The 57,671-nt window shown below is 59.9% G+C and carries 45 protein-coding genes (2 of these 45 only partly in view); 28 read left to right on the forward strand and 17 right to left on the reverse strand.

The window, feature by feature from the left end:
- Positions 1-135: the 3' portion of a glycosyltransferase family protein gene (locus tag BM399_RS09165; protein WP_092867301.1), read on the forward strand. 768 nt of this gene lie to the left of the window's left edge; 135 of the gene's 903 nt are visible here — the last part of the coding sequence; the start codon falls outside the window, past its left edge; its stop codon occupies positions 133-135.
- A gap of 10 nt (positions 136-145) precedes the next feature.
- A complete protein-coding gene (locus BM399_RS09170) occupies positions 146-871 on the forward strand; it encodes a class I SAM-dependent methyltransferase (RefSeq protein ID WP_092867303.1) in 726 nt (241 codons plus the stop codon).
- A gap of 334 nt (positions 872-1,205) precedes the next feature.
- Here the strand turns inward: BM399_RS09170 and BM399_RS09175 are convergent, their stop codons facing one another.
- Both BM399_RS09175 and BM399_RS09180 read right to left on the reverse strand, forming a co-directional pair.
- On the reverse strand, positions 1,206-4,400 hold the full coding sequence (locus BM399_RS09175) for an efflux RND transporter permease subunit (RefSeq protein ID WP_092867305.1): 3,195 nt from the start codon (positions 4,398-4,400) through the stop codon (positions 1,206-1,208).
- Between the two features lie 28 nt (positions 4,401-4,428).
- The gene (locus tag BM399_RS09180; RefSeq protein WP_244531170.1) at positions 4,429-5,544 is read right to left on the reverse strand and encodes an efflux RND transporter periplasmic adaptor subunit; all 1,116 of its coding nucleotides are present in this window, start codon (positions 5,542-5,544) and stop codon (positions 4,429-4,431) included.
- Positions 5,545-6,627: 1,083 nt separating this feature from the next.
- Between BM399_RS09180 and BM399_RS09185 the strand changes: the two genes are divergently transcribed.
- From BM399_RS09185 to BM399_RS09205, 4 genes are all read left to right on the forward strand, one after another.
- The gene (locus BM399_RS09185) at positions 6,628-7,593 is read left to right on the forward strand and encodes a LysR family transcriptional regulator (RefSeq protein WP_092867309.1); all 966 of its coding nucleotides are present in this window, start codon (positions 6,628-6,630) and stop codon (positions 7,591-7,593) included.
- 86 nt (positions 7,594-7,679) lie between these two features.
- Entirely contained in the window at positions 7,680-8,573 is an 894-nt protein-coding gene (locus tag BM399_RS09190; RefSeq protein WP_177228103.1) for a hypothetical protein, read from the forward strand.
- The gene (locus BM399_RS09195) at positions 8,570-9,604 is read left to right on the forward strand and encodes an isopenicillin N synthase family dioxygenase (RefSeq protein ID WP_092867311.1); all 1,035 of its coding nucleotides are present in this window, start codon (positions 8,570-8,572) and stop codon (positions 9,602-9,604) included. Before BM399_RS09190 ends, BM399_RS09195 begins: the two co-directional genes overlap by 4 nt.
- Positions 9,605-9,858: 254 nt before the next feature.
- Positions 9,859-10,743, forward strand: a complete 885-nt coding sequence (locus BM399_RS09205; RefSeq protein ID WP_092867315.1) for an alpha/beta fold hydrolase — start codon at positions 9,859-9,861, stop codon at positions 10,741-10,743.
- 90 nt (positions 10,744-10,833) lie between these two features.
- Here BM399_RS09205 and BM399_RS09210 read toward each other — a convergent pair whose 3' ends face one another.
- The 6 genes from BM399_RS09210 to BM399_RS09240 form a co-directional block, all read right to left on the reverse strand.
- A complete protein-coding gene (locus BM399_RS09210) occupies positions 10,834-11,181 on the reverse strand; it encodes an XRE family transcriptional regulator (RefSeq protein ID WP_092867317.1) in 348 nt (115 codons plus the stop codon).
- Positions 11,182-11,763: 582 nt separating this feature from the next.
- Positions 11,764-12,177, reverse strand: a complete 414-nt coding sequence (locus BM399_RS21145; protein WP_177228104.1) for a hypothetical protein — start codon at positions 12,175-12,177, stop codon at positions 11,764-11,766.
- A 68-nt stretch (positions 12,178-12,245) separates the two neighbouring features.
- Complete coding sequence (locus BM399_RS09220) at positions 12,246-15,497, reverse strand: efflux RND transporter permease subunit (protein WP_092867321.1); 3,252 nt, start codon at positions 15,495-15,497, stop codon at positions 12,246-12,248.
- A gap of 13 nt (positions 15,498-15,510) precedes the next feature.
- A complete protein-coding gene (locus BM399_RS09225; RefSeq protein WP_244531171.1) occupies positions 15,511-16,881 on the reverse strand; it encodes an efflux RND transporter periplasmic adaptor subunit in 1,371 nt (456 codons plus the stop codon).
- Between the two features lie 732 nt (positions 16,882-17,613).
- The gene (locus BM399_RS09235; protein ID WP_092867325.1) at positions 17,614-18,228 is read right to left on the reverse strand and encodes a pyridoxamine 5'-phosphate oxidase family protein; all 615 of its coding nucleotides are present in this window, start codon (positions 18,226-18,228) and stop codon (positions 17,614-17,616) included.
- 29 nt (positions 18,229-18,257) lie between these two features.
- Positions 18,258-18,857, reverse strand: a complete 600-nt coding sequence (locus BM399_RS09240; RefSeq protein WP_092867327.1) for a glutathione S-transferase family protein — start codon at positions 18,855-18,857, stop codon at positions 18,258-18,260.
- A 118-nt stretch (positions 18,858-18,975) separates the two neighbouring features.
- On the opposite strand from BM399_RS09240, the gene BM399_RS09245 reads away from it, so the two are divergent.
- A complete protein-coding gene (locus BM399_RS09245) occupies positions 18,976-19,908 on the forward strand; it encodes a LysR family transcriptional regulator (protein ID WP_092867329.1) in 933 nt (310 codons plus the stop codon).
- Positions 19,909-19,951: 43 nt separating this feature from the next.
- Here the strand turns inward: BM399_RS09245 and BM399_RS09250 are convergent, their stop codons facing one another.
- Positions 19,952-21,724: an arylsulfatase gene (locus BM399_RS09250; protein WP_280140545.1), complete on the reverse strand. Its 1,773-nt coding sequence runs from the start codon at positions 21,722-21,724 to the stop codon at positions 19,952-19,954.
- A gap of 179 nt (positions 21,725-21,903) precedes the next feature.
- Between BM399_RS09250 and BM399_RS09255 the strand changes: the two genes are divergently transcribed.
- From BM399_RS09255 to BM399_RS09270, 4 genes are all read left to right on the forward strand, one after another.
- Positions 21,904-24,288: a tetratricopeptide repeat protein gene (locus BM399_RS09255; protein WP_244531172.1), complete on the forward strand. Its 2,385-nt coding sequence runs from the start codon at positions 21,904-21,906 to the stop codon at positions 24,286-24,288.
- 213 nt (positions 24,289-24,501) lie between these two features.
- The gene (locus BM399_RS09260) at positions 24,502-24,894 is read left to right on the forward strand and encodes a hypothetical protein (protein ID WP_092868139.1); all 393 of its coding nucleotides are present in this window, start codon (positions 24,502-24,504) and stop codon (positions 24,892-24,894) included.
- Between the two features lie 333 nt (positions 24,895-25,227).
- On the forward strand, positions 25,228-26,190 hold the full coding sequence (locus tag BM399_RS09265) for an alpha/beta hydrolase family protein (RefSeq protein WP_244531225.1): 963 nt from the start codon (positions 25,228-25,230) through the stop codon (positions 26,188-26,190).
- Positions 26,191-26,453: 263 nt separating this feature from the next.
- On the forward strand, positions 26,454-27,716 hold the full coding sequence (locus tag BM399_RS09270) for an ABC transporter substrate-binding protein (RefSeq protein ID WP_342028744.1): 1,263 nt from the start codon (positions 26,454-26,456) through the stop codon (positions 27,714-27,716).
- On the opposite strand, the gene BM399_RS09275 is transcribed toward BM399_RS09270, so the two are convergent.
- Together BM399_RS09275 and BM399_RS09280 are read right to left on the reverse strand one after the other, a co-directional pair.
- Positions 27,704-28,474 (reverse strand): FadR/GntR family transcriptional regulator, encoded by a 771-nt coding sequence (locus BM399_RS09275; protein ID WP_244531173.1) that lies wholly within the window; start codon positions 28,472-28,474, stop codon positions 27,704-27,706. The genes BM399_RS09270 and BM399_RS09275 overlap by 13 nt on opposite strands.
- A gap of 14 nt (positions 28,475-28,488) precedes the next feature.
- Positions 28,489-29,262, reverse strand: coding sequence for a hypothetical protein (locus BM399_RS09280; protein ID WP_143111390.1), 774 nt, complete (start codon positions 29,260-29,262; stop codon positions 28,489-28,491).
- A gap of 412 nt (positions 29,263-29,674) precedes the next feature.
- Here BM399_RS09280 and BM399_RS09285 point away from each other — a divergent pair, with 412 nt between their 5' ends.
- The 10 genes from BM399_RS09285 to BM399_RS09330 all read left to right on the forward strand — a co-directional run bounded on the left by BM399_RS09285 (position 29,675) and on the right by BM399_RS09330 (position 41,193).
- Entirely contained in the window at positions 29,675-31,468 is a 1,794-nt protein-coding gene (locus BM399_RS09285; protein ID WP_092867341.1) for a trimethylamine N-oxide permease, read from the forward strand.
- A 101-nt stretch (positions 31,469-31,569) separates the two neighbouring features.
- Positions 31,570-32,172 (forward strand): dimethylamine monooxygenase subunit DmmA family protein, encoded by a 603-nt coding sequence (locus BM399_RS09290; RefSeq protein WP_092867343.1) that lies wholly within the window; start codon positions 31,570-31,572, stop codon positions 32,170-32,172.
- Positions 32,169-33,131: a PDR/VanB family oxidoreductase gene (locus BM399_RS09295; protein ID WP_092867345.1), complete on the forward strand. Its 963-nt coding sequence runs from the start codon at positions 32,169-32,171 to the stop codon at positions 33,129-33,131. Before BM399_RS09290 ends, BM399_RS09295 begins: the two co-directional genes overlap by 4 nt.
- A gap of 37 nt (positions 33,132-33,168) precedes the next feature.
- Entirely contained in the window at positions 33,169-34,209 is a 1,041-nt protein-coding gene (locus tag BM399_RS09300; RefSeq protein ID WP_092867347.1) for a heme-dependent oxidative N-demethylase family protein, read from the forward strand.
- Between the two features lie 65 nt (positions 34,210-34,274).
- Complete coding sequence (locus BM399_RS09305; RefSeq protein ID WP_092867349.1) at positions 34,275-35,402, forward strand: aminomethyl transferase family protein; 1,128 nt, start codon at positions 34,275-34,277, stop codon at positions 35,400-35,402.
- Positions 35,403-35,460: 58 nt separating this feature from the next.
- Positions 35,461-36,822 (forward strand): NAD(P)-binding domain-containing protein, encoded by a 1,362-nt coding sequence (locus BM399_RS09310; RefSeq protein ID WP_092867351.1) that lies wholly within the window; start codon positions 35,461-35,463, stop codon positions 36,820-36,822.
- Positions 36,823-36,915: 93 nt separating this feature from the next.
- On the forward strand, positions 36,916-39,267 hold the full coding sequence (locus tag BM399_RS09315; protein WP_092867353.1) for a trimethylamine N-oxide demethylase: 2,352 nt from the start codon (positions 36,916-36,918) through the stop codon (positions 39,265-39,267).
- A gap of 112 nt (positions 39,268-39,379) precedes the next feature.
- The gene (acuI, locus tag BM399_RS09320) at positions 39,380-40,369 is read left to right on the forward strand and encodes an acrylyl-CoA reductase (NADPH) (protein WP_092867355.1); all 990 of its coding nucleotides are present in this window, start codon (positions 39,380-39,382) and stop codon (positions 40,367-40,369) included.
- A 40-nt stretch (positions 40,370-40,409) separates the two neighbouring features.
- The gene (locus tag BM399_RS09325; RefSeq protein ID WP_092867357.1) at positions 40,410-40,802 is read left to right on the forward strand and encodes a tautomerase family protein; all 393 of its coding nucleotides are present in this window, start codon (positions 40,410-40,412) and stop codon (positions 40,800-40,802) included.
- Between the two features lie 19 nt (positions 40,803-40,821).
- The gene (locus BM399_RS09330) at positions 40,822-41,193 is read left to right on the forward strand and encodes a tRNA-binding protein (protein WP_092867359.1); all 372 of its coding nucleotides are present in this window, start codon (positions 40,822-40,824) and stop codon (positions 41,191-41,193) included.
- A gap of 45 nt (positions 41,194-41,238) precedes the next feature.
- Here BM399_RS09330 and BM399_RS09335 read toward each other — a convergent pair whose 3' ends face one another.
- The gene (locus tag BM399_RS09335) at positions 41,239-43,002 is read right to left on the reverse strand and encodes a PQQ-dependent sugar dehydrogenase (protein WP_092867361.1); all 1,764 of its coding nucleotides are present in this window, start codon (positions 43,000-43,002) and stop codon (positions 41,239-41,241) included.
- 61 nt (positions 43,003-43,063) lie between these two features.
- The gene (locus BM399_RS09340) at positions 43,064-44,026 is read right to left on the reverse strand and encodes an NHL repeat-containing protein (RefSeq protein ID WP_092868140.1); all 963 of its coding nucleotides are present in this window, start codon (positions 44,024-44,026) and stop codon (positions 43,064-43,066) included.
- Between the two features lie 452 nt (positions 44,027-44,478).
- On the opposite strand from BM399_RS09340, the gene BM399_RS09345 reads away from it, so the two are divergent.
- Positions 44,479-45,480: a FecR family protein gene (locus BM399_RS09345; protein WP_092867363.1), complete on the forward strand. Its 1,002-nt coding sequence runs from the start codon at positions 44,479-44,481 to the stop codon at positions 45,478-45,480.
- 41 nt (positions 45,481-45,521) lie between these two features.
- On the opposite strand, the gene BM399_RS09350 is transcribed toward BM399_RS09345, so the two are convergent.
- Positions 45,522-47,696, reverse strand: a complete 2,175-nt coding sequence (locus tag BM399_RS09350) for a CHASE2 domain-containing protein (protein ID WP_092867365.1) — start codon at positions 47,694-47,696, stop codon at positions 45,522-45,524.
- A 326-nt stretch (positions 47,697-48,022) separates the two neighbouring features.
- On the opposite strand from BM399_RS09350, the gene BM399_RS09355 reads away from it, so the two are divergent.
- The 3 genes from BM399_RS09355 (at position 48,023) to BM399_RS09365 (ending at position 51,989) form a co-directional block, all read left to right on the forward strand.
- Entirely contained in the window at positions 48,023-49,267 is a 1,245-nt protein-coding gene (locus BM399_RS09355) for a PQQ-dependent sugar dehydrogenase (RefSeq protein ID WP_244531174.1), read from the forward strand.
- A gap of 295 nt (positions 49,268-49,562) precedes the next feature.
- Entirely contained in the window at positions 49,563-51,116 is a 1,554-nt protein-coding gene (locus BM399_RS09360; RefSeq protein WP_092867367.1) for an amino acid permease, read from the forward strand.
- Between the two features lie 105 nt (positions 51,117-51,221).
- Positions 51,222-51,989 (forward strand): SDR family NAD(P)-dependent oxidoreductase, encoded by a 768-nt coding sequence (locus tag BM399_RS09365; protein ID WP_092867369.1) that lies wholly within the window; start codon positions 51,222-51,224, stop codon positions 51,987-51,989.
- 524 nt (positions 51,990-52,513) lie between these two features.
- On the opposite strand, the gene eutC is transcribed toward BM399_RS09365, so the two are convergent.
- From eutC to BM399_RS09380, 3 genes are all read right to left on the reverse strand, one after another.
- Positions 52,514-53,293 (reverse strand): ethanolamine ammonia-lyase subunit EutC, encoded by a 780-nt coding sequence (gene eutC, locus BM399_RS09370; protein WP_092868142.1) that lies wholly within the window; start codon positions 53,291-53,293, stop codon positions 52,514-52,516.
- A gap of 2 nt (positions 53,294-53,295) precedes the next feature.
- Positions 53,296-54,681, reverse strand: coding sequence for an ethanolamine ammonia-lyase subunit EutB (locus BM399_RS09375; RefSeq protein ID WP_092867371.1), 1,386 nt, complete (start codon positions 54,679-54,681; stop codon positions 53,296-53,298).
- Between the two features lie 116 nt (positions 54,682-54,797).
- On the reverse strand, positions 54,798-55,490 hold the full coding sequence (locus tag BM399_RS09380) for a TetR/AcrR family transcriptional regulator (protein ID WP_092867373.1): 693 nt from the start codon (positions 55,488-55,490) through the stop codon (positions 54,798-54,800).
- A gap of 127 nt (positions 55,491-55,617) precedes the next feature.
- Here BM399_RS09380 and BM399_RS21150 point away from each other — a divergent pair, with 127 nt between their 5' ends.
- From BM399_RS21150 to BM399_RS09390, 3 genes are all read left to right on the forward strand, one after another.
- Positions 55,618-55,773 (forward strand): hypothetical protein, encoded by a 156-nt coding sequence (locus BM399_RS21150; protein ID WP_177228105.1) that lies wholly within the window; start codon positions 55,618-55,620, stop codon positions 55,771-55,773.
- 67 nt (positions 55,774-55,840) lie between these two features.
- Positions 55,841-57,226 carry an aspartate aminotransferase family protein gene (locus tag BM399_RS09385; RefSeq protein ID WP_092867375.1) on the forward strand — a complete coding sequence of 462 codons (1,386 nt, stop codon included), beginning with the start codon at positions 55,841-55,843 and terminating at the stop codon, positions 57,224-57,226.
- On the forward strand, positions 57,223-57,671 hold the 5' portion of the coding sequence (locus BM399_RS09390) for a gamma-glutamyl-gamma-aminobutyrate hydrolase family protein (protein WP_092867377.1). Its footprint extends 304 nt past the window's final position; 449 of the gene's 753 nt are visible here — the first part of the coding sequence; its start codon is at positions 57,223-57,225; its stop codon lies beyond the right edge, outside the window. The genes BM399_RS09385 and BM399_RS09390 overlap by 4 nt, the downstream gene beginning before the upstream one ends.

Genomic DNA, 57,671 nt, shown 5'->3' on the forward strand with positions numbered 1-57,671 from the left:
GCGGTGGGAGTTATTCATCTTACCTATGCGAGCAAGATGATTGGTAGCTATATCGAAAATGGGCTATTGTACGATCGCGGAAATTATCTCTCGTTAGAGGAAATAGAGCGTCTAAAGCGCATCGGGCATTACTAGGAATTTGCGGATGGTGGACTACACAAATGCACTAAATATTCTGACGGACACAATAAAAGAGGCGACTGATTCCACGGTCCAGGCTGGTCCATTTAAGGGGATGAAGCTTCCCGACGATAGTTCGTGGTACGGAGGTGATGTTCTTCCAAAGTTGCTCGGAGTGTACGAGTCGGAAATCCAACTTGCTGTTGAAGATTTCATTAGAAGGCCCGCGGATCTCGTAGTTAACTTGGGATGTGCGGAGGGGTATTATGCTGTCGGGCTGGCGCGTCGGCTTAATTGCCCCGTGTACGCCATAGATAAGAGTGAGAAGGCGATCGAGGTTTCTCTGAAAGCAGCTGAGTTGAATGGTGTCGCCGACAAGATTCGGCTGAAATGCTCAACAGCTCGATTCAGGCAAATCTCAGGCCTGTTAAGTAACGCTGACCGTCCTTGCCTTCTGGTGGATTGCGAAGGCGGAGAAAAGGACATTTTCTTTGTTGACGCCGATTTTAGGGTTTTCGAGCGTTCTCAAATCATCATCGAATGCCACGAGCACGTGGAGAAGAACATCGCTTCCAAACTGATCGACCGCCTCATCCCGTCTCACGAGTGCCGCCTAATTCGACAGGGTTCGCGCAACCCGCATGAATTGCCTCATCTCGCAAATGTTTCCGAAGCAATTAAGTGGCTCGCTATATCGGAAAATAGGCCCGAAACTATGCAATGGTTAGTCGCTCATCCTAGGCCCAGATGATTTTGTAGTTTAGGCGTAATCACTGTAGGTAGGTTATCGGAGCGGGCGCGGACATACCTGCCCGTCAATCTGCGAGAAGGCCCATGAGTTGTAAATCAATGGCCATTCCGACCTTCTAAGCCAAACATCTACCGCCTCGCATCTATGGCTTAATCGATATGTTTGAACGGAAGCAGTCCGCTGACTTTTAATCAGCGTGTCCACAGTTCGAGCCCGTATTCATCCACCAATGCCTTGCGTGCTTTCACGGAGGGGAAGGATCAGCTCCGACGCGATTCCGCTTTTTGATCTGTAATGCAGGCACCGCCCGCATATCGTTCGATGTCGTATAAGTTTAAGCTGACGGAGCTCCTGTTGGTTTTGGCGCATGAGCCCCCTTTTCTTGCGTATTGGCTCCGGGTGCGAGCGTTCGGACCAGCACGTAGAAGACGGGCGTGAAGATCAGGCCGAAGAACGTGACACCGAGCATCCCTGAGAAAACCGCCGTTCCGAGCGATTGCCGCATCTCGGCGCCGGCGCCTTCCGCGAAGACCAGCGGCACAACGCCAAGGATGAAGGCGAGCGACGTCATCAGAATGGGACGGAGCCGGGTCCGAGCGGCTTCGACGGCTGCGTCCACACGCGATAGCCCGTTATCCTCGCCCTGCTTTGCGAACTCGACGATCAGAATGGCATTTTTGGCGGCGAGACCAACGAGGACGATGAGGCCGATTTCGACGAGGACGTTGCGATCGAGTCCGCGAAGATTGACACCGATCATCGCTGCGAGAATGCACATCGGCACAATAAGAATGACCGCCAACGGCAGCAGCCAGCTTTCGTAGAGGGCTGACAGCAACAGGAATACGAACACGACCGACAAGCCAAACGCCAAGATCGCCGTATTGCCCGCAAGCTTCTCCTGAAGAGCGATTTCCGTCCACTCGAAGCCGAAACCCTGCGGCAAAACCTTGTCGGCTATTTGCTCCATCGTGGCGATCGCGGTGCCCGTCGAGTAACCCCGGGCAAGCTGAACTTGCACTTCGGCGGATGGGTAAAGATTGTAGCGCGGAACGCGATAGGCGCCGGTTGTGTCCTGGAAGGTCGCGACTGAGCCGATAGGGACCATGTCGCCGTCGTTGTTTCGCGTCTTCAGATTGGAAACGTCGCGCAGCGATAGCCGGAACGGATTGTCGGCCTGCGCCGTCACGCGATAGGTGCGGCCGAGGATGTTGAAGTCGTTGATGAAGGCCGACCCCATATAGACCGACAGCGTTTCGAACACGCGGCTGATGGGAACGCCGAGCTGCTCAGCCTTCGTCCGGTCGATGTCGGCATAGACTTCGGGCGTCCGCACATTGAAGAGCGTGAAGGCCTGTGTGAAGCCCGGCATTTGGCCGGTCGTGCCAGCCATGGCCCAGGCTGCGCCTTCCAGGGCCGGCAGCCCCCGGCCCGCTTTGTCCTGAACATATCCTTTGAGACCGCCGCCCGTGCCGATGCCCGGGACGGATGGCGGTTCAAGAACGAATATGAAGGCGTCCTTGATCGACGCCATCTGCTGGCGGAGGTCGGCGAGAATGGCGTCTTTCGTCAGGCCGCTCGCGATCCGCTCCTCGAAAGGCGCGAGCGCTACGAACACGACGCCGGTGTTTGGCGCGTTCGTGAACGTGGCGCCGTCGAATCCGACGAATTCAACGGCATTCGTTACACCCGGACGCTTCATGATCATCTCGGAAGCACGCCGCACCACAGCGTCGGTCCGGCTCAAGGTCGATCCTGGGGGAAGCTGGAAGACTGTAATGAAGTAGGCACGGTCGAGCTGCGGGATCAGGCCCGTCGGGGTCGAGGTCAGGCGCTCGTATGTGACATAGAGCAATCCGGCGTAAACAATGAGCAGGACTACGCCGATGCGGATCAGATGGCGCGCCAGCCAAGCATAACCGTTCGAAAGCGCCCCAAAAGCCCAGTTGAAGCCAGCAAAGAACCAGCGGACCGGAGCGCCGATCACGTTCCCGATCGAGCCCTTTTGGGGGGTGCGATGCGTATGCGGTTTCAACAACAAGGCCGCCATCGCTGGCGACAGCGTCAGCGAAACCAAAAGCGAAATGGCTGTTGATGCCGCAATGGTAATCGCGAATTGCTTGAAGAACGAGCCTTGTAGCCCGGTGATGAAAGCCGTCGGCAGAAAGACGCCAATCAGCACCAAGGAAATTGCGAGCAGCGCGCCGCCGACTTCGTCCATCGTCTTATGGGCGGCCTCCTTGGGAGACATGCCGGCTGCGATGTAGCGCTCGACGTTCTCGACGACGACGATAGCGTCGTCAACGACGATACCGATAGCCAGAACCAGCCCGAACAACGACAGCGTGTTGAACGTGATTCCGACCAAGCTCATGATGAAGAACGTGCCGATCAGCGACACCGGAATTGCCAGGATCGGAATGATCGCCGCGCGCCACGTCTGCAGGAACAAAATCACGACGAGGACGACCAGCACGAGAGCTTCCGCCAGCGTGTGGATCACGGCGTCGATCGAGAACTGGATGAACTCGGTCGGATTATAGACGACCGTATAGCCGACGCCCGGCGGGAAATCCTTTTTCAGATGCTCCATCGCACCTTTAACGGCCGCGGCAGTCGCAAGGGCGTTGGAGCCGGGCTTCTGGAAGATAACGAGAGCCGTCGCCGTCTTATTGTTGAGATAGGCGTTGACCGTGTAATCCTGCGAACCCAGTTCCACGCGCGCTATGTCTCTGACACGCACCACCGAACCGTCGGGCTCGGCATGAACCACGATGTCTTCGAACTGATCCGTCGAGACGAGACGCCCGAGGGTCTTGACGTTGATCGTGAACGCGCCGTCGGAGGTCGCCGGCGGCTGGTTTATCGACCCTGCTGCGACCTGAAGGTTGGCGGCCTGCAGAGCCGACACGACCTCGCCGGCGGTCAGACCGCGCGACGCGACTTTGTCGGGATCGAGCCAAATCCGCATCGAGTAGTCGCGTGCGCCAAGCACGTTGACGTCTCCCACGCCGTCGATACGCGTCAGCACGTCTTTCACATAAAGCGTCGCGTAGTTCGAAATGTACTGCTGATCCCGCGTGCCATCGGGCGAGGTCATGTGCACGACCATCATCAGATCGGGCGAAGCTTTGCGCACCGAGATGCCGAGCCGGCGTACATCCTCAGGCAACCGCGGTTCGGCAACGGCGACCCGGTTCTGCACGAGAACCTGCGCTTCATCGACGTTCGTGCCGGGCTTGAAAACGACGTTGATCGTCAACAGCCCGTCGCCGGTGGATTGCGAATTTATATAGAGCATGTTGTCGACGCCATTGACCTCCTGCTCAATGGGCGTGGCGACTGTTTCTGCGATCACCTGGGCAGACGCGCCCGGATACGTCGCGTGAATGGCGACGGTCGGGGGCGCAATGTCCGGATATTCTGCGATCGGCAGCAGTTGCACCGAAATGAGCCCGAGGATCGTAATGATCATCGACACCACGGCCGCGAAGATCGGCCGGTCAATAAAGAAATGTGAGAGGCGCATCGGGCTTTCGGCGTCTGGGGGCTGAGAACTAGTTCTGGGCGGTTTTCTCGACGGGCTTGATCGTTCCGTTCGTTGGCGCGACTTTCGTTCCCGGGCGTACAGCGGGATTTGCGACGCCCTCGATGACAACGCGATCGTCGGCCTTGAGACCGGCCTTGATGACGCGCAGGCCCTCGTACATCTGACCGAGCGTTACCGGAGTCGCGGCGATGACGTCGTCGGCGTTGACCGTGTAGACGATCTTGCGGGCTTGATCGGAGATGATGGCCGTATCGGGTATCAAGAAGGCGTCGACATCGCCGCCATAAAGCGCGATCCGGGCGAACAGCCCAGGTGTCAGTAGATCGTCCTTATTGCTGAGGATCGCTCGGCCGCGGATGGTGCCGGATCGCTGGTTGAAGGCGTTGTCGACAAAATCCATGACGCCCTCATGCGACCACTCGCTTTCGTCGGCGAGCTTGACGCGGACCGGATTGGCTGCGACCCGCGATGAAGGGCGGACGCCGGACTGATTGAGCCGGGCGTAGCGCATATAATCCGCTTCAGATGCATCGAAGACGAAGTGGATGGGGTCGGTTGTGACGATTGTCGCCATCAATGTCGAATTGACCTGACCGCCGAGAACGAGGTTGCCTACATCGATTTTCTTATCCGAGATTCGACCGGAAATCGGTGCGCGCACTTCGGCCCATTCGAGGTTGAGTTGGGCTGACCTAAGCTGAGCCGCAGCTGACATAACCTGTGCCTCAGCGACACCCAAAGTCGACCTTCGCTGCTCGAATACCTGCTCGCTGAGTGCCTTCGATTCGACCAACGGCGCGGCGCGATCGACATCGGCCTTTGCGAAGTCGACTTGCGCCTTGGCGCGTGCGACCTCGGCTTTTGCCGACTCGACGGCGATCTCGAAGGGACGTTTATCGAGAGTGAAGAGAAGGTCTCCTTGCTTGACCGTCGACCCTTCCTTGAAATTCACCTGGTCCACATACCCGCTGACGCGGGGCCTCAGCTCGACGCGGGCCACGGCTTCGAAGCGGCCGGGATATTCGTCCCAGGTCTTGATGTGCTTCAAAAGGGGCGTTGCGACTGTGACGGGAAATGCCGGTGGCGCAGTCTGGGAGCGAGCCGGATCGGCTTGCGAAGTCATGAATGCGATCGCGACCATTAAAGCCATAGCAACGCTGTGACGGCATTGAGAATTGTGGCGCGAAATGCCGGTTTGCATCTTATGAAATCCGCATCTGCAAAAGATCGAACTGAGAGGACGAGCGCTTTCCACATTGCACAGTTAGGCAAGGAAGTCTGCATGCTGATTACAATTTATGCGATGTGAACGATCAAAGTACACCGCCGTAGAGATCACGCAACATGGTTCGAACACGAAGCTCTTCGATTAAGGCGAGGAAAGGTGCGTAGAAGTCAGCGAACGGTCATAGGCTCCAACAGAAAGCAATAACGCGAACCGCCGGACACGGAACCGATAAGGTCCTCCGCAAATCGTGGTGGATGCGGATAAGGCGCTTCGACGGTTGAGCTGATCTGCTTCGAGGCTGAGCCGTTGGCTTTTGAGGCGACCGAATGGGTCCGCTCCTCATCCCAATGCGGTTCTAAAGGCGATTTGCCCGCTCGCCGCGTTTGAAACCGAGCTGACTTCGGCTAATGGGATCGACTGCCAAGGCTGGTTCCGCCGGGAATCCTCGATCGCGACTCAGTCAACACAATATTTCACGGATAGATTACGATAATCATGCTTGCGTTTCGGCTGACGTCCGATCCTGCGGGATTCGTCATTCGAGCGGAAATCCCGGGCGTTATCCAAAACTAAACGAGGAAACTCAGCGCCTCGCGATGCGCGTCCGAGCCACATGCAGATCTCGATTGACAGAGACGTCCATGATCTCCCTGCACTAACTCCCAAATCGATTTGCGCTCGCTTCGGGCCGCACGGATGACAGCGGCTTTCTGCATGAAATTCAGGCGTTCTTTGCACAAGCATTGAGCTTGACGCGATCCATCAATTGCCAAAAGTTGGAGCGTTCACTTGAGCGTCTGCTCTCATCACTCTGGGTGAGCGCTCGACCACGATGAGAGCAGTCGGCCGCACAGAGTCGTCCACTGCATGAATGTCCAGAACGAGCGGGGTAAACCGGCAGACTGCGCCCCAGACGCGAGACAAATCACATGATCCGAGCTGCTCGGATGCGCTAACGCACAGGATAAGCTGTCCTACATGGCCGACGGACTACGCGTATCGAAGAACGGTCAGCTCTTTGCCCGCAATCTCGATTGGAACCTTGTGAAGTTATTCCTCGGCATCGTGCGGTCCGGCGGCATTAGCACGGCTGCACGTGCGCTCAACAAGCAGCAGCCGACAATAAGTGCGGGCCTCAAACGCCTCGAAGATCACGTCGGGGCCCAGCTTTTTGTCAGAACGGCAAGGGGTGTCGCGTTGACACCCGCCGCGCGCTCCTTCCTCAAGTCTGCCGAGGAAATCGAGGTTTTGATATCGGGCCTCCCCGGCGAAGTTGCGAGGTCTTCGGCGAACCTGCAAGGGCTTGTAAACGTGCGCGTGATTTCGGATCTCGTTTCGCCCGAATTCGATCAGGCGATGGTCGCCTTCCATCAGATCAATCCCGACGTTGAAATTCGTCTCGATATTGCGCCGTGGCGCGATGTGGTGCTGTCGGTCAAGGACGGCAGCGCCGATATCGGGATTGCTTGCGCCGCTGTCCCCAGTCCGGAGCTTTGCTATCGCCCACTGATGCGTGAATGGCAGCAGCTTTACTGTGGCCGGGGACATGCTGCATTCGGTCAAGGGATATCGGAACCGGAAATTCTGGCCGACGAGATTTTCGTTTTGACAGGAAAGGATGAGCCAGCGGAGCTCACAGATTTTCGCCAACGGTATGGGCTCGGCGAACGCGCAGGCGCGTCTGCGGAGACGCTGTACGAGGTGAAGCGTCTTATTCAAATCGGGATTGGGATCGGCTTTCTACCGACGGCGGTTGCGGCTGAGGCCGTCGAGTCTGGCGAACTTTGGCCGATGCTCGATCCGGCTATTTTGCCGACGTATCATGTTTTCCTGATCACGCGCGAAGCCAAGCTTAGTGCGCCGGCACGCGCGCTTCTCGACATGACGGACGCGAATTTGAAGCCGTCGACTCCGGGATATAGCGCGGGGCACGTCGAGCCATAGATTTCATCTATGGCTCGCATCGATATGCGGCGGCTTCTGACGATCCCTTGCCGATGTCATGCTGTGTTCACTTTCGTGAGGCGCAGATGGTTGAAGTCAAAGATACACTCGGCTTGTGGGAGCGCTCGCTGATCGCCTGGCCGGACGGTCGAAAAGATACGAGGACGTTCGTCGCATGGCTGCAAGGGCCGAGCCTGTTCGCCGATCTCAGGCAACCGCACAATCCGCCATCGTTTGATGACGTCGCGTGTCTCGACGACTTGCAGCCCGATCATTTCAAATGGCTGGCGCGCCAGGAGGGCTTCGCGGGCCGGTTTGCGAGCGCGGGCGACGCCTTCGAATGGCACCGCATGATGGATTATCAGTGCGCGAGTGACATCGCGGATGCCGGATACCTGAGTTTCTCCGACGGCGTCCTCGTCGAGCGCGGCCGAGACATTCCCTACATCGAGCACTGGCATCAAACATCGCCAAGCACTCGTCCGCACTTCGCGGCGCGAATGCAAGACCAGATGGGCATCGAAGGATTTCTTGTCCAGGTCGGCGATGTTTTCATGTACGCGCGAAACCGGGCCGTAGCGCTTCCCCGCGGAGGTTCGCTTGTCGATCTCGTGAGTGGCTGCTCGCCTGAAGAAGCGCGAACTCTGCTCGATTGCGAAATCTCATTGGGGCGCGTGTGTGGCGGCTCGTGGCTGATCGGCCGATCCAGCCTCCCTTTCCGCGTCAATGCGGATCTCGCACCATCGTTTTCGATCGACGGTGAAAGCATCGCGATCGCGGACATCACCGGGGCCGGCAAGGCGTCAGTGCGAAACTGGAAGATCGTCGAACTCGAAGTCGACGCTCAACAACAAAATTCGGCGACGCATCGAACGGGAAGCTCCGGCTTGACGATACGTTCATGCAGCTTGCCGCCGACAATAAGCTTTAGGGACGACGATCAGGTTTCTTATCCAACGGATTTGCGAGGCAAGAGATGAGCACACCGGAAAACTTCTCGAGTATCCCCATCGTCGATATCACCAAGCTCCGCATCGGCACCCTTGCCGAGCAGAAGGCGGCCGCTGAAGAGCTTGGAAAGGCGGCTCGGGAAGTCGGCTTTGTCTACGTCACGGGCGGCGGCATCGATGAGTCGCTTTTTGACGGTGTTCTCGATGCGACCAAGCGCTTCTTTGCGTTGCCGTACGACGAGAAAATGAAAGTCTACATCGGCAACTCGCGTTGTCATCGCGGCTACGTTCCGGAGGGCGAAGAGGTGTTCGCCTCCGGAACGAAAGACAAGAAGGAGGCTTACGATCTTTCTATGGATTTGCCGGCCGACGATCCGGACTTCGTTTCAGGCAATCCGCTTCTAGGACCTAATCAATGGCCAGACCTGCCGGGTTTCGCCCATGCGGTCGACGACTACTACAGGGCGGTCTTCGCTTTGGGCCGCGTCCTATTGCGGGGCTTCTCGATGGCAATCGGTGAAGAGCCGACGTTCTTCGATCAATACGTCACCAAGCCGCCAAGTCAGTTGCGGCTTATTCATTATCCTTTCGACAAGAGCGCTGAAGATCGCCCTGGAATCGGGGCACATACCGATTACGAGTGCTTTACGCTGTTGAGATCGACGAGCCCCGGACTCGAAGTCATGAACGGCGCGGGCGAATGGATCGACGCCCCTCCCCTTCCCGGCGCCTACGTCGTCAATGTCGGCGATATGATGGAGATCTGGACGAATGGCGAGTTCACGGCAACCTCGCATCGCGTTCGAAAAGTGTCGGAAGAACGCTATTCGTTTCCGCTATTTTTCGCGGCCGACTATGACACGGTTGTCGCTCCGTTGCCGCGTTACGCGACCGGGGAAAAACCGCTGCGCGCTTCTCTGAAGGCAGGCGAACACCTCTTTGCTCAGACAATGCAGAGCTTCACCTATTTGAAAGAGCGTCGTGCGCGCGGCGAGATCGTGTTGCCCGAAGGATCGGCGCCATTGTCGTCGTTCGGACAGGAAGCCCGGCAGAAATATTGACCGATGACGCCAGGGGTCCGTCACGAGTTGTGGCGGACACTCAATCTCGCGCTATAACTCCGGAATGGCGAAGCGAACAAAATCGAGCGATCCGGAGATTTGGTGCGACTTTGCACGACTGTTCGCGGATTTGCGGCGGTAGATCAGCGCCCGCCTTCGCACGTCGCGATAGACGAGCTTACGGCAAATAGGGCTGGTCATGCGCGGCCCGTGGACTAATGTTGTCGTGCCATCCGGAATATTATCGAGCGGCAATGTTTGACGGGTTCAAATCAGAACTGATCGACGTCGGCGACGACGTAAAAATATTCGCGCGCTCCAAGGGCTCGGGACCGCCTCTTCTATTGCTGCACGGTTATCCGCAGACGCACGTTTGCTGGCACAAGATCGCTGAACCTCTGGCGGACCGCTTCACCGTCGTTGCCACTGATCTCAGAGGCTATGGCGCCTCGAGCAGGCCAGTGGAGGGACCAAACCATCTCAATTATTCGAAACGCGCGATGGCCGTAGACCAGGTACGCGCGATGTCGGCACTCGGCTTCGAGCGCTTTTACCTCGCCGGACACGACCGCGGCGGCCGCGTCGCACACCGCCTCGCGCTCGATCATCCCGAGCGCGTCCTTCGGCTTGCCGTCCTCGACATCGCGCCAACGGCAACAATGTACGCGAACTCGAACCGCGACTTCGCCGAAGCCTACTACCATTGGTTTTTTCTCATTCAGCCCTTTGATCTGCCCGAACGCCTCATCGGCGCGGAAGCCGAATTCTACCTGCGCCGAACCTTGAGCAGCTGGTGCAAGACCGACGGGGCGATTACCGATGAGGCCATGGCTGCCTACGTAGCGGCGTTCACCGCGCCGGGCGCTGTTCATGCGGCGTGCGAGGACTATCGCGCGGCGGCGACCATCGATCTCGAGCACGACCGCTCAGACGACCTCGCGTCGCATCGGATCATGGCGCCGATGCTCGTGTTGTGGGGAAGCCGCGGAACGGTGGGACGCCAATTCGACGTACTCGCATGCTGGCGGGAGAAAACGCGCGGCCTCCTCCAGGGCGAAGCGCTCGATTGCGGACACTTCGTTCCCGAGGAAGCACCTCAGGCGACGCTCGCGGCCTTTCTGCAGTTCTTCGCCGATTGACCTGTATCACCTACGAGGAAGAAGCGAGAGCGTACACTGCGCCGCCGGGCGGGGAATTGTGCGCAGAGGCTGACGCGCCAGTCCGCGGTGTCAACCATCCGCTTTGGGCACGACCTTCAGTTCCAGTTCCACTTCCACATCGGGATCGACGATCCAAAGCAGACGAACCAATCGCTCAAGCGAGAACCGGTCGAATTTTCCGTGACGAATGCGAGAAATTTCCGTCTGGCAAATCCCCGTTGCTGCCTCGAGCGCAACGGCCGTTCCCCACTTGGTCTTGACCGACTCTACAATTTGCGCCGCGACCAGCTTCCTCGCGTCATCGAGGCGCGAATTCCACCTTTCATCGATGTTTTCCTCGAACAATGTTCGTTCCTTAGGTTCGAATGCGGATCGTCGCGCGTTGAATCGAGCCGCTGAAATTTGTGCTTTGCTCATGATCAGTCCGGGCTTGCGGTAGGGTGGATTTCACTACGCAACGCTGAGGCGCTGCAGGCACCTCAGCGGGGCTCCCCTTATCCTTTGTCGTATTGAGAGTTGGATCCGCAGCCTCTTGAGCCGGTCGTACAGTCTTTCCGAGTATCGGCATCGCTTCCGGAACGATGGGGCGTGTCAGTGTTCGGCGGCCAGTTCTGTGGAAGGCGATCCGCCTTGTGACAGTACGTTCTCTTGAGAAGATTGTGACAATGCCGATAGGGATGCGCGTCGGCGACAACAAGCCCGCCATAGGAACTTGTTCTATCGCCCATCACCGCACTCTCTGCGGCAAAGGAAAAGGCTCCGCTCCCTAAGATCGAGACGGCCGCGGCAGCTCCCATCAGGAGACCGGCAGAGGAAAATCGTTTCGTTGCACACATCTTGCGATGTCCTCGTTTTGAGATGGTTCACTCAATCGGCGGCGGGCGCGTAAGGCGCACAATGCGATCGCCGAGCGAAGTTCAGTGAGCGGCGGGTTTCAGGCGAAGATCGCGAAACGCTTGCATCGTGCGCGTACGAGCCCGTTGCCACTCATGCTGACGTCTAGTTCAGCAACACAACGGTTCTGAGGGTATCCAGGCGCGGATCGTGCTTCCTCAGATGGACAGCCGCGAGCCGGGATGCGAGGTGGGCTTGCCGCTGCGTACTGGAGCTGAAACGGGCGCGAAAATCTCGTACAACAACCGGCTCTACGCTCGGCCGGCGGACGCAACGCGCTTTAGATTTGGCGACCACCGGAAGGAGCAGCTTATCCTGACAGTGCGGACCGGTGACATGCTGGGTGGATCGCACGTCTTCGAGCGCGGCGCTGCGTTTCACTGCTGGCGTGGCTTGGGCCGGCTTGGCATGGGTGAAGTCGTTGGCGTGCGCGATTTCGATGGCTCTATGGCCGTTTTCTCCCACGCAAAAACGAAGCGGCCCTGCGATGACCGCCGCAGGCAAAATCAAAGCCAGCACGATCGCCGAGATGCATCGGGTCAGCGCTCGCCCAGATCTCGCCCGCAATGAATTATGCCACTTGCATCTCATGTGGAGGCCGCCCCCGAAGAAGCCGCCAACGCTGACGCCGAGGCGTCGCGTTCATCCTTCCGAGCCGATGCACTTCCAAATCTGGCGCAAAGCGCCGGTAGAACCAGCAACGTAAGGATGGTTGCGCTCGCCAGCCCGCCGATGACGACGGTTGCGAGTGGCTTTTGAACTTCGGCACCGGTGCCCGTGGATAGCGCCATGGGGACAAAGCCGAGGGAAGCAACGAGCGCGGTCATGACGACGGGCCGGAGTCGGGTCACCGCGCCTTCGAAAATCGCCTTCTGGCGTTCGACCCCCCGCTCGACGAGCTGATTGATGCTCGTCATCATCACGAGCCCGTTGAGGACCGCGACACCGGAAAGCGCGATAAAGCCAACAGCCGCCGACACCGAGAACGGCATGTCGCGCAACCACAGGGCTATGATGCCGCCCGTTAGCGCAAGTGGAACGGCGGAAAACACCAACAGCGCATCTCGGGGAGAGCCGAGCGCCGAATACAAGAGCAAGAAGATCAAGAAGAAGCACGCCGGGACAACGAGCATCATTCGCTTCTGTGCGGCGGCAAGGTTCTCGAACTGACCTCCCCAGGAAATATAGTACCCCGGCGGAAGTTTGATTTCGCTCGCAACCTTCCCTTGTGCGTCCGCTACGACTGAAGCGATGTCGCGGCCGCGAATGTTGGCCGTCACGACGACGCGCCGTTTGCCGTTCTCGCGACTGATCTGATTGGGACCTTCCGTGAAGGCGAAACTCGCCACCTGTTCGAGAAGGACGGAGGATGTCTTGCCAGAGCCGTCGGGCGGCAGCGACACCGGCAAATGCTTCAGCTTCTCGAGATCCTCGCGCATTCCATCAGGTAAGCGGACGATTATCGGATACCGGCGGTCACCTTCGAAGACGACACCGGCTTCACGACCGCCAATTGCGGCGCCAATCACGTCTTGCACGGCCAGAACACTCAGGCCGAGCCGCGCAATTTCATCCTGATTGATCGCGATTGCGAGGAACGGAAGGCCCGACACCTGCTCGACGCTGATATCCGTCGCGCCGTCGGTGTTTCGCAGGATGGACGCAACCTGATTGGCGGTTCGGAGCATTGGCTCGAACTCTTCGCCGAAGACCTTTACGGCCAGGTCGCCTCGCGCGCCGGCCAAGAGCTCGTTAAACCGCATCTGGATGGGTTGCGAGAATACGAGGTTGTTCCCGGGCTGCTTTTCGATCCCCGCAAGGATCTTTGCCACGAGCGCATCTTTACCGAGCGCCGGATCCGGCCACTCCTTCGCCGGTCTCAGGATGATGAAGGTGTCGGAAACGTTCGGCGGCATAGGATCGGATGCGACTTCCGCCGTGCCCGTCTTCGAGTAAACGAATGCGACCTCGGGGAACTTGCTGACAACTTTCTCCAGCTCGAGTTGCATCTGTTGAGACTGCGAAAGCGATGTACTCGGGATACGGATCGCGTGCATCGCCAAGTTTTTTTCGTCGAGAGTCGGGATGAATTCCTGTCCGAGCTTCGCAAACAGAGAACCGGCAAACACCAGCAGTCCCAACGCACCCACGACAAAGAAGAGAGGCTTCGCCATAGCTCTGCGCAGCAATGGCTCGTAAATGCGTTTGAGGATGCGAACGAAAATGTTTTCCTTTTCCTCGACGCGTTTCGATAGCGCGATGGCGATTGCCGCCGGGACGAAGGTCATCGAAAGTGCAAACGCTGCGACGAGCGCGATGATGAGCGTCAGAGCCATAGGCTCGAACATCTTGCCTTCGATGCCCGTGAACGTGAGCAACGGCACATAGACGAGGATTATGATCGCCTGCCCGTAAACGGATGGCTTGATCATTTCCTCGGCGGAGCGAATGACCGCTTGCAGGCGCTCTTCGAGCGCGAGTTTGCGGCCGAGGTCGCGCTGATGCTCAGCTATTCTGCGCAGCGTATTCTCGACGATAATGACCGCCCCATCGACGATCAGACCGAAATCGAGCGCTCCGAGGCTCATCAGATTGGCGCTGATCTTGGTTTGCACCATCCCCGTTATTGTCAGCAGCATCGCGAGCGGGATGACCAAGGCGGTGATCAGGGCGGCGCGGAAATTCCCGAGCATCAAGAAAAGGACAACGATGACGAGGAGCGCGCCTTCAGCGAGATTCTTACTGACCGTCGCGACCGTGGCGTCGACCAACAGCGTGCGATTGAGAACGGTTTGCGCCTCGACGCCAGGCGGAAGGCTTTGACGAACGTCTTGCATCTTGGCGTCTACGGCGGCCGCGACCGTGCGGCTGTTACCGCCGATCAGCATGAGCGCGGTTCCCACGACCACTTCCTGGCCATTTTCGCTGGCGCTGCCGGTCCGGATCTCGCGACCGATGCCGGTCGCCGCCACATCCTTGATGCGAATTGCGACGCCACCACGGGTCGCGACGACCACGTTGGCAATCTGCTCGGGCGTGGTCAGGCGTCCCGTGCTGAGAACTGCGAAGCCTTCACCGTTTCTCTCGACGTAGCCGGCGCCCCGATTGACATTGTTTTGTTCGAGCGCCTGCGCGATATCGGCGAACGACAGTTTCAGGGCCGTAAGGCGTGCGGGATCGGGCTGCACGACGTACTGCTTCTCATAGCCCCCAATGACATCGATACCTGCAATACCCGGCACCGTGATCATCTGCGGGCGAATGATCCAATCCTGCACTGTCCTCAGATAAGCGGCACGCTCAACGTCAGTCGTCAGCCGCTGGCCCTCGGGCGTGATATAGCTGCCGTCGCTTTGCGGACCCGGCCTTCCGTCATCGACGTGCACGGAACCTGCCGGGGCGTATTGCACGGTCCACATGTAGATCTCGCCGAGCCCCGTCGAGATGGGTCCAAGCTTGGGTGTTATGCCGTCAGGAAAATTCTTTTCGGCTTCCCGCAGGCGTTCGCTGACCTGCTGGCGCGCGAAATAGATATCCGTTCTCTCCGAAAAGATGGCCGTGACCTGAGAGAACCCGTTCCGCGACAGCGACCGCGTGTATTCAAGTCCGGAAATGCCCGCGAGCGCGGTCTCGATCGAGAAGGTTATCTGCTTCTCGATATCGACCGGTGAGAGCGACGGCGCGATCGTATTGATTTGCACCTGGTTGTTCGTGATGTCGGGAACGGCGTCGATAGGCAGCTTATCAAGCGAATAGACGCCGTAAGCCGCGGCCGCGAGCGTCAGCATCACGACCAGCCAACGCTGATGAACCGAAAAAGAGAGCAGTCGAGCGATCATTTCATGATCCTATTCAATGGTCGTGCGCTGCTTCGGACTTCCCAAGCTCGGCCTTGAGCAAGAAGGTGTTCGCCACTGCGATCGGCTCGCCGGCTTTCAACCCGGACAGGACCTCGACCGCCTTTCCGTCGTCCTCGCCGACCGTAATTTCGCGGGCTTCGAACCCTTCCGGTGTCCGAACGAACACGCGCGTTTTGCCTTCGATCGTCTGAAGCGCCACTTTTGGGATCACCAGCTCGGCTCTCTTTTCGGAGAGGGCGATATCGGCGGTCACGAACGAGCCGGGACGCCAAGCGCCGTCGCCATTGTCGACCGACGCGATGACGCGAGCCGAACGCGTATCCTGATTGAGCACGGGACTTGTGAAGATGATGGTGCCCTCAGACTTATCCGTTCCCTCGATGGTGAGCTGCTGTCCCTCTCTGATCAAAGGCAGATCCTGAGGCGATACCGTCAATTCCACCCAGACCTTCGAAAGGTCCGCGAGGGCATAGAGTTCGTGCACCTGGCCTTCCCCACCCATCGGCGTGCCGATATCGACGAGCTGCTCGACGATGCGGCCGCTAATGGGGGCCTTGATCTCATAGCGCTCGAGACCCGTTGTCTCCTGGGCCGCGTCGGCCAGCTTCGCGATTGCCTCCTCACCGACGCCCAGCGCGGAAAGCTTTTGCTTTGCGACGTCGCGGCGGACCTGTGTTTCCCGAAAGGTCGCATCCGCGCGAAGAACGCGCTGCTCAGACGAAACCTGCTTCTCCCAAAGCGTCTTTTCGCGTTGGTAGAGCGTCTCCTGCAGTCTGAAATTTACGATGGCCGCGATGTATTCGCTTTTGGCATCGGCGACCTCGCGGCTGTCGAGGATCGCAATGACCTCGCCTGCTTGCACCAAATCGCCGAGGCCCTTTCTGAGTTCGGCAACCGTGCCGACAACCTTGGAAGGCACGCGGCCCACACGATTGCGATCGGGAATGATGGTTCCCGGAACGCGCAGATGCGCGCGAAGGACGCCGGATTCGGCCGGTTGAACGGAAATCTTGGATTGAGCGATTTGCTCGGCGGCGATTGCGAGCCTTTCACTTCCTTCCTCATGGCCGCTCTCGTGCCCACTCTCATGACCGCTGTCATGACCGCTCTCTGGCTCACCACCACTCTCGACCGCCGACGCGTGGTCGTGGTCATGCCCGTGCCCGTGGTGATCCTCTTCCGCATGCACGGATCGAGCTTGTGATTCCGGTCCGATGACATTCTTCAAATCGAGCTGAAAGCTGCCCTTTTGAAAAAAGTACACACCGACGACCGTGCCGACGAGAATACCGCCGGCGACGAGACCAAGTCGCTTCATAACGAGACAATCCATGCCGAACGCCGCGCTGATTTCAGAGCGCACGCCCAAGCTTCAATTTTTTCAGAGGATGGAGGATCTGCCCGCGCGATCGCGCAGGCCAAAGCGCTTACGCGCTGACGCCAAATCGGGGTGGCTTTTGAAGAGGGTCCGGCTCGCAGGACGCCCCGAGCGCATCAAAGTAAGCCGCATAGCGGACGCGCGTGCCGGCAAAATAAGCGGACTTGTAGCAAGACCGCGTCGGCAATGCTTGGAGGAGACACGGGCAACTACAAGGGTGATCCTCTAGCCCACCAATCGGTGAGGTGTCACCATCGGAGCTGTTCTGCGCCTCGACATCAACGGAATTGGCCGCGCTCATCGCGATGTGGGATTTCTGACCATCGAAATGAGGTGTCGCGTGCGACGCCGAAATCGGAACGCCAGCAAACAAGATCAACGCGGCCAAAAGCGCTTTCACGAACTGACCCGCACGGGACCGCATGCCGACACGCGCACGGGCATGACGCACGCCGCGTGTGAGCCGATGGATGTCCTGTGTCGAACCGTTCATTGGCGGCAAATTGGTTTCTGATGGTGGCGAAGTCAAGTCGATCGCAAAAGAGCAATAGCAGAAAGCAGGCTCGCGCCTCATTTGACGCGGGTCTGTTTTATTCAGGCCACTATTGGTTCGGCGACATTGACGACAGACGTCAACTCAATTGACGCCCATTGCCAATTTCATCGACGGCTACGGGCAACATTCTCAACCGGCCCGCGACAGGGAACTTCGAAGGTTCATTCGCCCCGCTTGCCACTGGTACGCGCGAGTTCGCTCTCGAGCTCTCCGATGCGCTGCCGGAGCTGCTGCACGAGGGTCTCCACATCCTCTACCGGGATCAGTCGCGGGATGTGTTGCGGGCAGTTGCGGTCCCACGCTTCGATCGTGAACAGAATGACCCTTTCGGCAATCGCATTCCCCTGAGCCGGACGCATCTGGGCCAGAAGGTCATCATCATTTTCGATTATCCGCACGCTGCCCCAGATCTTCACCCTCCGGCGGCGTGCGTAGTCCATCACGAAGATGAAGGCGCGCGGATTCTCTGCAAGGTTCCCGGCGGTAATATATTGGCGGTTGCCGGAGAGGTCGGCGAACCCCAGCGTGCGGTCATCGATGACTTTCAAAAATCCTGGCTGTCCGCCGCGATGCTGGATGTAGGGCTGGCCAGCCGCGTTTGCCGTTCCAAGGTAGAAGGAGCGCGTTGCCGCCAGAATCGCGGCGAGATCGGGCGTCACCGTGCTCGGCCAGCCGCGACCTCGCTCCATCGCCTCGAATTGGCCGCGCGAGCCCAGCCGTCGCTGTTCGGCTTTCACGGCCTCAGAAAACGCAACGTCGGACGCGCGGCTGTTCATCCTCACACCCATTCAAATGCACGCAGAAATCAGATGGCAGGCATTCCTATGAAACCCGGCAGTGCCTTTATGCGGTCGACCCAGGCGCGGATCGCGGGGAAGTCGCCGAGCGACAAGCCTCCCTCGTGGCCCAAGGCGACGTAAGGCATGCAGGCGATATCGGCGATGGTCGGGCGGCCCAGGGCCAACCACTGCTCATTCGACAAGTGCGCTTCCAACAGGGCGTAGACTCGATGCGCCTTCTTGCGAGCGAGGCCGACGTCCAGATCGTAGCCGAACTTATCGTGCAGTCGCGCATCGTTCGGCCCACGCGCGATTTCGTTCCCGGCGGTCATCAGCCACTCGAAAACACGCGCAAGTCCGGCAGGCTCGATCGGCAGCCAGCTCTCTCCGCCCCACTTGCGTGCGATATAGACGAGAATGGCTTGGCTATCGCGCAGCACCACGTCTCCATCCTGGAAGATGGGGATCTCGCCGAACGGATTGAGCGAGAGCAATGGTGGTTTCTTGTGCTCACCGCCAAGGAAATCGACCGGCACAATCTGCAACGGTACGCCGAGCAGGCTGGCGAGAAGGCGCACCTTGTAGCAGTTTCCCGAAAGCTCAAGGTCGTAAAGTTTCGTCGTCATGGCGCAAAATCCTCCCGCCGGAAATCATTGACCCGCCGCTCGCAGACTCCCGCATTCGCGCTATTTCTGCTAGTGGGTAAGTTCAGTAAGGATATTTCCATTTTTCGGAAGACTGGTCATGGATCGTCTGCGTGCGATGGCTGCGTTCGTAGCGGTGACGGAAGCCGGCAGCCTGTCGGCTGCGGCCCGAGCGCTCGGCGAACCGCTCACAAACCTCAGCCGAATGATCTCTCAGCTCGAAGCACACCTCGGCTGCACTTTGCTTCACCGGTCGACGCGGCAGATGGTGCTCACGCCAGCCGGCAGCGAATACCTGGATACGTGCCGCAGTGTTCTCGACACGGTCGCAATGGCGGAGAGACGCATTGCCGGCCAGGCGGACGAGCTATCGGGTGACCTCGCCTTGACGGCGCCCGTACTCTTCGGACGCATGTTTATGGTGCCGCTGCTCGCGCGGTTCTTGGCTGATTATCCGCGCATCAATGCACGTCTGTTGCTGGTCGATCGCGTGGTCGACCTTCTCGAGGAGGGAATCGATATTGCGCTGCGCATCGGCGAATTGCCGGACTCTGCGCTTCTTGCGACGCGCGTGGGTTCGTTGCGCCTCGTGACCTGTGCGGCGCCAGCCTATTTGGAGCGTTGCGGCACGCCCTCGGCACCCGCGGCCCTCACCCAGCACGATTGCGTAACGTTTGCCAATCTTCCTGGTGGAACGCGCTGGATTTTCAGAAGCCGCCGCAATGGCCGCAAGGCGGTACGTGTGCGCTCCCGTTTGTCCGTCAATACGGCCGACGCCGCCGTTGCGGCAGCGACTGCGGGTATCGGCATCACGCGCGTTCTCTCCTATCAAGCAGAGGACGCGTTGCGCGAGGGGCGGTTGCTGCCAATCCTGGACCGCTTCGAGGACACCGAAATCCCAGTGCAACTCGTTTATAGCCCGACGTCTTCAAGCAACGCTCGTGTGCGGTCATTCGTGACGTTTGCCGCCGAGAAGCTGCGGTTATTGCCGCACGCTTCATTGCGTAAGAAGCATGCACGCCTTGTCCGCTAGCAGCGCTGCGGGCGCTTCGTCACATAGCGCTCGTCTCAGTCAGCTAGTCGCTCGGATGGTTGGCGTGAGCTTTCTTAACCTGATCCAGGATTCCACTGAGGTTGTAGGACTCGGGCGCCTGCAGCGGTGGATACTTGTCGTAGGACTCGAGGTGGTGCAGCCACAGCTGTTGGCCGATGGGCAGCATGTTCCAATCGTACTGGAACGCGGTCGCCGGAGCGCCCAATGCGCCGCCAAGGCTCATGGCTGACTTCTGTTGGATGCCGACCGCCTGCTCGAACGGGTCGCGCTTGATGTTTTGTACCAGGGTGAAGTGGAACGGGATGAGCGGCAGAATCCAGCCGGACGGCCCCGGTTGCGACATGGTGTAGTACATCTTCCAATTCTTGTAGCGCACCGCGGACGGCGTCGCGCCTGAATAGTAGAAGAAGAAGTCACGTGCCGATTTCGCGGATTTGCCTTCGAGCATGTTGGTCTGGTCGAAGCCGTCGAGTGTCGTCTTGACGATGCCGGGATACTGCCCTGCTTCGATTTGCTGCTTCAGCCCATCCCCCTTGGGTCCGCCGGCAATGTCGACCAACGTCGGCACCCAGTCGAGAGCCGCAAACAATTGGTTGTTGACCGTGCCCGGCTTGATAACGCCGGGCCAGCGGATCACCATCGGCGCGCGATAGCCGCCCTCCCAAGCCTCGCCTTTCTGGCCCTTGAAGGGGGTAACGCCGCCATCCGGGAAGCTGATGGCCTCAGCGCCATTATCGGTAGTGAAGACCACGATGGTGTTGTCGAGCTGGCCCATGTCTTCCAGCTTCCTGAGCACGACGCCGACATTGTCGTCGAGCTGCTTCATGCCGGCTTCATTCACGCCCCAGTCCTTGCCGCCGCGCTCGCCCACCATGGCTTCGTATTTCGGCGACAGCACGGTCACGACATGCATGCGGGCCGGGTTGTACCAAACAAAGAAGGGCTTGTTGGTCTTCTTCGGGTCGTTGCGGTCGAGGAAGTCGACCACCTTGTCCGAGATTTCCTCGTCCACCGTCTTGGAACGCTCAAGCGTCAGCGGTCCTTCGTCGGAACACATCTGGTTGCGCTCGGTGCCGTCGGAAGATTTGCACAACAGCACATTCCGCGGCGGCGTCAGGCAGGTCGTGGTCTTGGGGTCCACCGCGCCCGGCACCTCCGCGATGCCGGGGATCGGCGTGTTGCGGCAAGGCGGCGCGACGGTCTGGGTGTCTGGATTCTTGTTGATGTCCGGGAAGCTCACCTGCTGCATGGCATCGAGGTGATAGAGATAGCCCCAGTACTCCTGGAAGCCGTGTGCCGTTGGAAGCGCTGCGGTGTGATCGCCCAGATGGTTTTTGCCGAATTCGCCTGTGGTGTAGCCAAGGTCGAACAGAAACTTCGCCAACGCCGGCGTGCCGGGCTGCAGATAGGACGGGCTGCCGGGCAGTTGTGGAGGGATCATGCCTGTGCGCAGCGGATACATGCCGGTGAAGAAGGCGTTGCGACCGGAGGTGCAGCTCTGCATGGCCACATAGTCGGTGAACATCGCACCTTCCTTGCCGATGCGGTCGATGTTCGGCGTTTCTCCAACCATCACGCCGCGATGGTAGATGCTCGGCTGCATCCAGCCGATGTCATCGCCCATGATGAACAGGATGTTGGGCTTCTTCACTTGTGCCGAGGTCTGCTGTGCTGGGGCCTGCTGTGCCGTGGGCTGCTGTGTCGTTGGCTGCTGTGCCGATGCCTGCGAGCCGATCATAGACAGCGCACACAGTAGCGTGACGAAACCGATCCCGATTTTTTGAGAGATATGCATGTTTGGCGCTCCTTCAACTGAGGATGCAGCGCACCTGCCCGCACACCGAAAGTCGAAGCTGCCCAAGTTCACGCACACGCGCAATCGACGAGGATTTAGTTCGTAAATAGGTTCTATACAGTGTGCTGATTATCATATCGGGCGGCAGCGATGATGCAGCCAAGCGTGGCGGTACTCTTATGCTCAGACGCGATATGAACCACTCGGCGTGTTCTATTCGATGGCGCAGTGCTGCAAGAGCTTCATGGCTGATCCTGACCTATCTCGCATTGTCGCTGACTGTGAATTTCTGGCTGGAAACGCCTCGATCACATGCGGAAGAGGCGCAGGTGAAACCGACCGATCCGGTTGCGCATCCCGATTTCGCCGGATCAAACCGATGCGCGCAATGTCATGCAGCCGAGCATAACGACTGGCTTAGCTCGCAACACGCTGTGGCTATGCAGGAGGCGACCGAGCAAACTGTGCTTGGACGCTTCGATGGCACTACGTTCAGCAATGAAAATGTCACGAGCAAATTTTACAAAAGTGACGGCAAGTTTTGGGTCCGGACCGATGGGCCTGACGCGGCACTGGGCGACTTCGAGATCAGCTACACGTTTGGCGTCTGGCCGCTACAGCAGTATCTCATCAAGCTTCCAGGCGGGCGGTTTCAAGCGCTCGGCATTGCGTGGGATGCGCGATCGAAGGAAGACGGCGGTCAGCGCTGGTTTCATCTCTATCCAGATCGCAAGTTGAAGGCCGGGGATCCGCTGCATTGGACCGGCATCGATCAAAACTGGAATTACCAGTGTGCGTGGTGCCACTCGACCAACATCAAGAAGAATTACGATCAGACGAGCGGGAGTTTTCGCACGACCTGGTCCGAGATCAGCGTCGGATGCGAAGCCTGCCACGGTCCCGGCTCGGAGCATGTGGCTTGGGCGACGAGGTCAAACGGATGGCAGCAATCCGATCAGCGCGGCAAGGGATTTGCGCAAACCTTCGACGAACGCAAAGGCGTGACGTGGCCAATGGATGCGAGTGGGCAGGCTCACCGCTCGGCGCCTCGTACATCGGCCAACGAGATTCATGTTTGCGCCGGCTGTCATTCGCGGCGCCAACAGTTCTCGGATGATCCTGGCAGCGTTGGCCGCCTGTTTGACGCCTTCCGGCCGTCGCTGCTGGAAGACGGGCTCTATCATGTCGACGGCCAGCAGCGCGATGAGGTCTACAATTACGGATCATTTCTCGAGAGTCGCATGCATTCCGCAGGCGTCACCTGCTCCGACTGTCATAACCCGCACACGGGCAAGCTTCGCCAAACCGGAAATTCGCTCTGCGGGCAGTGCCATGAGCCTGAGCGATTTGACGTCAGTGCGCATCATCACCACGCGCCGAATTCAAAGGGCGCTGAATGTGCCGCATGCCATATGCCGGTCACCACATACATGGGCATCGATGGCCGCCGTGATCATTCAATCCGCATTCCTCGCCCCGATCGAACGGTGCTGCTCGGAACGCCCAACGCTTGCAATCAATGCCATACGGACAAGAGCGCCAAGTGGGCCATGGATGCCGTCAAGGCTTGGTATCCTTCGCCGAAACCGGGCTTCCAAGATTTCGCTGAAGCCTTCGATCGTGGCGACTGGGGAGCCCCTGGCGCTCAACCCGGTTTGATCGGAATTGCAAAAGCGAGCACCGAGGCACCTATCGCACGCGCAAGTGCGATTGCGAGGCTTCGACGATTTCCCTCGCCTCAGGTCCTGGACTTCGCGGCGAGCTCCTTGAAAATCGATGATCCGCAAATTCGAGCAGCGGCCGTGTCGGTGATTGCCGGGGCGGCCCCCGAGACGCGCCGGTCTCTACTCGCGCCTTCGCTGAGGGACGAGACGCGCTTGGTTCGTATGGATGCCGCTCGCGCCATTGCCGGAGAAGCGGAACAGAATTTGTCGGCCGATGATCGCGCCTCATTCGAGAAGGCGCTCGCCGAATATATCGATGCCCAAATGTTCAATGCGGAACGGCCGGAGTCGCATGCCAATCTCGGTACGCTTTATCGCGACCGCGGCAAGCTAAGCGACGCCCGAGCCGCGTTCGCAAGGGCGATCGAGATCGATCCAACCTTCGTCCCGGCAGTCATCTCGTTAGCCGAACTGAAGCGAGGGCAGGACGACGAGATTGGCGCTGAAGCGGTGTTACGCAAATCGCTCGACGGAAATCCCCGTTCCGGCGGGTTGTGGCACGCGCTCGGTCTCAGTCTCATTCGTCAGAAGCGCCTGCCCGAAGCGATGGCTGCTCTTGCGAAGGCTGCTGAGCTTGCTCCCGAAGATCCGCGCTTCAGCTACGTTTATGGAGTCGCACTTCACGATACCGGCAAGCCGCGAGAAGCGGTGGAGGCGCTGAAGAGCGCGCTCACGCGTCACCCGTACGATCGCGATATCTTATGGGCTCTCGCGAAATACGAGATCGAGGCCGGCGACGATGCATCGGCACTCGCCCGCGCGGAACTCCTCAATCACCTCGAACCGGAGCGTTCAGATATTGCCCAGCTGCTCGGAGAGCTGAGGCAACGAACTCGCTAGCGGTGCCGAGCTGCCCCTTCCCGCACTGCCTGAACTTCCGTGGTGACGCGAACATGCCACACCGCCCTGACAAGCGGCTTCAACGGGGATCAGTTTGGGCGGATTGGGTTGTACGGACACATCCCAAATGCAGTATCGAGAATGATCTGTCCACGGAGCGGGCACAAAGGTCCGCGTGGCTATCTTCTGACGATTGGGAAGGGGGAGCAGCATATGAGAAAATTGCTTTCGCTCATCGCGCTGAGCTGCGCGATGGCCATTGCATTTGGGGCTAATGTTCCGCAGGCGCGCGCCGCGGTATTGATGACCAACATTTCGGCGTTGAAGGCGGAGCAATCCGCAACGGTTCAACAAGCGCGCTATCGCTGCTGGTGGCGTAACGGGTATCGCCACTGCGGTTACAGGCACCATCGCTGGAATCATCGCTACGGGTATCATCACGGCTGGCGGCATCGGCATTGGCGCGACCGGTACTGGCGCCACCGCTATTATTATCGCCATCACCAGCAGTATCGCCGGCACTATTATTACAACTCGTATCAGCCGGCTTACCGGCGCCATGCTTATCCGCGGTACGGCTACTGCATCGGCGTATGCTGGTGGTAAACCGGGCGTCTAGCGAATAGCGATCACGAGCGCCGGGCCATGTCCCGGCGCTTTCTTTTTGTGAGATCGGCCGCGCTCGCAGGCGAGCGTGAAATGCGGAGATTGTGCGACCGTCCGTCGCCGCGTCAGCAACGCACCTGATCAAAAATGATCAGTAAATACGGGCTTCGGTGCATGAGTTCGGGGTGTGTCGCCTGTGCTCTTGACGCGCGCGCCATACGGCTTTCCAATGCCACTGCAAAGACGCGGTGGCGCGGGGAACTTTTAATGACTTTCGTAAGGGGAACTTTTCTGTCCCGCTTGTCGGACAGATCGGGCCAGCTTGTGAATAAAATGTTGATGGCCGCGATGATGCTGGCCGTCGCACTCTGCGGATCGGCGAACGCGGCCGAGCAGCAATTCGGCGCTTTCGGGCCCGAGGGTTCGCGCATGCGCGAGCAGCTTTGGATCCTGCCAAGCGGCGAAGAAGGACGCTCGCTACGCGCGACGGTGTTCCGCCCCGAGGACGAAGCGTCGGAGCCCAATAAGAAATATCCGCTCGTGGTCATCAATCACGGCACCGACGAAGCGACGCGCCTCGCCGTCGCCATGCCGGTTTACTACTGGCTATCCCGTTGGTTCGTCGAACGCGGCTACGTCGTCGTGCTTCCGCAGCGTCGCGGTCACGGCGCCACCGGCGGCGCTCTCTCGGAGTCCATCGGCTCCTGCCAGCAACCGAACCATTACGCCTCCGGCAACATCGCAGCCGACGATATCGCCGCGACCGTCAATTACATGACCCAACAGCCGTTCATCGCGCAGAAGGCGACGATTGTTGCGGGTATCTCGACCGGCGGATGGGCATCGTTGGCTCTCGCTGCACGCAATCTTCCGCAGGTGCAGGGCGTCGTGAATTTCGCGGGGGGCCGCGGCGGTCACGCGTACGGACGGTCCAATGCCATTTGCGGCAAGCCGGAATTGGTCGCGGCGGCGCACAAGTACGGCGGCACGGCGCGCGAGCCGAGCATCTGGTTTTATTCCGAGAACGACAGCTATTTCGGCCCGGCCCTCGCACAGGAACTGGCACAAGCCTGGAACGGCGCGGGCGGCAATGCGGAAGAGCATATCCTTCCTGCCTACGGCAACGATGGCCATTCCATTGCCGACGATCGCCAGGGCTGGGACATCTGGGGCCCAAGTCTCGATGCTTTCCTAACGAAAGTTCGTGGCGGTCAGCTGGAAGTCGCAGCAGAGCATCAGCCGTCGTCACCGCCGGTCGAGACTTCGGCAATCGCCACCACCGGGGCGACACGCTAGCGGAGCGCCCCGCTCCCCCGTTTTGTCCGCTGCAATGACGATGCGGCCCCGGGGGTTGGGCATCTGGACCTATCGACAAGCAGTAGCTCCGGCCTTAGCCTGACCGTTCGTTCGTGAAATTCCGAGAAAGCCGACGCGACAGCGCACGGGTCCGGCAAGCCGCCAAGAAGTTGATCCAGTGTTTCGACAGTTTTCAAGCCCGGTAAAGCCAGGCCATGGCCGTTAGACCCAGAAGCGCCGTCGCATCGGCTCTGGCGGTTGCAATGAGGGACTTCGGACTCGGTTCACAAACGGTTCTGAAGATCGGCATCCTCGCTCCGCTGACAGGACCACTCAAAGCGTGGGCATTGCCGGGATTCAACGGCAGTCTCATTTGGGTCGAGCGGATCAACGCTGCCGGGGGCCTGAAGGTCGGCAGCCGGAAATACAAGCTCGAACTCATCCAGTTCGACACCAACTATCAGCCTGACCTGGCGCTTCAAGGCGCACGGAAGCTGATCATGGAGGATGGCGTGAAGCTCATCCTCATGATCGGCGGCAACGACCTGACGGCTGAAGTCAGACGGCTCATCAGCCAGCATCGCATGCTCGTCGCGACGCTTCTGCCGAGCGACCTGTCGCCGGACGTGCCGACGCTCGTTGCACCGAGCGAAGTCCATCCAATCTACAACGTGACTGGCGTCGAGTGGCTGAGGCGGAAACATCCGGAACTCAAGACGGCGGCGTTGTGCGCGCAGCGCGATCTTCTCGGCCTGCCGTCCATCGCGACCTACAGAGCGGCATTCGAAGCAGCCGGCATCGAGCTTGTCGCCGAGCGCGTATTCGAACCGGAAACGAGCGATTTCGGGCCGATCGTCGACGAACTTATGGCGAAGAAGCCGGACATCCTCTGTTGGGATACGGCGTACGAGCCCTTTGTGCATTCGCTTACGATCGAAGCATTCAAACGCGGCTTCCGCGGCCGCCTTCTGTCCTGCACGTGCGACAACTATCCGGAGCTCATCCGGCGCACGAGCGTCGAATTCATGGAAGGCTTCGTCTTCCAGTTTCCGGATTTCGACGATCCTCGCCTCAACGATGGCCATACGAACTTCGAAGATCCCGGCAAATTCTACGAGGAGTTCTGCCGCCGCTTCCCTGGAACATGGAGCGCGGTGTCGTGGGAATACGCCTCGACGCTGGAACTTTGGAAATCAGCCGTGCAGCGCGCGCGGACGTTCGAGCCGTTCTCCGTTCTCGCGGCGATGAAGGTCGGCGGCATCGGTCCGCACGCTTTCGGCGAAGCCAGATGGTGGGGAAAAGATCTGTTCGGGATCGACAATGCGCTCGTCGGAGAATGGCCCGTCGTCGCGATCGTCGACGGCAAGGCGCGAATTCAGGAGTTCGGCTCGATCGCGGACTGGTGGTCGAAACACCGGTCGATCCTCGTCAAGCACATGCGATCAATGAACCTGATGTGGGATCAGCGCGAACACCTCGCCGCTTCCGCCGAGACACTCGATCGTTTGACGGCTCAAGACTCGTAGATCATGTCCTCGTGGGCGTTGGCGAAGTAGAGCCTGATGATCTCTACGGCGGTCTCCACGTTTCGCCTCTCGATGGCATCATAAAGCGACCTGAACATCAGCTGGATGCTCTTGATTTTCGCCGGCGTCAGTGCCTGCTGGCGGGCCGACGCCCATTGCGGATGGCGCCGCACCTCGTGCAGAATTGCGTACATCGCGACGATCAGCGAGTTATGCGTGCCGCGGGCGATGGCCATCATGAATTCCTCTTCCAACATCGCGAACGTGTCGGATTCGGTGACGATCGCTTCGAGTTGGATGAGCTGATTTTGAAGATCGGCGACATCTCGCGCCGACATGTAAATGGTCGCGAGGCGCGTCATCTCAGGCGCCAGGATGGAACTCGCGATATTCATCGCGAACGGCGACGCGGTCTCGACGAGCTGGTCGACGGCGGGAAACGACGAGGTGCGCTCATCCCTGCCGTCGTGAGACGAGCGCTTTCGTTGATATGAAACGAAGGTGCCGCTTCCCGGACGGCGGGCGACGATCCCGTATGTGGCCAAGAACTCGAGCGCCTGGCGTATCGTCGCCCGGCTGTCGCCGAATGCATCGGCCAAGTCCCGCTCGGCCGGAATTCGCGTTCCGAACGGATATTCCCCCGACGCGAAGCGGGCGAACAGGCGTGTGGCGATCTCCTTCACCCGCGGCGTGACGAGCGGATGGCGCGTGACATCGTCGATCCAGGGAGGCGCTTCAAAGTCGTAAGTGTCAGACATGATTTCAGCTCAAGCTAATGTGGCATTCCAATTTCAGAGCGGGCCTTTTCGGTTTTCCGCAGATGACGAACTGCAGAAAATGTCTGGGGCCCAAGCAGTGCGGTGAGCGCGACGGCGGCTTCCAAAGTCGCGCAATCCTCGGAGAGAGCAGTCGAAAGCGTGTTCTGGCGATGGGCGAAATCTGCAGCTTTCGCTGCGTAGCTCGAAAAGACAGATGCATCCGTTGCCGGCTCAGCAGGCGTCGCAAGCAGGCGAACTTCGGGTGAGCCCGGACCCAGGATGTCCTTGAGCATCGCCGTCAGGTCGCGCGCCTGAAGAGTCACGCTTTCGGATGCCGGATCACCGGCATCGACAATGAGAAGATTGAAGCGGGTGATGGCGAGCGCTGCTTCCGCGAGCTGACGATATCTCTGGCGGCGCGGTTCGATCAGCGCGTGCGGGACCTTCGTTGCGAGGCGGAAGTGAAACGAGGTCGCGCCTGTCATCGGGACGTCAAGCGTTGCGATGCCGGCGATAACCAGCCGCCAACCCTCCTCCGCTGTGCGAAAGGCGTGGCGTGCTTCGTGTGCGTTGCCGAGAATGATGTGCGCGACGCCGGCGTTCGAACGGCTTGCAGCGAGCAATGGCGCCGGAGACGGGGCGCCCTCGGCAATCGCCGCCGCGCGAATCCACAAGCGCGCAGCATCATCGATCTGTACGCGTGCCATTGCCGCGAAGGCATGCAGGCTCTGATCCGTCCAAGTCCCAATCTCAGCCACGCGCGCCTGCAATTCCGATTTATGAGGCAATTGCCAATCCCCAATTGGGAAAAAAGATGCCTCTCTCTCAACCAGAATGCAACCGGATTCAACCAATGCAAGCCAATATAGGTTCGCACCTGCGATATCGCGTCTAACTGCGTTTAATATCGATGAAATCTGCATTTCGTGCCTGCGAAATGATCAGCGTAGTTTCTTTTTGGTGACTTTTTTGACTTGCGGGTAATTCGCCACCCCGTAACATGGTCACGTTGGGCTAATTGCGGTAATTACTGGTTTAAATTGGTTTATGTCGCAAAATCATCTGGTTGCGTCACGCCAATGCCGGGCCCGACGGGGGATCGTGCTTTTTGCTTCACGCGGCAGCGCCGCTTGTGCGCCTAGCTCGGGGATCGATTGCTGCACGAAGTTTTATCAATGAGCAGGCTCAGCTGGAGCGATCATGGCCATAGATACTGGAGTGCATACTTCGGGCAGCGCGTTTAGCGCGTCGTCCGGCAAACTCGTCCGAGCTATCGACTGGAGAGGAGCGTTTTGGGTCGCCAGCGGCGTCCCGGCCCTTGTCCTGTTTTCCATCGGAGGCATCGCGGGCGTAGCGGGAAAAGTTGCCTTTCTCGTCTGGTTCGTCTCGATGCTCATGGGGCTCATCCAGTCCTTCACATACGCGGAAATAGCCGGCCTCTTCCCGAACAAATCGGGCGGCGCCTCGGTCTATGGCGCAGCGGCATGGGTGAGATATTCCAAGCTGATCGCGCCGTTGTCCGTCTGGTGCAACTGGTTCGCGTGGTCGCCCGTGCTCTCGCTGGGGTGCTCGATCGCAGCCGCGTATATTCTTAATTCACTGGCAGCCGTCCCACCGGCTGACGCGCCGCAAGTCGCCGCCTGGGTCAGTGCTCATGCCGCGTCGATCCCGCTCGATTCTCCTCGCGTCGCCGAGTGGATCGCGGCGAACCAGGGCAAGACGGCAGCGGACGCAGTCGCGGCACTCCTTTCAACGGATGCCATCGCCGCGCTGACGCCGGAGATCCGCAATTGGTCCCTCTTCCACGGGACTCTCGGGCCCGTGTCGTTCTCGTTCAACGCCGCGTTCTTCATCGGCGCGGTGCTCATGCTGATCACGTTCGCCATTCAGCACCGAGGGATTCTCGGCACCGCCAGCGTTCAAAAGTATATTGGGCTCGCGGTGATCATACCGATGTTCATCGTCGGCGTCGTGCCAATCCTCACGGGCCAGATCAACTGGTCGAACTTCACGCCGCTCGAACCGCTCAAAGCCGCCTATGCTCCAGAAATGGGCCATTGGGATATCCCGGGCTGGACACTCATTCTCGGCGCCATGTTCATCGCCGCGTGGTCCACGTATGGATTTGAAACGGCGATTTGCTACACGAGCGAATTCCGTGATCCGGGCCGCGATACGTTCAAGGCGATCTTCTATTCGGGCCTGCTTTGCCTCGTGCTCTTCACGCTCGTGCCCTTCACCTTCCAAGGGGTTTTGGGTCTCGAGGGTATGCTCGAGCCATCGATTGTCGATGGTTCCGGCGTTGCGGCGGCCATGGCCAACATGGTCGGCCACGGTGGAATGCTCACGAGCCTGCTCGTCATGCTCATGATCCTGGCGCTCATGTTGTGTCTGATGACCGCGATGGCCGGATCATCGCGCACCCTATACCAGGGCTCGCGCGATGGCTGGCTGCCGCGCTACCTCAGTCACGTTAATGAACATGGTGCACCGACGCGCGCGATGTGGACCGATCTCGTGATCAACCTTGCGGTCCTCGCGATCGCCTGCGCCGACGCCACGAGCTTCTTCTTCATCCTCGCCGTTTCGAACTGCGGTTACATCATCTTCAACTTCCTGAACCTCAATTCAGGTTGGATCCACCGCATCGATAACGCCGGCGTCCATCGTCCGTGGCGCGCACCGGGCTTCGTGCTCGCCATCGGCGCGGTGTTCGCGTTCGTCAATGCCGTCTTCATGGGCGCGGGAGCGAAGGTCTGGAACCCCGTCGCATTGTGGGCCGGGCTGTTCACCGCCTCGCTGATTATTCCGGTGTTCTGCTTCCGCCATTACGTGCAGGATAAAGGCGTCTTTCCTGCCCACATGCTGGAGGATCTCGGACTGACGCAGAGCGACTTGAAGACGCGGAAGGCCGGGGTGCTTCCCTATCTCGTTCTCGCCGCTGGCTTGCTCGTCGTCCTGGTGTCGAACTGGTTCTTCCAGCTGCCTGCCTAGACAAATTGCAGGTCGGGGCGGTTTCCTCCGCCGCTCCGATCTGCTCTGATCACTTTCCGCAGGTCCCAGGCATTCGGCCTGACGGATTTAGGGAGCAATTAATGACGGTAAGCACTATCAAAAGCCGGCCTATCTATCCGGGTCTCAGCCCGGATCTCAATGCGCGACGCAATATCATCGTCTGCGACAAAGCGGGTGCGGCGGCGGTCGCCGAGTTGTTTTCGCGCGCCGGCAGCGCCTTTGCGGAGCGGGCGACCATCATTCTGGCGGACAGCCTGTCTGCTACCGAGACCCAAACGCTCAGTCGCGATCTTGCGCCGGCTGCGGTCGAAATTCAGCCAACTCTTGCCGACGGCATCGCGCGTCTGCGCCAACTCCTTGAAACTGCGCCCATGGGCTTGCGCCTTTACGCTGCCGGTTCCGAACCTCTCATCGGTCTCGTCGTGCAGGCGGGCCTCGATTTCTCAATCGATCACTTGTCGATCCGGACCGAGCATCGCGGCTCTCTCAAGCGGCGCGTTCAATGCGTCCATTGCAAGACGTTCATCGAGGACGTCACGACGAACCCGGTGAAATGCACTGGTTGCGGGCTCACGCTGCTGGTCAGAGATCACTATTCCCGCCGCCTCGCCGCCTTCCAGGGCGTATGCATCGACGCGGAAGTCCCCGGCGAAGTTCCTCCGACGGAGGCCTTGTACCTATGAGCGGAAATCTTTTACGGCGCGTTCGGGTCGCCGAGGTGGAACGTGTGGCGAACCGCATCAAGCGCTTTCGCCTAGTCGACGCCGATAACGCTCCGCTGTCGGAGTTTTCCGGCGGATCTCACATTTCTGTCGTCATGCACGCGGGCGACCGTCTCTTGCGTAATCCCTACTCTCTCATGGGAGCGCCCTCAGATACGTCGAGCTATCAAATCAGCGTTTTGAACGTCGAGGATTCCCGCGGCGGCTCGAAGTTCATGCATGAGAACGTCTCCGTCGGCACGGAACTCGAGATCGGGCAGCCGCTCAATCTCTTTCCGCCGGCCAAGCTTGCGAAGAAGCATGTGCTGGTTGCGGGCGGCATCGGCATAACGCCTTTCATGTCGATGATGAACGAACTCGACGGGCTGCATTCGGACTTCGAGCTGCACTACGGCGTTCGCTCGCTCGAAGACGGCGCCTACTGCAAGTATCTGCAATCACGCTACGGATCGCGCGTGAATATCTATCGCCAGGACCAGGGTCAGCTGATCCCGCTCGAGCGCATTCTGGGCGACCAGCGGCTCGGCACGCATATGTACGTCTGCGGGCCAAAGCCAATGATCGACTGGTCATTGCAGACAGCAAAGCTGCTCGGCTGGCCCGACGAAAACGTGCACTCCGAACAATTCAGCGCTCCACCTCCGGGTAAGCAGTTCCTCGTGAAGTTGGCGCGGTCGGGCCGCGAGGTCATCGTTCGCGGCCACCAAAGCATTCTCGAAGCACTCGAAGAGAATGGGGTCGACGCGCCGTTCCTTTGTCGCGGCGGCGCTTGCGGTCAATGCGAAACGCAGGTCGTCGCGTGCGACGGCTTCATCGAGCACAACGACCATTTTCTCACCGAGCCCGAGCGCGTGAGCGGCAAGAAGATCATGATCTGCATGTCTCGCATTCAAACAGGATCGATCACTCTCGATCTCTAAAGAACAATTCAAAAATTCCTATCCGGGAGATCATGGTATGGGACTGACATTTAGAAACGAGACTTTTCGCGACGACTTCACGTACACGAATAGTCCTTCCAACATCCGGCGGTTTCCGTTTCCTTTCGTCGAGGATCAGTACCGCTATTCGGTCAACATCGAACCGCACACGCCGGGTCCGAAGGGGTCTCCCTTTGAATACCACTTCGATGTCGACGAGCACTACGTTTCGGAAATGCGCGATCGTGCGATGGTTCTCGCCGCAGATCCGCTGCGTTGCCAAGCTCTGCCGCACATGATGACGGCGCAGTGGGACATGCTCGAGCTGCTCATGACATCGCTTGCGCGCGATTATCCCGAGCACTTCACGCTCCATCGCGACGGCTCGGCGTGGCATTGGATCAATCGGCCGCTCGGCATCGACCAGAAGTTCACGTTCCTCGATGCGAGCACGCTGCCCTACCAGCCGATGGAATTCATCGGCCGTCAAGTGCAGGGCGATTTCTCGATCCAGGACCAACGCGACAACCAGCTCTGGATGGATGCGGGCATCATCACGTCACAAGCCGACTGGTCGCTCGATTTCGACGTCGGCATGAACTTCTTCGAATGGCACGGGCCGGTACCGCTCGCGCACGAGGCCGGCGTTTTCGAGCGCGCTTTGAAATTTCTTCTCAATCTGCAGATCGGCAAACCGGTTCGCCGCCTGAACTGGACGATGACGATCAATCCGCGTCTCGATACGAGCCCTGAGAACTATCACAAATGGGCCAGCGATCGCATGACGGTGACGCCGGAGAATGTCGGCAAGAAAGTGCATCTGCGCGTCGAGATGCAGGGCCTCTTCAGGCTGCCCCGATCGAACGCAATCCTGTTCTCGATCCGCGGCTATCTAATGAGCTTCGAGCAGATCGTTACGGTGCCGAAATGGGGGCGCCGCCTGCCGCGCGTTCTCGCTTCGCTGCCGCCTGAACTCGTCGAGTACAAAAGCCTCGGCCGCTACCGCGACATGGCACTTGCATACCTTGCACCATACGACGACGGCGCTCCGACCTCACCTGGCGGAGGTCCCGACTAAGAGAACCGAGTTGAAGAAAAACCCCAAGGCAGAAGCGATCAAAAAACAAGCAAGAGGTAGCTCTCATGTCCCTAGCCGATTTGCCACGTCAGTCCATTCTCAACGATCGCCATCGGGCGAACGGCGGGGATCTCGAATCCGTGTCGTGGAACAACATGCCGCTTCCGCAAACGTACGCGACGGATCCCTATGTGGAAGTCGAAGCCGTTCGTTGCCGGGCGGGGCTCTTTGACGTCTCGTCGCTGCAGTTGCTGAACGTGTCGGGTCCAGACGCGGAGAAGCTGCTCAATTACGTGCTGACCTCCGACATCTCCAAAGCCAAGCCGGGCGACTCGCATATTTCCAATATCGTCAATGAAAATGGCGGGTTGATCGACGACGTTCTCATCTACGTCGACAGCCCGACCGAGTACCGGCTTTCACACGGAGCTGGAAAGCTCGAAGAGGCAATCCGCGCACTCGCACCGAAGTACGACGTCAAAGTCGAGCGGGATGACGATGTGCACGTTCTCGCTTTGCAGGGGCCGCTTTCGCTCGAAATCCTCGCGCCGCATACGCCGATGAACCTCGCCGGGCTCGGCTACTTCAAGCACGGAACGTCGACGCTGTTCGGAACGCCGGTGCGTCTCGCTCGCGGCGGCTATTCGGCCGAGCTCGGATATGAAGTTTTCTGCGCCGCCAAGGACGCGCACAAGATGTGGGACTCGATCCTCGCTGCCGGCAAGGACAAGGGCCTCATCCCGGTGTCGTGGGCATGTCTCGACATCGTGCGCGTTGAAGGTGGCTTGTTGTTCTTCCCGTGCGAGATGACGAATGAAGATACGACGCCTTGGGAAGTGAAGGCCGACTGGACTGTCGATCTTTCGAAGCCGGATTTCATCGGCAAGAAGGCGCTCGTCGAGAAGAAGGGCAAGGAACGCAATTTCGTTGCAGGCCTTGAAATCGATCACACGAAGGCCATCGCGCCCGGCTCCAAGATCACGGCGAACGGCAAGCAAGTCGGCGTCATCACCAGCACGACCTACAGCAAGCATCTCATGAAATCGATTGCCTTGGCGCAGATCGAACCCGCTTACACCAAGCTCGGCACCGAACTCGTCGTTCATGACGGCGGCGACTGGCCGGCGACCGTGGTGCGGATGCCGTTTTACGATCCTCTGCGCCTTCGCACGCATCCCCGCGACAAAGCCTGATCCACCTACCTACGCAGTCAGAAAATCCTAGCGAATTGATTTTTCGGAAGGACACCAAATGGCAGAGCGAATAGCTATTATCGGCGCCGGCCCGAGCGGTATGGCGGTTTTGCGCGCGTTCGAGAGTGCCCGGCGCAAGGGCGCGGATATCCCCGAGATGGTCTGCTACGAGCGGCAGAAGGATTGCGGGGGTATTTGGAATTATACGTGGCGCACCGGAACGGATGAGTTCGGCGAGCCGGTTCACGCAAGCATGTATCGCTATCTTTGGTCGAACGGACCGAAGGAATGCTTGGAGTTCGCCGACTACTCATTCGAAGAGCACTTCGGACGTCCGATACCGTCGTTTCCGCCGCGGGCCGTGCTGCACGACTACATCAAAGGCCGCATCGAACGCAGCGGCATCATGCACTACATCAAGCTCAGCACCGCGGTTCGCAACGTCACCTTCAACGAAGAGACGCAAAAGTTCACCGTCACGGTGAAGGATCTCGTCGCCGATACGCTCACATCATCGGAATTCGACTACGTCTTCTGCGGCAGCGGCCATTTCTCGACGCCGAACATTCCGGAATTCCCCGGTCTCACCCACTTCCTTGGGCGCACGTTGCATTCGCACGACTTCCGCTCGGCTGACGAGTTCGCGGGCAAGGACGTTCTTTGCGTCGGCGCGAGCTACTCGTCGGAAGACATCGGCATTCAGTGCCACAAATATGGCGCCAAGTCCGTCACGTTCTCGTGGCGCACGAGGCCGATGGGCTTCAAATGGCCCGCCCGCATGGACGAAGTTCCCTTGCTCGAGCGCGTCGAAGGCAAGACCGCCATCTTCAAGGATGGCACGAAGAAGGACGTCGACGCGATCATTCTGTGCACGGGATATCTGCATCACCATCCGTTCATGGAAGACTCGCTGCGCCTCAAGTCGCGCAACCGGCTCTATCCGCCGAACCTCTACAAGGGCATCTTCTGGATCGACAATCCGAAGCTGATGTACATCGGCATGCAGGATCAGTTCTATACATTCAACATGTTCGACGCGCAGGCTTGGTATGCGCGCGACGTCGTACTCGGACGCATCAAGTTGCCATCGAAGTCGGATATGTTCGACGACATCCAGAAGTGGACCGAGATGGAAGAAGCGATCCCGGATGCTTCAGGCGCGATCGACTTCCAGACGGAATATATGCGCGATCTTCTCGCTCCAACCGACTACCCGCGCCTCGACGTCGACGCCGTCGCGAAGATGTTCAAGGACTGGGAGCATCACAAGATGGATGACATCCTGACCTATCGCGACCGTTCGCACAAATCGGTGCTGACCGGCACGCTGGCACCAGTCCACCATACGCCTTGGATGAAGGCGGCCGACGACTCGATGGAGGCGTTCCTCAATCAGCCGAGCAGGGTAGCTGCGGAGTAGCGGGTCTCTCCCCTCAAGAAGCAAATCGTGGATTGGCCGCATATGCGGCCAGTCCACATCTGAGGTCATGCTCTTTAGCGAAATGAGGACAAGATGAGCGAAACTGTTCTGACGTCCCCCGCGCGCCCGAAACTTTTCGTTCCAGGACAATCTTCGCTGGCGCCCGGCGTCGAGCGCTACGTCCTCAAAGGCGGCGGCACGGCCGTCTTCGAACTCGACAAGGGTGATCGCGTCGAACTCAGTCCGCTCGAAGGCGGACAGGGCGTGGAAATCGCGGCGTTCGCGCCGGGAGGCAAAAGCGATCTCGAGGCGCTCGGTCTCAAAGGACGCGGCAAGCCTACGGGCATTCAGCGGGCTCTCGGAGCCGACAGCGAAGACGCGCAACGCGTTCGCTTCGGATTGTTCAGGAGGGGTCTCGATATCGGTGGCGTGAAAGCTGCGAGCGTGCTCGGGCCGGATTGCGTTCCGGGCGATGTCGTTTCGCTAGATGTTGAACGGTCCGTTCTCGCCGTCTTCGGTGCGCCCGCCGAGCCCATGATCGTATGGGAGCAGACGCCGGCGACCGACATTCTGGTCTTCATTCTGCGAGCCAATCCGCGGCTTCTGAACGAAGCGAAGCTGCCGGAGCCGATCGCCGAGCCGCGTCTCGACATCCGCATCAATATCTCGAGCGCCGAAAGCTTCGAAGTTCACGAAGGCGAGTACATCCAGATCATCGATGTGGCCGGGCGGCAGTGCTCGGACTTCCTGGCCTTCAACCGCCGCGCCCTCGATCGCGGCGAAGTCTTGGGGCTCGACTCGACGACGACACGGTCAATGATCGGCGCCGCTTATCCGAAGCCCGGCCTCTATTCGAAATTCTTCGACAGGGATCGCAATCCGCTCGTCGAAATCGTGCAGGATACGGTTGGGCGCCACGATACGTTCAATCTGGCATGCACGACGCGCTATTACGAGGACATGGGCTACTTCGGCCATCCAAACTGCACCGACAATTTCAACGATGCACTCAAGGATTATCCCATCGGCAGCTACAAGGGCTGGCCGGCGATCAACTTCTTCTTCAACACCAACGTCGACTGCCACAACAACATCTGGTCGGACGAACCGTGGTCGCGTCCCGGCGACTACGTGATGATGCGCGCGCTGACGGATCTCGTCTGCGGCACATCATCGTGTCCGTCCGACATTGACGCCTCCAACGGGTGGAACCTGACCGAGATACACGTTCGGGTTTATCCGAAAGACACATCCTTCAAGCGCTCGATCGGATATAGAATGGCACCGGATGCTCCACTTCAGCTGACAAGAGAATCGGGATTTCACCCGCGCACGTCGGCCCTCACCCGCAACTTCGGTGAATACCGGAATTTCTGGGTGCCTCACTGCTATTCGAACGCAGGCGCCATAGATGAGTATTGGGCGTGCCGCGAAGGCGCGGTCATCATGGACCTCTCGCCTTTGCGGAAGATGGAAGTACTGGGGCCGGACGCCGAGCAGTTCCTGCAAGGCATCATCACGCGCGACGTTCGCAAGCTGGCCGTCGGCCAAATCTACTATACGCCGATGTGCTATGAGCACGGCGGGATGGTGGACGATGGAACGCTATTCCGGCTTGCCGAAAATAATTTCCGCTGGATCGGCGGCGACGATGCGAGCCTCATCTGGCTTAAAGAGCAGCTCGCCAAAACCAACTACAAAGTGAACCTCAAGACGGCGACATCCGAACTCAACAACGTTGCCGTTCAGGGTCCGAAGTCGCGGGAGATTCTTCAGAAGATCATCGAGACGCCGCCTGGCCGGCCGACGATGCAGGAACTCGGCCTATTCCGCTTCACGATCGGGCGCATCGGCGGCGTTGCAGGCATTCCGGTTCTCGTCTCGCGGACGGGATATACGGGCGAGCTCGGATTCGAAATCTTCTGCCATCCGAAGGACGCGCCTGGCGTGTGGGATGCTGTCATGGCTGCGGGCGAGCCGTTCGGCATTCAACCGTTCGGGTTCGATGCGCTCGACATGGTTCGCATCGAGGCTGGGCTCGTCTTTGGCGGTCACGATTTCGATTCAACGACAGATCCGCTCGAAGCCGGCATCGGCTTTACGGTGCCGCAGAAAAAGGAAGAGGACTACATTGGCAAGGCCGCGATCGAGAAGCGGCGCGCCAATCCGCTCCGGAAGCTCGTGGGCCTCGAAATCCAGGGCAACGAAAAACCCGCGCACGGCGATCCGGTGTTCGTCGGCCGCGCGCAGGTCGGCGCTGTGACAAGCGCGATGCGCTCGCCGCTTCTTAAAAAAACGCTTGCGTTCGCGCGGGTGGACGTCACGCATTCGGCGACGGGGACCGCGCTTGAGATCGGACGTCTCGACGGACTACAGAAGCGTTTCAAGGCAACGGTCGTGCCGTTTCCGTTCTACGATCCGGAGAAGAAGCGCGTTAAAATGTAAGGCTTCGCATATCTCCCATGCGAAAGTGACGGCTGCCAGCAATGGCGGCCGTTTCGCGTCTTGCCTCCGATGACGGCGAAGAGTAAACGGCCGAACCCCTCGGAGGCACGAGATGTTCAAAGCAATCCTGATTGAGAAAGACGGCGAGCGCGCCACGCCTCGTCTCGCGGAACTCGATAAGCAGTCACTGCCTGAAGGCGATGTGACGGTGCGCATCAGCCATTCCACACTCAACTACAAAGACGGCCTTGCTATTACCGGCAAGGGTCCGATCGTCCGTTCATTTCCGATGGTGCCGGGCGTCGACTTCGCGGGGATCGTCGAAGAGAGCAGCAACGCGCGTTTCAAACCGGGCGACGCGGTCGTGCTCAACGGGTTCGGCGTCGGCGAATCTCATTGGGGCGGGCTCTCGGGCTATGCACGCCTCAAAGGCGATTGGCTCATTCCGCTTCCCAAAGGCTTGAGCGCTCAGCGCGCGATGGCGCTTGGCACGGCAGGATACACAGCGATGCTGTGCGTGATGGCGCTCGAACGTGAAGGCGTCACGCCGGACAAGGGCGAGATCATCGTAACGGGTGCGGGCGGCGGCGTCGGCGGCGTTGCCGTTCTCATTCTGTCGCGGCTCGGCTATGACGTCGCCGTCTCGACCGGCCGTGTCGAAGAAGCCGAGTACTTGAAGGGCCTCGGCGCGAAGACGATCATCGATCGCAAAGCGCTTTCAGAGCCCGGCCGGCCGCTTCAAACAGCTCGCTGGGCGGGCGCCGTCGACAGCGTGGGAAGCCACACACTTGCGAACGTCTGCGCGAGCATGAAGGACGACGGCGTCGTCACTGCGTGCGGCCTTGCGCAGGGTCTGGACTTCCGGACGACGGTCGCTCCGTTCATTCTGCGCGGCGTTACGCTCGTTGGCATCAACTCCGTCTACCGCTCTATTGCGGATCGCGTTACGGCTTGGGAACGTCTCGCCCGCCAGATCGACTTCGGCAAGCTCGACGGTATGACGCGCACCATTCCGCTGGAGCAGGCCATCGATGCCGCGCGCGATCTGCTCGACGGAAAGGTGCGCGGCCGTCTCGTTGTTTCGATTGGCGATCAGTCCTAAAGAACGTCTTTCGGCACTCTTAGGTCCAAAGGAATATTCCATGCCGTTCTTGCGATTTGATCTCATCAAGGGGCGCACCGAGGCTGAAATTGCAACGCTGCTCGACGCGGCGCACGACGCGATGCTCGAAGCCTTCAAGGTGCCGGTGCGAGACCGCTATCAAATCGTCCATGAGCACGAGCCGAGCCGCGTGCGGATCGAGGATACGGGCCTTGGCATCGAACGCACGCACAAAGTCGTGCTCGTTCAGGTGACGAGCCGGCCGCGTACGACTGAAGAGAAGCAGACATTTTACCGGCTTCTGGTCGAAGCACTTTCCAATCGCTGCGGCATCGCGCCGGGCGATGTGATGGTCAACTTCGTCATCAACACCGACGCCGATTGGTCGTTCGGAAATGGGGAAGCGCAATTTCTGACAGGCAAGCTCGGGTAAGCATTACAGAGACAGGACGATGCATCTCCTTCACGATTCCAATGCGCCTGCGGCGGCGACGATCACGTTCGATCAGTTTCTTGCGGTCGATATTCGCGTCGGCACCATCGTTGCCGCCGAGCCTTATCCGGAAGCAAGGAAGCCGGCGCTGAAGCTCAGGATCGATTTCGGCAACGGCATCGGCGTCAAGCAATCGAGCGCGCAGATCACGCGTCATTATGATTGTGCGACCCTCGTCGGACGGCAGGTCGCGGCGGTCGTGAATTTTCCGCCGCGGCAGATCGGCAAGTTCATGTCGGAAGTGCTGACGCTCGGCTTTCCGGATGAGAACGGCGAGGTCGTGATGTTCAAGCCCGACATCAAGGTGCCGAACGGCGCGCGCCTGTTCTGATTGGAAGAAGAGCGCGCCGCCCGCACGGCCGCGCGCCCTTCGTTCCTACTTCTTCTGATGTCCGAGCGCCCAGACGTAAGCGGCGACGGCCTTCACATGATCATCAGACAACTCGACGCCACCCTTCGGCGGCATTGCGCCGGGATGCTCTTTCGGTTCGGGCACGCCTTCCAAAATCGATTTGGTGATGCCCTTGACGCTGCCGTCGCTCCATAGCCATTTTCCGGACGTCAGATCGGCGCCGACCGGACTGCCCACGCCGCCCGCGCCATGACATCCGGCGCATGTCGCGCCGCCGACGTCACCATCGAAGACTTTCTTTCCGAGCGCGACTTGATCGGCAGTCGAGCCCGGCGGCACGGGGAGCGCCGCCAATGCTCCGGCCTCGGGATGAATACCCTCCGGCGGCAAAGCCTGGCCTGAGTTGGCCGTCTGGGTCTGAACTTCCGGTGCTGCATCGAGGGTCTTCGATTTCGGATCGCCGGAATAGGTGACGCGCCAGATGCGGCCGTTCACGTCGTCCGAAATATAGAGCGCGCCGTCCGGGCCGACGGCAAGTCCCGATGGCCGGTGCGCAGCGCTGCCCGGATCCTTCTTAGCGCCGGCGAAGCCGTCCGCAAAGACAATGAACTTGTCCGTTGGCTTACCATCAGCAAACGGCTGATAGACGATGTTGTAGCCGCCTTGCGGACCGGGCGCGCGATTCCACGAGCCGTGAAATGCGATGAACATGCCGTTGCGATAGGGTTCGGGGAATGACGAGGCCTTGTAGATCTTCAGGTCGTTCGGCGCCCAATGCGCCGGGAACCACGCGACGTGCCCGAGCTTCTCGGCGCATCGCCCTACCTTCTTGCCGCCATCGCCACCGTATTCCGGAGCCAGCACGAGCTTCTGCTGCTCGCCGTCGTGGTAACAATACGGCCAGCCGTAATCGCCGCCCTGCTTCAGCGCGACGACGACTTCAGCCGGCAGATCGAACCCCTGTTGCGCGGAGTAAAGCTCCGGCCAATTCTCATGCAGCTGGTCGCGCCCGTGCTGCGTTACGTAGAGCTGACCCGCGGAATCGAAATCGAAGCCCTCGCCGTTCCGGATGCCGGTTGCATAACGCTCGGCGGGTGAGAACTTCTGGCCAAGCTTGTTGGCGTCGTATTTCCAGATGCCCGCCCGCGTCTCCAACTCGACGCACGGCTCGTGACCTTTCGAGTGCGGCATGCGGTTCTTGATTTCGCAGTTGTTGGTTGCGGAACCCATGCTGACGAAGAGATTGCCATCGGCGTCGATGATGAACGGGTGCATCGGATGATCGCCGTTGATGGGCATGCCGGTGAGAACGGTCTCGGCTTTGCCTTCGGGCGCGATCTCTCCGTCCTTCAGCGGAAAACGATCAATGCGATCGTTGATCTCCGCGTATACGTAATTGTTGTAGAGAGCGATGCCGGTGCCGCCGTGGCCGCCTTCCCGCTGCGTTTCGCCGAAGCGCTTGACGACGTCGGCAGTGCCCGTGCCCTTCGTATCCTTCAATGCAACAACGAAGCCGCCCGGCGGCAAATCGTTATTCTTGTAATAGACGCCGCTCCACGTGTTCACGAAGACGGTGCCGTCCTTGCCGACCGCCATTTGGCGGGCGTGGCCGATGTTGTCGGCGAAAACGGTCGCGCAGAACCCCTTCGGCAGGCTGAGGCCAGCATTGCCGCTCGGGCAAGTTTCGGCGCTCGCCTCGGGTGTGCCTGCAAATTGCAAACCGAGAGCGAGCGCGAGCGCTACCGGCGCGGCAAAAACTGCAGCGCGCTTTGTTACGGCAGGTTGCATGGCTGAACTCCTGTACTTTGAAAGATTGAAGCTGCCCGGACGGAAGTCCGGACAGCATTGTTCAGTTGCCAATCGTTACCGGCACGGCTTGGAACGGCAGCTTCGGCGGCCCATTCTCCTTGGGCGAGAAAAGATGATTGAGCTGACCTTCACCGACCCAGACCGTGCTGCCGATCTTCGCAAGAGACGTCGGGCCGTTGAGGCCATCCTTCAAGGTTTCGAGCGTGACTTTGTCGCCGTCCACGATCACCCGATCGAGCGTCCCGGTACCTTCCACCATCAGGAACGTGTTGCCGTCGAGCTGGCGCAGAGCATCAGGGAACTTCAGTGGGCGTGATGTCGCCAACTTCGTCACGGCGCCGGGCACGCCGTCCTTGACGTCGATGCGGAAGAATTCACCGCCGCCATAGGTGTTGACGTAGAGATTGCCGTCGCTTCCCAAGGCTATGCCGTCGAGGCCCGCGCCGTTCTTCGGAACGAGCAGATCGTTCTCGACCCAGACTTCGAGCTCTTTCGCGCCGGGCTTCAGCCGCAAGATCTGCGGAGCTGCGGTGTTCGTCACATACAGCGTTCCGTCGGCGGCAACGACCATGTCATTGCAGACTGTCGCCTTGCCCGGAAACGCGGCGCTGAGCTTGCCTTCACCTGTCGCGAGGTCGAAGCCCTTCAGATGACCGCCGGGAACCTTTGATGGCCCGGGAACGCCCAAGTTCGAAAAATCGTTGGAGCAAACCCAAAGTGTTTTCGATGGCTCATCGACCAGGACGCCGAACGTCGAACGCGTATCGAATGCTCCGGGCTTGATCCACATTTCAGCTTTCGACGCTCCGGGCTTGACGCGGGCGACGCCGCCGGAGGCCAGGCTGCTGATGTAGATCGTTCCATCGGACGCCGCGGACATACTTTCGGGGTAGGCTTGATCGCCCGGGATTTCGATCGGCTTCAAGTCATCGGCAATCGCGTGTGTGGCGACTATGAGAACGCCGATGCAGGCAAAGGCGGCCAGGCCCCTAGATAGCTTCATGATTACTCCCTCGCCAGGCAGCGGCCCGCCGTACCGTGCCCATGCGTTCTGCAAATTTGTCTGGTCATCGGCGGTATTGGATATGGGTTGGTGGGATTGATCGGCTTCCGCGAGTCGGCGCTTGCGTTCCAGCAAGTCCCGCATGCATCAACCGATGAACGTGCAAATGGTTCGCGTTTTTTCTGAACGACGGCATTTGGCCCGCAATCTCCCCGTTTGGGGCAATTTCAAAACGACGTTCGGGAAACGCTCACTGATTACAGTTGACGTCATAGCTTAACTGCTATTTCGAAACTATTGAGAATGAAAGGATCACGGCTCCCCCCTCGGCGCTCCTGTCACGCAAGGAACAACACATGACGCGGAGCATCCGCTAGACGAGCCCACAAAGCGCAACTGTGCTATTCATCAGGCGCATAGCCTTCGAGCCGCCGATTTTGGGGACCCTTGCCATGTCGAGACCTTGGAAAAAACTCGCGATCATCGTGGTGACCGCTACGGCGAGCACTCTCGCCAGCCATCCGAGGCCCGCGCATGCCGCATCGGGCGAGCGCATCGGCGATGCCGTCGTGATTACCAATATCGTCATGGCAGATTACGCGGAAAAGCAGCGTAAGCTCGCGCGCGGCGACGACGTTCGCCAGGACGAGATCATCGAGGTCAACACGGATGCGCAAGGCGAGTTCAAGCTCGACGACGACACGAAGCTTGCGCTTGGGCCCGGCTCGCGGCTCGTGCTCGATAAATTCGTCTACGACAGCGACAAGAAAACGGGCTCGATCATTCTCAACGTCGCGAAGGGCGCGTTTCGTTTCATCACGGGCGTCGCCGCGAAACCGACGTACGTCATCAACACGCCGAACGCATCGATAACGGTTCGGGGGACGATATTCGACTCTTACATATTGCCGGACAAGTCGGTGTGGGTGCTGCTTCACGAAGGCGCGCTCGAAGCGACCGGCAAAAAGAATGTCTGCCGCGTTCTCGACCGGCCGGGACAGATGATGCACATCGCAAGCGACGGGACGGTCACAGGGCCTTTCAACTGGTCGAAGCTTCCTGACGGCAATGCCGTTGCGTTCGATACGGCGTTCCCGTTCGTCATCAATACGCCGTCGATCGATCCCAACCCGCTTTTGACGCGCGCACAAATCATCGAAGCATCGTTGCCCGACGCCCCGGCGAAAGATTGCATCAACCCGCATTCGCCAATCGAGATTCAGAAGCCGGTCAAAACACGCAAAGCCGAGACGCCGCGTAAAGAGCCGAAGAAGCAGAAGGTTGCGACGCAGAAGCCGACAAAACCGCGCAATGGAGGATACGGTGACGATTGCCCGGGTTGCATGACCGGCATGGGCATCGTCATCGGCGGCGGCGGAATGGGCGGATTCGGTGGCCATCGCGGCGGCCGTGGTGGCAGCGATGGCGGCAACTACGACAGCAGAGGCCGCTGATGCCCGGCAGCAGACGCTTTCGTCCCTAGGCGATCATCGCATCAAGTCGCGATCTTCTCACTCGCGCAGTTGCGATAGTAGGTGACCATGTCCTCGGGCGCGACGCGCATGCAGGCGGCGAGAGCTTCCTCAGTTCGTCGTGGCTCGCCACCCTGACGGGCAGCAAGAAACGCGACATGCGCGTTTCGTACATCGAGAAACGCTTCGGATGCGGCATAGATCTCGTCTCCGAGCAGAGCGAAGACGTTTTCGGGGCGATCCTTCCCGCGGGGTGTGACGGAGCCTAGCTCAAGGAATGCGAACTGCGGGGCTTGCGCTGCCGTCCGCTCGCCGACGACGATCCTTGCGCCGAACGTCTTCGTTGCTTCCTCGAACCGTGCCGCGACGTTCACAACGTCGCCGAGAACCGAATAGTCGAAGCGTTGCGGCGAGCCGACGTTGCCGACCACGCATTCTCCCGTGTTCAAACCTATGCCCATACGCACCGGCATGAACGGCACACCGGCCGCCACGGCCTCCGCCTTCAGCGCGTCGTTCAGAGCTGCTAAGCGATCGAGCATTGCGAGTGCGGCGCGGCAGGCGTTGCTCGCGTGGTTGGCGTCATGGACCGGCGCATTCCAGAACGCCATCACCGCGTCGCCCATGAATTTGTCGATCGTGCCGTTATGGCCGAGGATGACATCCGTCAGCGGCGTGAAGAGCCGATTGACGAAACGGATCAATTCGTCCGCCCGCAGACCTTCCGATATTTTCGAGAAACCGCGAACATCTGCAAAGAGAAGCGTGATTTCGCGTGTCTCGCCGCCGAGTTTCAGCTTATCGCGATTTCTTGCGAGTTCTTCGACCAACGGCGCTGCCACGTAATGTCCGAATGCCGAGCGGATTTCGGCGCGCTGAATTTCGGATTTGATAAAGCTCGTCAGCGATACGCCGAAATAAAGGAGCGCCACGGAGAGCGAAGGATATACGGGGTCGAACAACAATCCGGCGCGCGAATATGCGAGCCAGGAGAGCAGAATAATGAACGCGATCGACACCAGTCCGGCAATTGCCGCGACCACCGCACCCGATCTTTCTATCAGCCAGGCGACCAGCGCGCCTATTACGATCAGAAACGCGATCTCGGCGCCTGTGGCATAGGCTGGGCGGAGGAGGTGATCGCCGGCCAGCATTTGCTCTAGCGCCTGAGCATGGATTTCTACGCCCGGAACAGCAGGCTCGAGCGGTGTGGCTCTGAGATCGAGAAGGCCGGTCGCGGTCGCGCCTATGATGATGTGGCGGGATTTGATGTCGCCGGATTTGACGGTGCCGTCGAGTACACTCAACGCCGATATCGTGCGTCGCGGATCGCCCGGCGCGAACTTCAGCCAAAGCTCGCCGCGCCCGTCGGAAGGAAGAACCGTTTCGCCAACGCGGATGCTTTCGATGCCGGTCTTTTGTCCGAGCGCCTCGACGCCGCTTCCGCCCGAGGACTTGATGAAGATCGTCGATTGCTTCGTGCCGACCCGGAGCGCTTCAAGCGCGAGCGAGGGATAAACCGCGCCGCCGATCGACACGAGCAGCGGTATCCGGCGCAAGACCTGATCGCTGGACGGCAGCCAATTGACCGCGCCGATGCCCCGGGCCGCCTTCGTGAGGTTCGGGAGGTTCTGCACTCCGCCGGCGAAGCTATGGACGAACATCAGCGGGTCGTCTCCGGCAAAGGATACGGCTCCGGGATATGGTGCTATCTTGCTGGTAACATTGGAATTTCCGGCCACGCCCAGGACTACCGGCGCGCCATCGATCGCCGCCGCGAGCCGTGCGTCGTTGGACGAAAGCCGCCCGAGGCTCGCGATCGCTGCCGCCTGCCCGGCGTCGTCCATCAAGGTCCGCAGAAGGACTTCAGGCGAAAGCCGGTCCGGTTCGGCGAAGACCATGTCGAACGTGACGGATGCGGCGCCAGCTGAGACGAGTTTCGACACAAGGTCTGCAAGTCTGGTGCGTGGCCACGGCCATTGGCCGACCGCTGCGAGCGAGGCCTCGTCGATCGCGACGATGCGTACCGGAAACGACGGGTCGACCTGACGTGGCGCCGCGCGGAGGTAGGTGTCGAAAGCGGAAAGCCTGAGACGCGCCACCGGCTCGGGGTCTGCGATACGCAGTGCGAGACAGGCCGCGAGCAATGCGACGGAGATGAGCAGTGCGAGCGGCAGACGGCTCAATCCAGCATTCATCGGCCAGCATCCATTGGTTGGGCGAACGAGTCATTTGAGGGTCAACTTCGGCGACGGCCACGACGAGTTGAATCGCGCAACTCTCGCACGCGCACATAGCGCGGCATAGTGCCCGGCGCGATCGTCGCGTGCGGTCGAGGATCTCCCGCATCCGTGCTGCGAATTCGGCGGAGTCGAACGAAGCCAATGTTTTTTCGGGCCGATTTAGACCGCTCTGATGAATTGGAAATTCATCTTTTGGGCTTGCTCGCGCCAATTTTCTGCATAGTCTTAAATGTATCACAAACGGCCGAAGAGCCGGAAGACAAAGGGAAAACGGGGGCATTTTGGACAGCATCACATCGGCCCTCGGGCGGGCTTTCGGCGTTCGTTCCGGATTCGCGACTGCATTCTTCGCTGCTCTCATGATTGTTGCACCGGAACCCTCCCGAGGCGAAATCGGAAGCGAAGAGACGCGTATCGATTCACTGCCGCCCCAGTCCGATATTCACGAGATTCCGGACGGCGATTTCCCATTCAACCTGCGAAAAATAGCCGACAAGCTGGAAAGCCCCTGGTCGATCGGCTTCCTGCCGGACGGCCGCATCCTCGTGACCGAGCGGCCGGGCCGCCTTCGCATGATCGAGGGTGACGAGCTCTTGCCGCTTAGAATCGCAGGCGTACCGACAGTTCTTTCGGGCAGTCATTCGGGCCTCCTGGATGTCGTCGTCGATCCCGAATTCCAGAAAAATCACCGGTTGTTTCTGTCCTACATGCACGGGACGCCGGACGCAGCAACGATACGGATCTCCAGCGCCGTCCTCGACGGTATGACACTCGTCGACAAGCAGGTCATTTTCGAAAGCCGGCCGGCGGCGAAAGGGCTCGATCAAATCGGCGGGCGCCTGGCCTTCGGCCCCGACGGCGCTCTTTATTTGACGATCGGCGATCGCTTCCAGAAGGAGCGCGCGCAAAACCTGCTCGATCATGGCGGCAAGATCATCCGGATCAACACGGATGGGTCGATCCCCGCAGACAATCCGTTCGTCGGCCGCAGCGACGTGCTGCCGGAAATCTACAGTTACGGGCATCGCAATCCGCAAGGACTGATCGGCAACGTCGGCGACGGGCAGCTCTGGTCGATCGAGCAGGGTCCCAAAGGCGGCGACGAACTCAACCTCGTCACCGGCGGCAGCAACTACGGCTGGCCGCTCGTTACGTACGGCGTCAATTACGACGGCTCAATCATTTCGGATAAGACGACCGCCCCCGGTATGGTCGACCCAATATATGTGTGGGTTCCGTCGGTCGCCACGGCCAGTCTCGTTTCCTACTACGGCAACGTCATGCCCGACGATTGGCGCGGCGACTTCCTGATCGGCTCGCTCGTCGGGGAAAGTCTCATCAGGCTCCGCATGGATTCGGGCAAAGTCGTCAAAGAAGAACGCTATCTGCACCATGCGATCGGGCGCATTCGGGACGTCTCGGTCTCGCCGGACGGCTACATCTATCTGCTGACCGATAGCTCAGAAGCATCCGTCTACCGGATCGAACCGCTGACCGATCAGATCGCCAAGGCGAAACCGCAATAACCGGCGGGCAGTTCGGCGAAACCGGGTTTTGCCAAAGGCTTGGCGTTGCCAAGGGCTTGGCTGGCAATCGGCGACGCAAGCCGCTTTCGTCTGCCAAACGAACGGGGCGCGCACAAACGATGTGCAAGTGGAAAGACCGCTTGCACACTGTTTAGCCCTGCCTACCGATTGACCTTTTGCGGGCTTCCGACCAAACTGTACGCGGAAGAATTGGACGCCGTCACGCTCGAGTGACGACAAGCGTCACGTCGCCCAAGATTTCCCAAAGGGAATGACTTTCTTGGGGACCTCACACATGTCATCCGAATCAAAAGTGGTCGATGAGGACGTAAAAGTCCTTCATTCGATGGGCTACGCGCAGGAACTCTCCCGGCGCATGCACGCTTTCTCGAACTTCGCTATCTCGTTTTCCATCATTTGCATCCTTTCCGGCGGCATCAACTCGCTCGGACAGGCGACCGCCGGCGCGGGTGGGGCGGCAGTCGGATTGGGATGGCCCTTGGGCGTTCTGATTTCCGGCGTGTTTGCAATGGCTTTGGCGCAAATCTCGTCGGCCTATCCGACCGCCGGCGGCCTCTATCACTGGGGCTCCATCTTGGGCAACCGGTTCACCGGCTGGCTTGCTGCCTGGCTCAACCTGCTCGGCCTGATCACGGTGCTCGGCGCCATCAACGTCGGCACATTCTACTTCTTCTTCGGCGCGTTCGGTCCTTACTTCGGCGTCGAAGACACGCTGACCCATCGCGTGCTGTTCATGGCGCTGATCACGGGCCTGCAGGCGCTCGTCAACCATCTCGGCATCGGCCTGACGATGAAGCTCACGGACTTTTCGGGCTACATCATTCTGTTCGGCGCCGTGGCCCTGGCGGCGGTTTGCCTGATCTTCGCACCGAGCTACGACATCTCGCGGCTGTGGACGTTCTCGAACTACACGGGCACGGAAGGCGCTAGCGGCGTCTGGCCGAACGCGGTTTCGCTGAGCATGGCGTTCGCGCTTGGCCTGCTGCTGCCGATCTACACGATCACGGGCTATGACGCTTCGGCCCATACGGCCGAAGAAACCGTCAACGCGTCGATGGCTGTGCCTAAAGGCATGGTTTCGGCCGTGCTGTGGTCGGGCGTTTTCGGCTACATCATGCTGTGCGCGTTCGTGTTGATGATCCCCAACATGGACGAAGCCGCCAAGCAGGGCTGGAACGTTTTCTTCTGGGCCATGGATCAGCAGGTTCCGCCGGGCGTCAAGAATGCGATGTACGTGCTGATCTTCGTGTCGCAATGGCTCTGCGGCCTGGCGACCGTCACATCGGTATCGCGCATGTTGTTCGCCTTCTCGCGTGACGGTGGCATTCCGGGCATTTCGGGCGCGCTGGCGAAGGTCAGCCCGAAATACCGCGTGCCTCAGAATGCGATCTGGTTCGGGGCCTTGCTGGCAACCTTGTTCGTCTGGTTCACGTCTGCGATCACCATCGCGGGCACACCGGCTTACTCGATCGTCGTTTCCTGCACGGTCATCTTCCTGTTCCTGTCGTTCGCGGTGCCGATCGCGTTGGCGCTGTTCAAATACGGCGGCCCGAGCTTCCCGAAGCCCGGTCCGTGGGACCTTGGCTCCGGCCTCTTCAAGCTCGTGTGCGTGCTGTCGCTGATTTCGATGGCCGTCATCTTCTACATCGGCATCCAGCCGCCAAACGACTGGGCGCTCGAAATCACGATCGGCTTCATCGTGCTGTCGCTTCTGATCTGGGTGCTGTTCGAGAACCGCCGGTTCAAGGGCCCTCCGATCGGCGCGGACATCGCACGGCGCGCGGCTGAGATCAAAGCAGCCGAGGCGGCGGTCGGCGAAGGCCAGTAACGGGTCAAGACCCTCTTCGATGTCAAAAAATGATACGGGCCGGATCAAACGATCCGGCCCGCATCTGTTACACATCCTCGCAAGCGTCTCGACAGGAGCAAGAAAATGGCAGACCGGCTTAAGGGTAAGATTGCGATCATTTCGGGCGGAGCAACGGGCATGGGCGGCGCCTCATCCCGCCTTTTTGCCGCCGAAGGTGCGGCGGTTGGCGTGATCGACCGAAACGAAGAGGCCGGACGCGCTGTCGTCGCCGAGATCAACAACGCCGGGGGCAAGGCCGTTTTCGCGGCCGCCGACGTCGCAGATCAAGCGCAGGTGAATGCCGCCGTCGCGAGCGTCACATCCGCCATCGGGCAGGCCAACGTGCTCTTCAATCACGCGGGCACGATCATCATCAAGCCGTTCCTCGAGACGTCGCTCAAGGAGTGGGAATGGCTCATGGGCGTCAACGTGACGAGCATGTACCTGATGACGCAAGCGGTTCTACCGGGAATGCTGGAGCTCGGCGGCGGGTCGATCGTGTGCACGTCGTCGATTTCGGCCATTGCGGCAACGCCTATGGAGACGGCGTACAATACGTCGAAGGGCGCCTGCCACATGTTCGCGCGGTCCATCGCCGTCGAGTATCGCGATAGAGGCATTCGCTGCAACGCGGTCTGCCCAGGTTTCGTCAAGACGCCTCACGGTCTGCACGAAGTCGCGGAGCTGTCGAGGCGCGGCGTCGACGCGTCGGATGCCGCCCTTGCCGTGCAGCAGGGCCGCCTCTGCGAGCCGGAAGAAGTTGCGCGGGCTGCCCTCTTCCTCGCCAGCGACGAAGCGAGCTTCGTCAACGGCGCGCATCTGTTCGTGGATAACTGCTTTACGGCGGTTTGACACCGCCGCCACATGTCATCCTCGGCGTTATGCCGAGGATCCATCGCCCAACAAATTCCAGCGCTCGCTGGTAAATGGATCCTCGGGCCAAGCCCGAGGATGACAACTTGCGGGAAGCTTCCGGGCGAGGCGCTGCGCTCGGCCGAGGATGACGTGTCGGGGGTGGAGTGCGGTCATGGCGCACGCAGTCGACCACAATCACCGTCATGCGGACGGAGGTCGGCACCCAGACAAGCTTCAATAAGGACTACAGAGGCTGTGCGCTCCTCGCGGACCACGAGCGCGAATGCTCTGCACTTTGCCTGGATCCCGGCCTTCGCCGGGATGACGAAGCGTTGTTGGTCCTGGGTCCCGGCTCTGCGCTGCGCTCCGGCCGGGATGACACGTGGTTGCATCCGAAGCAAAGATTGTCATCCCGGGCGAGCCATCTTGCGAGATCCGGGACCCACCTTCCTAGCGGCTAGATGACGGTGGGCGGGATAGCGCTTTGGCCAGGATGACGCCTACTACTCGGGGTCGATCCGCTAACCGATCAGCTCGGGTCCCGGCTGGCCTTCGATCAGGAACTGGGAGTCGTCCTTCAAGTTGACGCCGGTCAGTCCGCGCCGGAACGCTTCCCGCAGCAGCCACGCCGTTTTGAACGTGCCCTCGTCGTAAGAGAGCCCGCGCTGGCGAATGTTCGAGATGCAGTTGCGGTCGGCGTCCTTGATGCCGATGCGCGGCGAGAACGTCAGGTATACGCCGAGGCTGTCGGGCGACGACAGGCCCGGCCGCTCCCCGATCAGGACGAGTACGGCTTTGCCGCCGAGAATTTCGCCCGCTTCATCGCCCAGCGCGACGCGGGCATCGTCGGCGAGTAGGACCGGCGATAGTTTCCAGCCCGCTTTCACGACGTAGGGCATGAATGCCGACATATACGCCAGCGTGTTAGCTGCGACGCCCAGCGACGAGAGACCGTCGCCGACGAGAATAACGAGATCGGGTTTCGCCGATCCTTCGACCTCGGATGCGCGAACGAGCGCCTCGCGCGAGACGTCGGAGAGGCGGCGGCCGAGATCGGGTCGGCGGAGATACTCGGACCGGTCGCTGGCGGCGCTCGCTATTCTCAATGTCGAAAGACCGAGATTCGACAGGCCTTTTTCGATCGGCGTCCAATCGATCGGCGTCGTTACCGCGTCTCGCGCCATGGCGTGCGAGAGGGCGAAATTCAGAACTTCGCGCGTCGGCATAGCAGAGCCCGACCGGCCGAGGCCGATGCGCGCGTCCGTGAACCGCTTCAGATTTGCCCAGGGATCCTCTGTCATGGTCATGCCGCCAATGCCTGCGCGTGCGTGAGGAGCGGATTGCCCGGAGCATGCGGTGCGAGGTGACCGCTTGTGTCCGTCACCCCTATGCGGGAGAGCCAGGCTTCGAACTCGGGCGCACGCTTCAGCCCCAGCGCTTCCCGCACGTAGAGCGCGTCGTGGAACGAGGTCGACTGATAATTCAGCATGATGTCATCGGCGCCGGGGATACCCATGATGAAATTGACGCCCGCCGCGCCGAGCATCATCAACAGGATGTCCATGTCGTCCTGATCGGCTTCGGCGTGGTTCGTGTAGCAAATATCGCAGCCCATCGGCAGGCCCAGCAGCTTGCCGCAGAAATGATCCTCGAGCCCGGCCCGGATGATTTCCTTGCCGTTATAGAGATATTCCGGCCCGATGAAGCCGACGACGGTGTTGACGAGAAGCGGCTTGAACTGGCGGGCCACGGCATAGGCGCGGGCCTCGATCGTCTGCTGATCGCAGCCGTGATGTGCGTCCGCCGACAGTGCCGACCCCTGCCCCGTTTCGAAATACATGCAGTTGTCGCCGACAGTTCCGCGCTTGATGCTGAGGGCGGCTTCGCGGCCTTCCTTCAGATGCGCGAGCGTGACGCCGAAGGATGCATTAACGCCCTCCGTGCCGCCGATCGACTGGAATACGAGGTCTACCGGCGCGCCCTTGGCGATGGCGTCGATCGTGGTCGTGACGTGGGTCAACACGCAACTCTGCGTCGGGATCTCGAAGCGCGAGATGATGTCGTCCATCATCACCAAAAGATCGGTGATCGCCGTGAGATTGTCGCTCGCCGGGTTGATGCCGATGACGGCATCGCCGCAGCCGTACATCAGACCGTCGACGATCGAGGCCGCGATGCCTTTCTTGTCGTCGGTCGGGTGATTGGGTTGCAGGCGTACCGCCATATGGCCCGGAATGCCGATCGTATTGCGGAACTTCGTGATGACGTGCGCCTTCTTGGCGCCGAGCACGAGATCCTGGTTGCGCATGATTTTCGAGACGGCTGCGACCATCTCCGGCGTCAAACCCTGTGCGAGGGCGGAGACTTTCTGCGGCGTCGCATTTTCGGAGAGAAGCCAGTCGCGGAATTCGCCGACCGTCATATGTGAGATTGGCGCGAAGGCTGCCGCATCGTGGGTATCGATGATGAGGCGCGTTACGTCGTCGGCTTCATACGGGATGATCGCTTCGTTGAGGAACTGCTTCAGGGGTACATCGGCGAGCGCCATCTTGGCGGCGACATTCTCGGCGGCCGATGTCGCCGCGACGCCTGCAAGCACGTCGCCCGAACGCGGCGGTGTCGCTTTGGCCAGAAGTTCTTTGAGGGTCGAGAACGTGTAAGTGGTTCCGCCAGCGTGCACCCGATACATGGCATTCTCCCCGGTCACCGGTCGCTCGTACCAATAATGTCGCAAGGGCCTATCTACGCAAGCTTCAATTCGTGCTCATCCTGTTGTCATCAGCACGTTTGCAGTGCAAGCGCAGGTTAATGCGTAGCGAAACCGACTTTCGATTTGTGTGCTGAGTTGTCTGGCCGGCGCGCTGCGAGAGCCGCCACCCCGAAGATGAAGACGTTGATCGAATTGTCGAACGCGGCGTCCGGATCGAGTGTCTTGAGAGCCGGAATAAGCGACCTGGTCGCTTTGTAGGTCTCGGGCTCGAGGCCTTCGAGTTCCGTTTCATCGCCGGGCCCGATCGGGCGCAGGAGGCCCTCTGCCTCCGCGAGCGCGAACCCCAAGACAAAAGCGTAAAACGCGAGGCCAAGGCCGGCGACGTCAGCGTCGGCAAGCCCGGCCTGCCGCAGCGCGCAATAAACGACTTCGCTCGATATGTGGTCGGTGGGTCCTGTCGCGTTGTAGCGGAAATGCAGAGGAAAAACGAGCGGATGGCGGTGCGCGAGCGTCCGATACACGTTGGCGACGGCCTTGAGGTCGCTTTGCCAATTCGAGGTCGATACCGGCATTTCGATGTCTCGCAAGGCGCGGTCGGCAATGGCGCGAAGGAGTTCAGCCTTCGAACCGAAATGATGCAAGACCGTCATCGGGTCGACGCCGAGGACGGCGCCGAGCTTCCGGATCGAAAATCCCTGCTCTCCAGTGCTCGCGAATAGATTAAAGGCGGCGTCGAGGATCTCGGATCTCTCGACCCCCCGGCGTGCCCGGGATTTCGGTTCTGCCATTTCGCGTGGCCCTTGACACTTCTACACTGTAGAGAATACTCTAGAAGCCATTGAATAAGCAAGTATCGCTGTCGTTAGTTATCGAGCGTCGCATCGCGGATGGTGCGGCCGGCCAGGGAACATCGGTATGGCGCCGTCGGGTATCCGGCTCCCGGCTATTTTCGCTGACAGTGCATCGGCTCCGGCCGGCTGCAGCGAGACCTCGCGCCTCATGAAAAGCGCGCCTTATCCGAAGCGCGAGCTTCTGAAGCTGTGCGCCCGCATCGGCTACACGCCGCACTGACGTCTCCCAGCTTTTTTACCGACTGGGCCGCAACAGGCCCTCAACCATTCCGCTGGAGAGAAAACCCGTGTCCAACCGATTTCAGACAAAGCAGATCCAAGACCTCGACGCGCAGCACCATTTGCATCCCTTTTCGGATCACCAGTCGCTGCGCGCGGGTCAGAACGTCCGCGTCATCGTGAAGGGCGAAGGTCCTTACGTCATCGACAGCGAAGGTCACCGCATTCTCGATGGCATGGCCGGCCTTTGGACGACCAACATCGGCTACGGCAATAAGGAGCTTGCTCAGGCCGCCTACGACCAGATGGTCGAGCTGCCGTTCTACAATACGTTCTTCAAGACGACGCATCCGCCCGTCGTGGCGTTGTCGCGCAAGCTCGCCGAAATCGCACCGGCTCACATCAATCAGGTCTTCTTCGGATCGTCAGGCTCGGAATCGAACGACACGGCGATCCGCCTCATCCGTCACTACTGGGCGCTCAAGGGCGAACCAAAGCGGCGGATCATCATCAGCCGCAAGAACGCGTACCACGGGTCGACCATCGCAGCCGGCTCGATGGGCGGCATGAGCCATGTCCATCAGCACAGCTATCCGGTCTACGAAGGGTTCCGGCATGTGATGGATCCCTATTGGTACGGAGATTCATTCCCGGGCGAGACGCCGGAGGCTTTCGGGCTTCGTGCGGCGCGCGCAATCGATGAAGAAATTCTTCGCTGCGGACCGGAGAACGTGGCGGCATTCGCGGGCGAACCCGTTCAGGGCGCGGGCGGCGTCAAGATTGCGCCATCCACCTATTGGCCGGAAGTGCAGCGCATCGTCGACAAGTACGGCATTCTGCTTCTCGCTGACGAAGTGATCACCGGTTTCGGCCGCGTGGGGACGTGGTTTGCGTCGGAATTCTATGGCATTCGGCCGAACCTCATCACCTTCGCGAAGGCCGCGACGTCCGGCTATATCCCGCTCTCCGGCGTTCTCGTCGACGACAAAATCGTCGAAGCGCTGATGTCGACGGACGACGACTTCAATCACGGTTACACCTTCTCGGGCCATCCGGTTGCCTGCGCCGTCGCGTTGAAGAACCTCGAGATCATGGAGCGGGACCGGCTCGTTCCGAAGGTCAAGGAGACGACGGGTCCGGCGCTCGCCAAGCTCTTCGCCCGCTTCAAGGATCACCCGCTTGTGGGCGAGGTGCGCACGGTCGGCATGCTCGGCGCGATTGAACTCGTCGCCGACAAGAAAACGCGCAAGCGCTTCGACGATCCGGGCCGCGTCGGCCTTATCTGCCGCGATCACTTCTTCCGCGAAGGCTTCATCATGCGGGCCGTCTACGACACGATGGTGTGCGCACCGCCGCTGACTTGGACGGACGCGCAGTTCGAAGAAGCTGGTGCCGTCATTCAGAAGGCACTCGATCAGACGCTCGCAGACGTCAGTGGAGAGCTTGCGGCATGAGCCGGCCGATTATCGTCATTCCCTGCAGCACGGAAACGGTCGGCGGGCTCACCGGCGACGTCGTGGTGCGGAAATACGCGGTCGCGGTCGTCGAAGGCTCGGAGTGCCAGCCGCTCTTCGTGCCGGTCGGCCAGAACCTCGCCGACATCCCCTCCGTGCTCGATGTGGCGTCCGGCATTCTGCTGACGGGCGCCATCTCGAACGTTCACCCCGAGCACTACAGCGACGAGGAGCCAATCCTCCCGCACGCGATCGATCGCGATCGGGATGCGGTGACGTTGCCGCTCATCCGCGCGGCCGTCGAATGCAAGCTACCGCTCTTTGCGATTTGCCGGGGCTTCCAGGAGCTCAACGTCGCGCTCGGCGGCACGCTGCACCAGGCCGTGCATACCCTTGAGGATTACGCCGATCATCGCGAGCCGGCGGTCACGGATTTCGACGTGAT

Origin of the sequence: Hyphomicrobium facile (genome assembly GCF_900116175.1) — a bacterium.
GTDB lineage: Bacteria > Pseudomonadota > Alphaproteobacteria > Rhizobiales > Hyphomicrobiaceae > Hyphomicrobium_B > Hyphomicrobium_B facile.

Excerpts from the sequence above, each read along its gene's own strand:
- BM399_RS09170 (WP_092867303.1), top strand. The coding sequence starts at position 146 with ATGGTGGACTACACAAATGCACTAAATATTCTGACGGACACAATAAAA.
- BM399_RS09175 (WP_092867305.1), bottom strand. The coding sequence starts at position 4,400 with ATGCGCCTCTCACATTTCTTTATTGACCGGCCGATCTTCGCGGCCGTG.
- BM399_RS09180 (WP_244531170.1), bottom strand. The coding sequence starts at position 5,544 with ATGACTTCGCAAGCCGATCCGGCTCGCTCCCAGACTGCGCCACCGGCA.
- BM399_RS09185 (WP_092867309.1), top strand. The coding sequence starts at position 6,628 with ATGGCCGACGGACTACGCGTATCGAAGAACGGTCAGCTCTTTGCCCGC.
- BM399_RS09190 (WP_177228103.1), top strand. The coding sequence starts at position 7,680 with ATGGTTGAAGTCAAAGATACACTCGGCTTGTGGGAGCGCTCGCTGATC.
- BM399_RS09195 (WP_092867311.1), top strand. The coding sequence starts at position 8,570 with ATGAGCACACCGGAAAACTTCTCGAGTATCCCCATCGTCGATATCACC.
- BM399_RS09205 (WP_092867315.1), top strand. The coding sequence starts at position 9,859 with ATGTTTGACGGGTTCAAATCAGAACTGATCGACGTCGGCGACGACGTA.
- BM399_RS09210 (WP_092867317.1), bottom strand. The coding sequence starts at position 11,181 with ATGAGCAAAGCACAAATTTCAGCGGCTCGATTCAACGCGCGACGATCC.
- BM399_RS09220 (WP_092867321.1), bottom strand. The coding sequence starts at position 15,497 with ATGATCGCTCGACTGCTCTCTTTTTCGGTTCATCAGCGTTGGCTGGTC.
- BM399_RS09235 (WP_092867325.1), bottom strand. The coding sequence starts at position 18,228 with ATGAACAGCCGCGCGTCCGACGTTGCGTTTTCTGAGGCCGTGAAAGCC.
- BM399_RS09240 (WP_092867327.1), bottom strand. The coding sequence starts at position 18,857 with ATGACGACGAAACTTTACGACCTTGAGCTTTCGGGAAACTGCTACAAG.
- BM399_RS09245 (WP_092867329.1), top strand. The coding sequence starts at position 18,976 with ATGGATCGTCTGCGTGCGATGGCTGCGTTCGTAGCGGTGACGGAAGCC.
- BM399_RS09250 (WP_280140545.1), bottom strand. The coding sequence starts at position 21,724 with ATGCATATCTCTCAAAAAATCGGGATCGGTTTCGTCACGCTACTGTGT.
- BM399_RS09255 (WP_244531172.1), top strand. The coding sequence starts at position 21,904 with ATGCTCAGACGCGATATGAACCACTCGGCGTGTTCTATTCGATGGCGC.
- BM399_RS09260 (WP_092868139.1), top strand. The coding sequence starts at position 24,502 with ATGAGAAAATTGCTTTCGCTCATCGCGCTGAGCTGCGCGATGGCCATT.
- BM399_RS09265 (WP_244531225.1), top strand. The coding sequence starts at position 25,228 with ATGTTGATGGCCGCGATGATGCTGGCCGTCGCACTCTGCGGATCGGCG.
- BM399_RS09270 (WP_342028744.1), top strand. The coding sequence starts at position 26,454 with ATGAGGGACTTCGGACTCGGTTCACAAACGGTTCTGAAGATCGGCATC.
- BM399_RS09275 (WP_244531173.1), bottom strand. The coding sequence starts at position 28,474 with ATGTCTGACACTTACGACTTTGAAGCGCCTCCCTGGATCGACGATGTC.
- BM399_RS09285 (WP_092867341.1), top strand. The coding sequence starts at position 29,675 with ATGGCCATAGATACTGGAGTGCATACTTCGGGCAGCGCGTTTAGCGCG.
- BM399_RS09290 (WP_092867343.1), top strand. The coding sequence starts at position 31,570 with ATGACGGTAAGCACTATCAAAAGCCGGCCTATCTATCCGGGTCTCAGC.
- BM399_RS09295 (WP_092867345.1), top strand. The coding sequence starts at position 32,169 with ATGAGCGGAAATCTTTTACGGCGCGTTCGGGTCGCCGAGGTGGAACGT.
- BM399_RS09300 (WP_092867347.1), top strand. The coding sequence starts at position 33,169 with ATGGGACTGACATTTAGAAACGAGACTTTTCGCGACGACTTCACGTAC.
- BM399_RS09305 (WP_092867349.1), top strand. The coding sequence starts at position 34,275 with ATGTCCCTAGCCGATTTGCCACGTCAGTCCATTCTCAACGATCGCCAT.
- BM399_RS09310 (WP_092867351.1), top strand. The coding sequence starts at position 35,461 with ATGGCAGAGCGAATAGCTATTATCGGCGCCGGCCCGAGCGGTATGGCG.
- BM399_RS09315 (WP_092867353.1), top strand. The coding sequence starts at position 36,916 with ATGAGCGAAACTGTTCTGACGTCCCCCGCGCGCCCGAAACTTTTCGTT.
- acuI (WP_092867355.1), top strand. The coding sequence starts at position 39,380 with ATGTTCAAAGCAATCCTGATTGAGAAAGACGGCGAGCGCGCCACGCCT.
- BM399_RS09325 (WP_092867357.1), top strand. The coding sequence starts at position 40,410 with ATGCCGTTCTTGCGATTTGATCTCATCAAGGGGCGCACCGAGGCTGAA.
- BM399_RS09330 (WP_092867359.1), top strand. The coding sequence starts at position 40,822 with ATGCATCTCCTTCACGATTCCAATGCGCCTGCGGCGGCGACGATCACG.
- BM399_RS09335 (WP_092867361.1), bottom strand. The coding sequence starts at position 43,002 with ATGCAACCTGCCGTAACAAAGCGCGCTGCAGTTTTTGCCGCGCCGGTA.
- BM399_RS09340 (WP_092868140.1), bottom strand. The coding sequence starts at position 44,026 with ATGAAGCTATCTAGGGGCCTGGCCGCCTTTGCCTGCATCGGCGTTCTC.
- BM399_RS09345 (WP_092867363.1), top strand. The coding sequence starts at position 44,479 with ATGTCGAGACCTTGGAAAAAACTCGCGATCATCGTGGTGACCGCTACG.
- BM399_RS09350 (WP_092867365.1), bottom strand. The coding sequence starts at position 47,696 with ATGAATGCTGGATTGAGCCGTCTGCCGCTCGCACTGCTCATCTCCGTC.
- BM399_RS09360 (WP_092867367.1), top strand. The coding sequence starts at position 49,563 with ATGTCATCCGAATCAAAAGTGGTCGATGAGGACGTAAAAGTCCTTCAT.
- BM399_RS09365 (WP_092867369.1), top strand. The coding sequence starts at position 51,222 with ATGGCAGACCGGCTTAAGGGTAAGATTGCGATCATTTCGGGCGGAGCA.
- eutC (WP_092868142.1), bottom strand. The coding sequence starts at position 53,293 with ATGACAGAGGATCCCTGGGCAAATCTGAAGCGGTTCACGGACGCGCGC.
- BM399_RS09375 (WP_092867371.1), bottom strand. The coding sequence starts at position 54,681 with ATGTATCGGGTGCACGCTGGCGGAACCACTTACACGTTCTCGACCCTC.
- BM399_RS09380 (WP_092867373.1), bottom strand. The coding sequence starts at position 55,490 with ATGGCAGAACCGAAATCCCGGGCACGCCGGGGGGTCGAGAGATCCGAG.
- BM399_RS21150 (WP_177228105.1), top strand. The coding sequence starts at position 55,618 with ATGGCGCCGTCGGGTATCCGGCTCCCGGCTATTTTCGCTGACAGTGCA.